Annotated in this window: 63 protein-coding genes, 2 tRNA genes and 2 pseudogenes (2 of these 67 cut by a window edge); 33 read left to right on the forward strand and 34 right to left on the reverse strand. The window is 62.0% G+C overall.

The features are described 5' to 3' along the window. Positions 1-539, forward strand: partial view of a S9 family peptidase gene (locus KI243_RS24220; protein ID WP_212809990.1) — the 3' end only. It extends 1,513 nt beyond the left edge of the window; 539 of the gene's 2,052 nt are visible here — the last part of the coding sequence; the start codon falls outside the window, past its left edge; the stop codon is at positions 537-539. Positions 540-627: 88 nt separating this feature from the next. Continuing rightward, the gene (locus KI243_RS24225; RefSeq protein WP_017124553.1) at positions 628-1,101 is read left to right on the forward strand and encodes a cyclic nucleotide-binding domain-containing protein; all 474 of its coding nucleotides are present in this window, start codon (positions 628-630) and stop codon (positions 1,099-1,101) included. Here the strand turns inward: KI243_RS24225 and KI243_RS24230 are convergent. Continuing rightward, a complete protein-coding gene (locus tag KI243_RS24230) occupies positions 1,098-1,370 on the reverse strand; it encodes a hypothetical protein (RefSeq protein ID WP_042934670.1) in 273 nt (90 codons plus the stop codon). The two genes, KI243_RS24225 and KI243_RS24230, sit on opposite strands and share 4 nt — an antisense overlap. Before the next feature lie 162 nt (positions 1,371-1,532). Here KI243_RS24230 and KI243_RS24235 point away from each other — a divergent pair, with 162 nt between their 5' ends. Then, complete coding sequence (locus KI243_RS24235) at positions 1,533-2,219, forward strand: hypothetical protein (protein ID WP_178992303.1); 687 nt, start codon at positions 1,533-1,535, stop codon at positions 2,217-2,219. 50 nt (positions 2,220-2,269) lie between these two features. After that, positions 2,270-2,644, forward strand: a complete 375-nt coding sequence (locus KI243_RS24240) for a YajD family HNH nuclease (protein WP_017124556.1) — start codon at positions 2,270-2,272, stop codon at positions 2,642-2,644. 12 nt (positions 2,645-2,656) lie between these two features. Here KI243_RS24240 and KI243_RS24245 read toward each other — a convergent pair whose 3' ends face one another. Beyond that, a complete protein-coding gene (locus tag KI243_RS24245) occupies positions 2,657-4,582 on the reverse strand; it encodes a methyl-accepting chemotaxis protein (RefSeq protein ID WP_178992304.1) in 1,926 nt (641 codons plus the stop codon). A gap of 216 nt (positions 4,583-4,798) precedes the next feature. Between KI243_RS24245 and KI243_RS24250 the strand changes: the two genes are divergently transcribed. Then, the gene (locus tag KI243_RS24250; RefSeq protein WP_212809991.1) at positions 4,799-5,701 is read left to right on the forward strand and encodes an HD-GYP domain-containing protein; all 903 of its coding nucleotides are present in this window, start codon (positions 4,799-4,801) and stop codon (positions 5,699-5,701) included. Between the two features lie 26 nt (positions 5,702-5,727). Here KI243_RS24250 and KI243_RS24255 read toward each other — a convergent pair whose 3' ends face one another. Beyond that, positions 5,728-6,309 carry a TetR/AcrR family transcriptional regulator gene (locus KI243_RS24255; RefSeq protein ID WP_017124559.1) on the reverse strand — a complete coding sequence of 194 codons (582 nt, stop codon included), beginning with the start codon at positions 6,307-6,309 and terminating at the stop codon, positions 5,728-5,730. A 105-nt stretch (positions 6,310-6,414) separates the two neighbouring features. Here KI243_RS24255 and KI243_RS24260 point away from each other — a divergent pair, with 105 nt between their 5' ends. The 3 genes from KI243_RS24260 to KI243_RS24270 all read left to right on the forward strand — a co-directional run bounded on the left by KI243_RS24260 (position 6,415) and on the right by KI243_RS24270 (position 8,095). Further along, positions 6,415-7,122: a glutathione S-transferase C-terminal domain-containing protein gene (locus KI243_RS24260; protein ID WP_017124560.1), complete on the forward strand. Its 708-nt coding sequence runs from the start codon at positions 6,415-6,417 to the stop codon at positions 7,120-7,122. Between the two features lie 48 nt (positions 7,123-7,170). Then, the gene (locus KI243_RS24265) at positions 7,171-7,638 is read left to right on the forward strand and encodes an RNA methyltransferase (protein ID WP_095107241.1); all 468 of its coding nucleotides are present in this window, start codon (positions 7,171-7,173) and stop codon (positions 7,636-7,638) included. Between the two features lie 82 nt (positions 7,639-7,720). Next, positions 7,721-8,095, forward strand: coding sequence for a DUF2892 domain-containing protein (locus tag KI243_RS24270; protein ID WP_017124562.1), 375 nt, complete (start codon positions 7,721-7,723; stop codon positions 8,093-8,095). A 21-nt stretch (positions 8,096-8,116) separates the two neighbouring features. Here KI243_RS24270 and KI243_RS24275 read toward each other — a convergent pair whose 3' ends face one another. Then, complete coding sequence (locus tag KI243_RS24275; protein ID WP_017124563.1) at positions 8,117-9,355, reverse strand: hypothetical protein; 1,239 nt, start codon at positions 9,353-9,355, stop codon at positions 8,117-8,119. A gap of 25 nt (positions 9,356-9,380) precedes the next feature. After that, complete coding sequence (locus KI243_RS24280) at positions 9,381-9,830, reverse strand: YcgN family cysteine cluster protein (protein ID WP_017124564.1); 450 nt, start codon at positions 9,828-9,830, stop codon at positions 9,381-9,383. Positions 9,831-10,107: 277 nt separating this feature from the next. On the opposite strand from KI243_RS24280, the gene KI243_RS24285 reads away from it, so the two are divergent. Then, a complete protein-coding gene (locus KI243_RS24285; RefSeq protein ID WP_017124565.1) occupies positions 10,108-10,701 on the forward strand; it encodes a nitroreductase family protein in 594 nt (197 codons plus the stop codon). Positions 10,702-10,839: 138 nt separating this feature from the next. Here KI243_RS24285 and KI243_RS24290 read toward each other — a convergent pair whose 3' ends face one another. From KI243_RS24290 to cynR, 6 genes are all read right to left on the reverse strand, one after another. Then, on the reverse strand, positions 10,840-11,772 hold the full coding sequence (locus KI243_RS24290; protein ID WP_017124566.1) for a D-2-hydroxyacid dehydrogenase: 933 nt from the start codon (positions 11,770-11,772) through the stop codon (positions 10,840-10,842). 126 nt (positions 11,773-11,898) lie between these two features. Then, positions 11,899-12,192: a YcgL domain-containing protein gene (locus KI243_RS24295; RefSeq protein WP_042934650.1), complete on the reverse strand. Its 294-nt coding sequence runs from the start codon at positions 12,190-12,192 to the stop codon at positions 11,899-11,901. Beyond that, the gene (gene rnd / locus KI243_RS24300) at positions 12,189-13,322 is read right to left on the reverse strand and encodes a ribonuclease D (protein WP_103033112.1); all 1,134 of its coding nucleotides are present in this window, start codon (positions 13,320-13,322) and stop codon (positions 12,189-12,191) included. Before rnd ends, KI243_RS24295 begins: the two co-directional genes overlap by 4 nt. Positions 13,323-13,465: 143 nt before the next feature. Continuing rightward, complete coding sequence (locus KI243_RS24305) at positions 13,466-14,143, reverse strand: class I SAM-dependent methyltransferase (protein WP_017124568.1); 678 nt, start codon at positions 14,141-14,143, stop codon at positions 13,466-13,468. 198 nt (positions 14,144-14,341) lie between these two features. Continuing rightward, a complete protein-coding gene (locus tag KI243_RS24310) occupies positions 14,342-15,724 on the reverse strand; it encodes a glutamine synthetase family protein (protein WP_017124569.1) in 1,383 nt (460 codons plus the stop codon). 365 nt (positions 15,725-16,089) lie between these two features. After that, entirely contained in the window at positions 16,090-16,971 is an 882-nt protein-coding gene (gene cynR / locus KI243_RS24315) for a transcriptional regulator CynR (protein WP_017124570.1), read from the reverse strand. A gap of 109 nt (positions 16,972-17,080) precedes the next feature. On the opposite strand from cynR, the gene KI243_RS24320 reads away from it, so the two are divergent. Further along, positions 17,081-17,740, forward strand: a complete 660-nt coding sequence (locus KI243_RS24320; RefSeq protein ID WP_017124571.1) for a carbonic anhydrase — start codon at positions 17,081-17,083, stop codon at positions 17,738-17,740. Positions 17,741-17,774: 34 nt separating this feature from the next. Continuing rightward, a complete protein-coding gene (gene cynS, locus KI243_RS24325) occupies positions 17,775-18,245 on the forward strand; it encodes a cyanase (RefSeq protein WP_017124572.1) in 471 nt (156 codons plus the stop codon). A gap of 52 nt (positions 18,246-18,297) precedes the next feature. On the opposite strand, the gene KI243_RS24330 is transcribed toward cynS, so the two are convergent. Both KI243_RS24330 and KI243_RS24335 read right to left on the reverse strand, forming a co-directional pair. After that, entirely contained in the window at positions 18,298-18,657 is a 360-nt protein-coding gene (locus KI243_RS24330) for a 5-carboxymethyl-2-hydroxymuconate Delta-isomerase (RefSeq protein ID WP_017124573.1), read from the reverse strand. An 86-nt stretch (positions 18,658-18,743) separates the two neighbouring features. Continuing rightward, positions 18,744-19,667, reverse strand: coding sequence for a LysR family transcriptional regulator (locus tag KI243_RS24335; RefSeq protein ID WP_017124574.1), 924 nt, complete (start codon positions 19,665-19,667; stop codon positions 18,744-18,746). Positions 19,668-19,930: 263 nt separating this feature from the next. Between KI243_RS24335 and KI243_RS24340 the strand changes: the two genes are divergently transcribed. Beyond that, entirely contained in the window at positions 19,931-21,157 is a 1,227-nt protein-coding gene (locus KI243_RS24340; protein WP_017124575.1) for an MFS transporter, read from the forward strand. A 453-nt stretch (positions 21,158-21,610) separates the two neighbouring features. Next, complete coding sequence (locus KI243_RS24345) at positions 21,611-22,096, forward strand: LasR-specific antiactivator QslA (protein ID WP_017124576.1); 486 nt, start codon at positions 21,611-21,613, stop codon at positions 22,094-22,096. 75 nt (positions 22,097-22,171) lie between these two features. On the opposite strand, the gene KI243_RS24350 is transcribed toward KI243_RS24345, so the two are convergent. The 7 genes from KI243_RS24350 to dapA all read right to left on the reverse strand — a co-directional run bounded on the left by KI243_RS24350 (position 22,172) and on the right by dapA (position 27,189). After that, positions 22,172-22,705 (reverse strand): hypothetical protein, encoded by a 534-nt coding sequence (locus KI243_RS24350; RefSeq protein WP_146049258.1) that lies wholly within the window; start codon positions 22,703-22,705, stop codon positions 22,172-22,174. After that, the gene (locus KI243_RS24355; protein WP_017124578.1) at positions 22,698-23,177 is read right to left on the reverse strand and encodes a type II toxin-antitoxin system antitoxin SocA domain-containing protein; all 480 of its coding nucleotides are present in this window, start codon (positions 23,175-23,177) and stop codon (positions 22,698-22,700) included. Before KI243_RS24355 ends, KI243_RS24350 begins: the two co-directional genes overlap by 8 nt. A 326-nt stretch (positions 23,178-23,503) precedes the next feature. Then, positions 23,504-23,593, reverse strand: a tRNA-Ser gene (locus KI243_RS24360). An 84-nt stretch (positions 23,594-23,677) separates the two neighbouring features. After that, on the reverse strand, positions 23,678-24,388 hold the full coding sequence (gene purC / locus KI243_RS24365) for a phosphoribosylaminoimidazolesuccinocarboxamide synthase (protein ID WP_017124579.1): 711 nt from the start codon (positions 24,386-24,388) through the stop codon (positions 23,678-23,680). Positions 24,389-24,416: 28 nt separating this feature from the next. After that, positions 24,417-25,175 (reverse strand): MBL fold metallo-hydrolase, encoded by a 759-nt coding sequence (locus KI243_RS24370; RefSeq protein ID WP_177088626.1) that lies wholly within the window; start codon positions 25,173-25,175, stop codon positions 24,417-24,419. Between the two features lie 5 nt (positions 25,176-25,180). Continuing rightward, positions 25,181-26,293 (reverse strand): outer membrane protein assembly factor BamC, encoded by a 1,113-nt coding sequence (gene bamC / locus KI243_RS24375; protein ID WP_177106859.1) that lies wholly within the window; start codon positions 26,291-26,293, stop codon positions 25,181-25,183. Positions 26,294-26,310: 17 nt separating this feature from the next. Continuing rightward, a complete protein-coding gene (gene dapA / locus KI243_RS24380; RefSeq protein WP_017124582.1) occupies positions 26,311-27,189 on the reverse strand; it encodes a 4-hydroxy-tetrahydrodipicolinate synthase in 879 nt (292 codons plus the stop codon). A gap of 327 nt (positions 27,190-27,516) precedes the next feature. On the opposite strand from dapA, the gene KI243_RS24385 reads away from it, so the two are divergent. Both KI243_RS24385 and KI243_RS24390 read left to right on the forward strand, forming a co-directional pair. Continuing rightward, the gene (locus KI243_RS24385; RefSeq protein WP_017124583.1) at positions 27,517-28,077 is read left to right on the forward strand and encodes a glycine cleavage system protein R; all 561 of its coding nucleotides are present in this window, start codon (positions 27,517-27,519) and stop codon (positions 28,075-28,077) included. Between the two features lie 9 nt (positions 28,078-28,086). Then, positions 28,087-28,560 carry a peroxiredoxin gene (locus tag KI243_RS24390; protein WP_212809992.1) on the forward strand — a complete coding sequence of 158 codons (474 nt, stop codon included), beginning with the start codon at positions 28,087-28,089 and terminating at the stop codon, positions 28,558-28,560. Between the two features lie 159 nt (positions 28,561-28,719). Here the strand turns inward: KI243_RS24390 and KI243_RS24395 are convergent, their stop codons facing one another. Beyond that, entirely contained in the window at positions 28,720-29,790 is a 1,071-nt protein-coding gene (locus tag KI243_RS24395) for an AI-2E family transporter (protein WP_017124585.1), read from the reverse strand. Between the two features lie 43 nt (positions 29,791-29,833). After that, positions 29,834-30,073, reverse strand: coding sequence for a sulfurtransferase TusA family protein (locus KI243_RS24400; RefSeq protein WP_017124586.1), 240 nt, complete (start codon positions 30,071-30,073; stop codon positions 29,834-29,836). Positions 30,074-30,201: 128 nt separating this feature from the next. On the opposite strand from KI243_RS24400, the gene KI243_RS24405 reads away from it, so the two are divergent. Beyond that, positions 30,202-31,635, forward strand: coding sequence for a M48 family metalloprotease (locus tag KI243_RS24405; RefSeq protein ID WP_017124587.1), 1,434 nt, complete (start codon positions 30,202-30,204; stop codon positions 31,633-31,635). Positions 31,636-31,710: 75 nt separating this feature from the next. Here the strand turns inward: KI243_RS24405 and nadA are convergent, their stop codons facing one another. Beyond that, complete coding sequence (nadA, locus tag KI243_RS24410) at positions 31,711-32,769, reverse strand: quinolinate synthase NadA (RefSeq protein ID WP_017124588.1); 1,059 nt, start codon at positions 32,767-32,769, stop codon at positions 31,711-31,713. A 248-nt stretch (positions 32,770-33,017) separates the two neighbouring features. Here nadA and coaA point away from each other — a divergent pair, with 248 nt between their 5' ends. Further along, the gene (coaA, locus tag KI243_RS24415) at positions 33,018-33,944 is read left to right on the forward strand and encodes a type I pantothenate kinase (protein WP_017124589.1); all 927 of its coding nucleotides are present in this window, start codon (positions 33,018-33,020) and stop codon (positions 33,942-33,944) included. A gap of 82 nt (positions 33,945-34,026) precedes the next feature. On the opposite strand, the gene KI243_RS24420 is transcribed toward coaA, so the two are convergent. Then, entirely contained in the window at positions 34,027-34,659 is a 633-nt protein-coding gene (locus tag KI243_RS24420; protein WP_244861771.1) for a hypothetical protein, read from the reverse strand. 260 nt (positions 34,660-34,919) lie between these two features. Here KI243_RS24420 and gspE point away from each other — a divergent pair, with 260 nt between their 5' ends. The 13 genes from gspE (at position 34,920) to KI243_RS24485 (ending at position 45,978) form a co-directional block, all read left to right on the forward strand. Next, positions 34,920-36,611 carry a type II secretion system ATPase GspE gene (gspE, locus tag KI243_RS24425; protein WP_244861913.1) on the forward strand — a complete coding sequence of 564 codons (1,692 nt, stop codon included), beginning with the start codon at positions 34,920-34,922 and terminating at the stop codon, positions 36,609-36,611. 2 nt (positions 36,612-36,613) lie between these two features. After that, on the forward strand, positions 36,614-37,822 hold the full coding sequence (gene gspF / locus KI243_RS24430; protein WP_177088636.1) for a type II secretion system inner membrane protein GspF: 1,209 nt from the start codon (positions 36,614-36,616) through the stop codon (positions 37,820-37,822). Between the two features lie 12 nt (positions 37,823-37,834). Beyond that, positions 37,835-38,257 carry a type II secretion system major pseudopilin GspG gene (gene gspG / locus KI243_RS24435; RefSeq protein ID WP_017124592.1) on the forward strand — a complete coding sequence of 141 codons (423 nt, stop codon included), beginning with the start codon at positions 37,835-37,837 and terminating at the stop codon, positions 38,255-38,257. Positions 38,258-38,259: 2 nt separating this feature from the next. Next, positions 38,260-38,715, forward strand: a complete 456-nt coding sequence (locus KI243_RS24440; protein WP_177088638.1) for a GspH/FimT family pseudopilin — start codon at positions 38,260-38,262, stop codon at positions 38,713-38,715. Further along, positions 38,712-39,083 (forward strand): type II secretion system protein, encoded by a 372-nt coding sequence (locus KI243_RS24445; protein WP_017124594.1) that lies wholly within the window; start codon positions 38,712-38,714, stop codon positions 39,081-39,083. Before KI243_RS24440 ends, KI243_RS24445 begins: the two co-directional genes overlap by 4 nt. Further along, positions 39,080-39,709, forward strand: coding sequence for a prepilin-type N-terminal cleavage/methylation domain-containing protein (locus KI243_RS24450; RefSeq protein WP_212809994.1), 630 nt, complete (start codon positions 39,080-39,082; stop codon positions 39,707-39,709). The genes KI243_RS24445 and KI243_RS24450 overlap by 4 nt, the downstream gene beginning before the upstream one ends. Further along, positions 39,706-40,416 (forward strand): general secretion pathway protein GspK, encoded by a 711-nt coding sequence (locus KI243_RS24455; protein ID WP_177118573.1) that lies wholly within the window; start codon positions 39,706-39,708, stop codon positions 40,414-40,416. Before KI243_RS24450 ends, KI243_RS24455 begins: the two co-directional genes overlap by 4 nt. Further along, on the forward strand, positions 40,413-41,474 hold the full coding sequence (locus KI243_RS24460) for a PilN domain-containing protein (RefSeq protein WP_212809995.1): 1,062 nt from the start codon (positions 40,413-40,415) through the stop codon (positions 41,472-41,474). Before KI243_RS24455 ends, KI243_RS24460 begins: the two co-directional genes overlap by 4 nt. A gap of 1 nt (position 41,475) precedes the next feature. Next, complete coding sequence (gspM, locus tag KI243_RS24465; RefSeq protein WP_017124598.1) at positions 41,476-42,099, forward strand: type II secretion system protein GspM; 624 nt, start codon at positions 41,476-41,478, stop codon at positions 42,097-42,099. Further along, positions 42,096-42,596: a general secretion pathway protein GspN gene (locus KI243_RS24470; protein WP_212809996.1), complete on the forward strand. Its 501-nt coding sequence runs from the start codon at positions 42,096-42,098 to the stop codon at positions 42,594-42,596. The genes gspM and KI243_RS24470 overlap by 4 nt, the downstream gene beginning before the upstream one ends. A 55-nt stretch (positions 42,597-42,651) precedes the next feature. Then, positions 42,652-44,937, forward strand: coding sequence for a type II secretion system secretin GspD (gspD, locus tag KI243_RS24475; RefSeq protein ID WP_212809997.1), 2,286 nt, complete (start codon positions 42,652-42,654; stop codon positions 44,935-44,937). A gap of 121 nt (positions 44,938-45,058) precedes the next feature. Then, on the forward strand, positions 45,059-45,514 hold the full coding sequence (locus KI243_RS24480; RefSeq protein ID WP_017124600.1) for a glucosaminidase domain-containing protein: 456 nt from the start codon (positions 45,059-45,061) through the stop codon (positions 45,512-45,514). Next, positions 45,508-45,978, forward strand: a complete 471-nt coding sequence (locus tag KI243_RS24485) for a hypothetical protein (RefSeq protein ID WP_017124601.1) — start codon at positions 45,508-45,510, stop codon at positions 45,976-45,978. Before KI243_RS24480 ends, KI243_RS24485 begins: the two co-directional genes overlap by 7 nt. A gap of 110 nt (positions 45,979-46,088) precedes the next feature. Here KI243_RS24485 and vapC read toward each other — a convergent pair whose 3' ends face one another. Together vapC and vapB are read right to left on the reverse strand one after the other, a co-directional pair. Continuing rightward, positions 46,089-46,487: a tRNA(fMet)-specific endonuclease VapC gene (gene vapC, locus KI243_RS24490; protein ID WP_177063736.1), complete on the reverse strand. Its 399-nt coding sequence runs from the start codon at positions 46,485-46,487 to the stop codon at positions 46,089-46,091. After that, the gene (gene vapB / locus KI243_RS24495) at positions 46,487-46,717 is read right to left on the reverse strand and encodes a type II toxin-antitoxin system VapB family antitoxin (RefSeq protein ID WP_177063735.1); all 231 of its coding nucleotides are present in this window, start codon (positions 46,715-46,717) and stop codon (positions 46,487-46,489) included. The genes vapC and vapB overlap by 1 nt, the downstream gene beginning before the upstream one ends. A gap of 458 nt (positions 46,718-47,175) precedes the next feature. Between vapB and KI243_RS24500 the strand changes: the two genes are divergently transcribed. Both KI243_RS24500 and KI243_RS24505 read left to right on the forward strand, forming a co-directional pair. After that, positions 47,176-47,769, forward strand: a complete 594-nt coding sequence (locus KI243_RS24500) for a hypothetical protein (RefSeq protein ID WP_177108576.1) — start codon at positions 47,176-47,178, stop codon at positions 47,767-47,769. A 159-nt stretch (positions 47,770-47,928) separates the two neighbouring features. Next, positions 47,929-48,081 (forward strand): hypothetical protein, encoded by a 153-nt coding sequence (locus KI243_RS24505; RefSeq protein ID WP_177063828.1) that lies wholly within the window; start codon positions 47,929-47,931, stop codon positions 48,079-48,081. A gap of 267 nt (positions 48,082-48,348) precedes the next feature. Here KI243_RS24505 and KI243_RS24510 read toward each other — a convergent pair. Continuing rightward, positions 48,349-49,035, reverse strand: a pseudogene (locus tag KI243_RS24510) (transposase). 100 nt (positions 49,036-49,135) lie between these two features. Between KI243_RS24510 and KI243_RS24515 the strand changes: the two are divergent. Then, positions 49,136-50,170: pseudogene (locus KI243_RS24515) on the forward strand (IS481 family transposase). Positions 50,171-50,236: 66 nt separating this feature from the next. Here KI243_RS24515 and KI243_RS24520 read toward each other — a convergent pair. The 7 genes from KI243_RS24520 to ybgF form a co-directional block, all read right to left on the reverse strand. Beyond that, positions 50,237-50,761: a hypothetical protein gene (locus tag KI243_RS24520; protein ID WP_177055351.1), complete on the reverse strand. Its 525-nt coding sequence runs from the start codon at positions 50,759-50,761 to the stop codon at positions 50,237-50,239. Continuing rightward, the gene (locus KI243_RS32980) at positions 50,761-52,305 is read right to left on the reverse strand and encodes a Hint domain-containing protein (protein WP_244861772.1); all 1,545 of its coding nucleotides are present in this window, start codon (positions 52,303-52,305) and stop codon (positions 50,761-50,763) included. The genes KI243_RS24520 and KI243_RS32980 overlap by 1 nt, the downstream gene beginning before the upstream one ends. Positions 52,306-52,314: 9 nt before the next feature. Continuing rightward, entirely contained in the window at positions 52,315-52,437 is a 123-nt protein-coding gene (locus KI243_RS33115; protein ID WP_256347662.1) for a hypothetical protein, read from the reverse strand. A 174-nt stretch (positions 52,438-52,611) separates the two neighbouring features. After that, a tRNA-Lys gene (locus KI243_RS24530) sits at positions 52,612-52,687 on the reverse strand. A 63-nt stretch (positions 52,688-52,750) separates the two neighbouring features. Further along, positions 52,751-53,440, reverse strand: coding sequence for a 7-cyano-7-deazaguanine synthase QueC (queC, locus tag KI243_RS24535; RefSeq protein ID WP_212809998.1), 690 nt, complete (start codon positions 53,438-53,440; stop codon positions 52,751-52,753). Between the two features lies 1 nt (position 53,441). Beyond that, positions 53,442-54,089: a 7-carboxy-7-deazaguanine synthase QueE gene (queE, locus tag KI243_RS24540; RefSeq protein ID WP_212809999.1), complete on the reverse strand. Its 648-nt coding sequence runs from the start codon at positions 54,087-54,089 to the stop codon at positions 53,442-53,444. Between the two features lie 165 nt (positions 54,090-54,254). Beyond that, positions 54,255-54,892 carry the 3' portion of a tol-pal system protein YbgF gene (ybgF, locus tag KI243_RS24545; RefSeq protein ID WP_212810000.1) on the reverse strand. 199 nt of this gene lie beyond the right edge of the window, so the window shows 638 of its 837 coding nt (coding positions 200-837); its start codon lies beyond the right edge, outside the window; the stop codon is at positions 54,255-54,257.

Raw genomic sequence — 54,892 nt, forward strand, 5'->3', positions numbered from 1 at the left:
AGCAGAACACCTTCAGCGACTTTATCGCCTGCGCCGAACACCTGATCGCCGAGGGCCTGACCACCTCCCGGCAACTGGTGATCAGCGGTGGCAGCGCCGGCGGCCTGTTGATCGGCGCCGTGCTCAACCAGCGTCCGGAGCTGTTCCAGGCGGCGATTGCCGAAGTGCCGTTCGTCGATGTGCTGAACACCATGCTCGACCCCGACCTGCCGTTGACCGTCACCGAATACGATGAGTGGGGCAATCCGCAGGAGCCCGAGGTGTACGCACGGATCAAGGCCTATGCGCCCTACGAGAACGTCAGCGCCCAGGCCTATCCGGCGACACTGGTGATTGCCGGCTACAACGACAGCCGCGTGCAGTACTGGGAAGCGGCCAAGTGGGTGGCAAGATTACGGGCCACCCGCACCGATGAGCATCTACTCTTGCTCAAGACCGAACTGGGCGCCGGCCATGGCGGCATGAGCGGGCGTTACCAGGGATTACGTGACGTAGCGCTCGAATATGGCTTTGTCTTCAAGGTTCTCGGCATTGCCTGAGGAACTCTGCCCGACGGCCTTGTCTTAACTCTGGGCCGCCGGGCCTCGAACCCCGGAAAGAACAAGCAACAAGAACAGATCGTGGACCATGCCAGAACCGACCTTACTGAATAACGAAATTCGCGACATGCTGATGGATTGCGGCCTGTTCAACCAACTGCTGCCGGCGGACTGCCAGGCGGCGGCCGGCTATTTCAGCATCAGCACCATTGGCAAGGGCGAGGCCATCTTCCACGAGGGCGATGCCGGCACGTTCATGTGCATCATCCATTACGGCAGCGTCAATGTGCAGAAGAACAATGACGCCGGCCAGCCCGTGGTGATTGCCACCCTGCGTGCCGGCCGGGCCTTCGGCGAGATGGCGGTGCTTGACGGCGAGCGGCGCTCGGCCAGTTGCGTCGCCGCCAGCGACTGCCAGTTGTTGAACCTGGGCAAGGACTCCCTGGAAAAAATGCTCAACGACGCGCCGAAGATCGCCGCCAAGATCATTCGCGCCATCGCCATCGCGCTGTCGAAACGCCTGCGCATGGCCGATGGGCAGTTGCTCTCGCAGCAGATCTAGCTGGAGATCGGCTTGGCCTTGTCGTTCTTGTCGTTCTGCTCCAGGCCCGGCAGCGTCTGGTCCCTGGGGGGTGACGGCAATTCGATGCTCGGCAGCGGCTCGCCGGGCTTGGGTGGCGTACGCGGCGTGACTTGCGGGTAAGGCGTGGGGGTCGCCGTGCCGGGGGAGCCCGGGGTCGGGGTCACCGGTACCGGCGACAGCTCTTCGGCCTGCACCGCGGTAAAGGTCAGCGCGGACAGGACAATGGCCGTTAGAATGGTGCCCTTGATCATAAAATAATGCTCTTGATCATGAAAATAGTGCCTTTGATCATAAAATAATGCCTTTCAATAGAATCGCGCCTTTTATCCAATAGCGGCGCCGTCACACCGATCCGTCTGTTATCAGGCTACTCGCAACGCGACCATTTTGCCCTCCTCAATGAGATTTCCATGAAACGTTTCGTTCTGCTCGACACCACACCGATTCCCGAAAACGGCGGTGCCCTGTGCCTGTTCGAGTATGGCGAGGACTTCGTGATCAAGATCCAGGGCGGCGACGGTGGGCAGTTGATGAACACCCGCATGCACGGCTCCGAGGATGCCCTGGCCGAGATCCCCTGCCGCAAGGTCGCCGGCCGGCCGCAGTCGCGGGTGCTGATCGGCGGCCTGGGCATGGGCTTTACCCTGGCCTCGGCGCTCAAGCACCTGGGCAAGACGGCCGAGGTTGTGGTCGCCGAACTGGTACCGGGTGTGATCGAGTGGAACCGCGGCCCGCTCGGTGAAAAAGCCGGCAGGCCGCTGGCCGATCCACGCACGGTGATCCGCCTGGAAGACGTGGCCAAGGTGCTGCAGGCCGAGCCCAATGGCTTCGACGCGATCATGCTCGATGTCGACAACGGCCCCGAAGGCCTGACCCAGAAAGCCAACAGCTGGCTCTACTCGGCAGGTGGCCTGAGCGCCTGCGCCAAGGCCCTGCGGCCCAAGGGCGTGCTGGCCGTGTGGTCGGCCAGTGCCGACAGCCATTTCTCCGACAAACTGCGCAAGGCCGGCTTCAAGGCCGAAGAAGTCCAGGTCTATGCCCACGGCAACAAGGGCACGCGCCACACCATCTGGATCGCCGAGAAGCTCAAGAACTGAGCTAAACTTTGCCGCATAACCGTCATTAACCCATTCGACAAGGTGAACCCATGAGTTCGGCCAACCCACCCTCCCATACCGCCAAGCTGGACCGCATTCTTGCCGATGCGAAACGCGATAAAGAGATGGGCTATCGCGACAAGGCGCTGAAAATGTACCCGCACGTCTGCGGCCGTTGCGCCCGCGAATTTTCCGGCAAGCGCCTGAGCGAGCTGACCGTGCATCACCGCGACCACAACCATGACAACAACCCGCAGGACGGTTCCAACTGGGAACTGCTCTGCCTGTTCTGCCATGACAACGAACACTCGCGCTACACCGACCAGCAGTACTTCGGCGACAGCTCCCTAAGCAGCCCGAAGATCGCCAAGGCCACCCACAACCCGTTCGCCGCCCTGGCCGGGTTGATGAAGAAAGACGAGTAAGCCGTTATCGGGCTACACCGTAAAGCGCTGCACCAGCACGCTCAGGTCGCCCCCCAGGCGCGACAGCTCGAGACTTGCCGCCGCCGTGCGTGCAGTCGACTGTGCCGACTCGTCGGCGATATCGCGTACGCGGGCCAGGTTGCCGCTGATCTGCTCGCAGGCGCGAGTCTGCTGCTCGGCGGCCGTGGCAATCTGCGAGTTCATCGACTGGATCAGTGAAGCGGACTGGCGAATTTCACTGAGCACACCACCGGCCTCGCGCGCCAGGGTCACACTGGACTGGCTCATATGCTGGCTCTGGCGCATGATCGCCGTGGCCTGCTCGGTACCGCCGTGCAGGGCCGCGATCAGCTCCTCGATCTCCTCGGTGGAACGCTGGGTGCGCTGGGCCAATGCCCGCACCTCATCGGCAACCACCGCAAACCCTCGCCCCGCCTCGCCGGCACGCGCCGCTTCGATGGCCGCGTTGAGCGCCAGCAGATTGGTCTGCTCGGCTACCTCGCGAATCACCCCGAAAACGCCACCGATACGCTCGCCGTCAGCACGCAGGCGCTCCATGGCCTCGGCGGAGCGGTCGACATTGAGCACCAAGGCTTCAAAATGCTCGATCGCCTGGCTGACCACGCGATTGCCTTCGACACTGCGATGCTCGGCTGCCTGCGCCGCCTCCGAGGCCTGCTGGGCATTGCGGGCCACCTGCTGGGCGCTGGCAACCATGGAGATCATCGCGCCAGCCACCTCTTCGGTCTGCTCACGCTGCTGGGCAACACCCGCGCTGCTGCGGGCGGTGACAGTCGAAAGGCCTTCGGCGGCCCCGGTCAGCTGTCGCGTGCCGTCCCCGATACGTCCGATCAACTGACGCAGATGCCCGGCCATTTCGCGCATGGCGCCCATCATCTGCCCGATCTCGTCGCGCAGGTGGCTTTCCAGGTTACCGGTCAAATCACCCGCGGCGATCTGCCGGGCCAGGGCCAGTGTGCGTTTGAGCGGCGGCACGATCTGCCGGGTCATCACCCAGGCCGACAACATCCCCAGCAACAATGCCAGCAACCCCGCCACCAGCAGCTCACCGAGGGCCATCCGGACATCGTGGCCACGACCTTCCAGTTGCCGCTGATAGACCGCCGCGCTCAAGCGCTGCAAATCCACGGCCTGAGCCAGCATCGCCTGCTTGGCCTGCTGGCTCTTGAGCACGCTGTCGTGAAAGTCCACGACCCGGTCCTGGTAGATCACCGCCGCTTGCAAGGCGCCCAGCAACGCGGTTTGCAGATCATCACCGGGCAGTTGTCCATACAGATCGTTGCCCTGTACCCGGATCCGGTCGGCAATCTGCGCAACGCGCAACTGCGCCTCGGGCTGGGGATCGGCGATATACAAGCGCACCTGGTCACGCAATTGCGCCATCAGCCATTGCAGTTCGGCTACCGATTGGGCCTGATCGACGGTGACCCCCGGGTCGCGGCGCATCTGCTCGAACAGTTGGGTGCGCAGACTCGTCAAATGGTCGGAGATATTCTCCATCACCGGCACCATGGCACTTTCCGCCGTGCGCGCCTGGCTTCGCGCCGCGACGAACTCGGCAAAACTCTGCTGGTAGGCCCGGGCCACCTCGCGGATTTGCCCCAGGACCGGTTGCGCATCGCTTTCCAGGCTCAGTTGCAGTTTGTCGACCCCGCCATACAACGCCTGCATCTGCCCGGCATACGCGTCGACGGCCGTGCCCTGCCCGGTGCGGTCGAATTCGTTTTCCTGCAAGCGCACAGCGGCGATCTGGGTATCCAGCGACACGCTGTCCACCAACGCTTCGCTACGCATCGTCAATTGCCCGATGCTGTACCAGGCGATCCCCGTCAGCAATGCCGTGAGCAGCAGCACAATGCCGAATCCCAGCGTCAACTTGCGACGCACCGAAGCCTCCAGCAACCAGCCGGTGATCATCACGCACTCTCCTGTGAGGCCACTACCCGGCCGAGGCAACGCGCCAGAGACCTCGGGACGCCTTGAGATGGCCGGCATTTTAAATCGATCGATCTAAAATACAAGGTGAAGATTTTTTCCATGGGTTGTAATTTAAAGCGCCATCCAGACTCGACTAGGCAAAGTGCCATTATTGATGGCCACCCGTCTCTTGTTCCTGCACCGAGATCTCGTTCGATGAAGCTGAACCAATGGATTCAAAACCTGCTGGGCCCACGCAACCCGACACATGAATCGAGTGCCGACCAGGAGCTGTTGTCCAGCCTGCTGGTGATGGCCTGGGTGGTGGAGGCGCGCGATCCCTATACCGGTGGGCATCTGTGGCGGGTGGCGCAGTTCTGCGAACTGCTGGCGCAAAAGGCCGGCTTTGCAGCCGGGGAAGTGGCGCGGATTGCCCTCGGCGGTTTTGTCCATGACCTGGGCAAGGTCGGCATTCCCGACGCGGTGCTGCGCAAGGCCGGGCCCTTGAGCGACGAAGAGTACGCGGTGATCAAGACCCACCCCGACATCGGCTATCGGCTGCTGCATGCCCATCCGCTGGCGACGCTGGTCGAGGACGCCGTGCGCCTGCACCACGAGATGCCCGACGGCCGGGGTTATCCGCTGGGACTCAAGGCCGGCGAGATTCCGCACCTGGCAAGCATCGTCGGCATCTGCGACGCCTTCGATGCCATGACCAGTACCCGCCCCTATCGCGCCGGCATGCCGCAGGAGCAGGCGCTGCAGATCATCGGCAAGCACCTGGGAACGCAGTTCGACGCGCACTTCGGGGCATTGTTCATCCAGCTCGGGGAATCAGGGGCGCTGAGCCCGATCATCGGGCATACCGACCAGGGCATTCCCCTGCACCATTGCGGCATGTGCGGGCCGACCGTGGTGCTCAGGCGCGCGCACCGCGCGGGCGATCATGTGTTCTGCGGCAATTGCGGCGCCGACTACCTGCTGCAACAGCATGAACCGGGAAGCGCGCTGGCATTGCAGGCCACCGGTGGCGCCGGCAGCGCGCAGGACCTCAGTCCCCAGGCCGACATCGAGTTGATCGGACGGCTGGTCCGGCAGCAATTCGCCCAGGCGCTGTAATCCCCCATGCCTGCAACCAGGACGGGCTATTTCAACAAGGCGAAGAGCGGGCGCACCAGCCCCTCCAGCAGCGCCCGTTCGGGTCTGGAGCGGGCCAGCACCCGCAGTCCCATCAGCACGCCCAGGCACAGGCGCGCCAGATCGTCCGCCGACTGCGCCGCATCGATGCTGCCCTGGGCCTGGCCGGCACGGATACAGCGCAGGAAAAAGTCCTCCATCCCCTCCTGGACCTTGGCCAGCAGCGCCTTGAACTCCGGATCGTGGGGCGCCACCTCCAGGGCCGCGTTGACGATAAAACAGCCCTTGTGCTCAGGGTCGCTCAGGGAGCGCTCGATGATTTCGTCGAAGAACGCCAGCACCGCTTCGCGGGGCGGCAACTGTTGCTCCAGACGCGCGGAACGCTCGCAGAAACCGTTCTGGATGTAATGATCGAGCGCCCGGCCGAACAGCGCACGCTTGTCGCCGTAGGCGTTGTACAGGCTGGCCCCGGTGATGCCCATGGCCTGCGCCAGGTCCCGCACCGAGGTCGCCTCGTAGCCGCGGATCCAGAAGCAGCGGATCGCCGCCTCCAGTGCACGGGCCTCGTCAAATTCTCTTGGTCGCGCCATAACTCACACATTGATTCAAATTGAAGTCGAACGGCGATTGTCACACACCCGGGTTTCGATCTATTTTATAACACTCGATCTAAAACTTCAGCCTGGACCTTCGCCATGATCCGTTTCTTTTTCCACCCGACCCCCAATCCGGCCAAAGTCGCCCTGTTTCTTGAAGAAACGGCGCTACCCTACGAAGTGGTCCCTGTCGATACCAGCAAGGGCGAGCAGCACAGCCCGGAGTTCCTGGCGATCAACCCCAATGGCAAGGTACCGGCCATCGTCGATACCGAAGGTGCGGACGGTCGCGAAGTACGGGTGTTCGACTCGAACGCGATCCTGTTGTACCTGAGTGAAAAGACCGGGCTGCTCGGTGGCGATCCCGCTGATCGCGGCGAACTGCTGTCGTGGATGATGTTTATCGGCACCGGCCTCGGGCCGTTTTCCGGCCAGGCGGTGCACTTCCAGCATTCGGCCCCGGAAAGTCTTCCGTACGCCATCAATCGCTATCGCCGCGAAGCCGAGCGGCACTACCGGGTGCTGGACCGGCATCTGGCCGGGCGCAGCCATATCGTCGGGGACAGCTACTCGATTGCCGATATCTCGGCCTGGGGCTGGATCGACCGGGCGTCGCGCGTACTGAAGGGCGAAGAGTCGCCACTGGCCGCCTACCCCCATCTGTCCGCCTGGTTCCAGCGTATCGATGCCCGCCCGGCCGTGGCCCGTGCCCGCCAGGTCGGCAAGAGCCATGCCTTCAAGCAGGTCAACGACGAACAAACCCGACGGGCGCTGTTCCCTTCGAACTATCCCGACACCACGGCCTGACGGAGATGCCGGTATAATCGCGTCTTTTTCCTGGAAGGCACCCGGCTCGTGGCAAACAAAAGGTACAGCTGCATTGGTTTGTATAACCCCAAGTCACCGGAAAACGTCGGTTCGGTGATGCGTGCAGCTGGCTGCTACGGCGTGGCCTCGGTGTTCTATACCGGCAAGCGCTATGAGCGGGCCCGGGACTTCGTCACCGACACCAAGAAGGTCCATCAGGACATTCCGCTGATCGGCATCGACGACCTGAAGAAGATCCTGCCCCTGGGCTGCATCCCGGTCGCCGTCGAACTGGTGGAAGGCGCCCGCTCGCTGCCGGAGTACACCCACCCGGACCGCGCGCTGTACATCTTCGGCCCGGAAGACGGCTCGCTGGACAAGGAAATCCGCGACTGGTGCGAGGATGTAGTGTACATCCCCACCACCGGTTGCATGAACCTCGCCGCCACCGTCAACGTGGTGCTCTACGACCGCCTGGCCAAGGGCAACAACACCCGCTCGGGCCCCAAGTTCTGAGATTGTCGGAACCCGCACGGCCGCCCGCAGTCTGCAGTCTATCCATCAGCCGTCTATCGATTGACCGTCCAGGAGACAGACCATGAGCGACAGCAAAATCGTACAGCGCATCGAATCCACCCCGTTCCAGTCCCCGGACCCGCGCCAGAACGTCCAGGGCTGGGAGCGTATCGGCTCGCTGGCCGGCGGCGTGGTGATGATGGGCAAGGGCCTGCGCCGTGGCGGCGTGTTCGGCCTGATCCAGGTGGCCATCGGCGGCGTGGCGCTGGCCCGCGGCATCACCGGCCACAGCTCGGCCAAGAGCCTGCTGGAAAAAGGTCGCCAGGACCTGCACGGCGTGCGCACGAAGATCGAGCGGGCCGCGGATGAGTTGAAGCAGATGAAGGCCAACGCCGACGCGGCCACCCGCACCGCGACCGTGACCGGCAATGACTCGCTGAAGACGCCCAAAGCCTGATCCTGAGGCGGGAAGCCGAGCCTACTTCAGCAGATCACTGGCCAGTACCTTCGACGACCCACCCATCACGCTCTCGCTGAGCTGGATGAATTCGTGGGTCGTCACCGTGTCCAGGCGCATCGCCGCCCGGCTCACATCATCCAGCGAGTGCTGGTTGCCGGTGCGCTGGCGAATTTCCCGATCCAGTTCCTGCAACAACAACACCGCACGGGCCACCGTCGGCCCGCTGACCTGGTCGCCACGCAGACCGGTGACCTTGTGGCTGACGCGGGCCAGCTTCGCCTGCAGGGCCTGATAGCGTTCCTCGCTCATGCCCCCCGCCCGGCGCACCAGCTCAATGGCGTAATACTCAGCCAGGCCTTCACCGATCCAGTCGCTGCGATGGCTGTCGTTGATCCGCCCGAAGACGTGCACCAGCTCGCGCACCAGCGGACTGGCCCCCGACTCACCGATCAGCGGCCCGGTGGTGTGCAGGTAGATCGAATCATGGGCCGCCTGGCTGCCGCGCATCATCGACTCGCCCGCCCCGACCACCAGCAGTTTCGGCGGATTGCGCGGGAAGACTTCCTGCACCTTGGGCCAGACAAACGTCAGCAGCGTCAGTACATCCATGCGTCGCATGCCTTCGCCCCGCGGACCGGCGACCGTCACTTCGGTTTCCCCCAGGCGCGTGCGCCGGCTGCCGAGATTGCCGGCCAGCATCCAGCCGGTCGGGCGATCGAACAGGCGCGAGACGTTATCGATACGAAAGCGGTTCTTGCCGATCCGGGGCCAGGCGGTCTCGACGCTTTTCCAGCCGGTGGGCAGCTCGAACTCCAGGCGCGCCACCAGCTCCGTGCCGTCCTGCTGGTCCAGGTGCGCCGGCGGGACCAGTTCCTCGCCGCGCAACAGGGCCCAGTTGGCGGTCATGCGGGTATCGAAGGTGCCGTTCTTGCGCGGATGGCTGATGCTCACCCGATAGCTGAGACTGGCCTTGCCGGGAGCCGGCCGCCAGATCCCGCGACTGGCGCTGCCGGCCTGGTCGGGTGCCTGCAACCACTGGCCGTCGGCCTTGAAGTCGGTGTAGTAACCCTGGCTGCCCAGGTCGAAGTCGAGGCTGCGCACCGCCGAGCCCTGGGCCAGGGTCAGGCGCACTTCGGCCTGATCGCTCTGGGGCAGCAGGCGCACATGATAATCCAGGTCGACTTTTTTCCCGGCCCAACCGGGACCGGCCAGCATCAGCAGCAGCAACCCCAGCAACAGTCGGCAATGCACCGGCATACACACTCCCTCGGGCCCGCCTGACTCAACCGGCGCGGAAAATCAGGTGATCTTCCCAATCGTCCTCGGGCACGCTGCCTTCGGCCAGCATGCGTCCGGACTGGGAAATCCGCTCATGGTGCACCGCATCGCGATCGCCACAGACCAGATGGTGCCAGAGTGGCAGGTCCTTGCCCTCGCTGACCAGGCGATAACCGCAGGTCGGTGGCAGCCATTTGAACTGATCGGCCTTGCCCGGCGTGAGCTGGATGCAGTCGGGCACCGAATCGCGACGATTGCCGTAGTCGGTGCACTGGCAGGTCTTCAGGTCGAGGAGCTTGCAGGCGATCCGCGTGTAATAGACGCTGTTGTCCTCCTCATCCTCGAGCTTTTGCAGGCAGCACAAGCCACAACCGTCGCACAGCGACTCCCATTCCTCCTGATCGAGTTGATCGAGGGTCTTGCGTATCCAGAAGGGTTCGACTCTTGCGGCCATGGCTCAAACATCTGCATCGGGTAGTGAAAAGGCCGCCAGTCTAGTGCCCGCGCCGCAAAGGGCCAAGCATTGGCGACTGTCGGTTGAAGAAGGCTTGTCAGCCGGCACGCCGCGCAGTAGCTTTGATCGTCGCGAAAGCCCCTAGCCAACTGCCATTAGCGCTCCACCGCGCCGCACGAAGCAGACGTACACGGGCCAGGCATCACGACCGGACACCGCGGCAACGGCCCGGCTCGACTCACACCCTTCATCCCAGACTCTAGTTCAGGAATTTCCCATGAGCGCCAATCCACGTGTCGCCGATTACCCGATCGATGCCCAGTTCACCCAACGCTGGTCGCCTCGCGCCTTCACCGGCGAAGCCATTCCGGAAGAAACCCTGCTGAGCTTTTTCGAAGCGGCCCGCTGGGCGCCGTCGGCCTACAACTCGCAACCGTGGCGTTTCCTCTACGCGCGCCGTGACACGCCGAACTGGCAACGTTTCCTCGGCCTGCTCAACGAGTTCAACCGTGGCTGGGCGCAACACGCTTCGGCGCTGATCATCGTGATCTCGAAAACCACCTTCAAGGTCCCCGGCGCCGCCGAGGAAACCCCGGCCCTGTGGCACACCTTCGACACCGGTTCGGCCTGGGGCTACCTGGCCCTGCAGGCCAGCAAGAGTGGTTGGCACACCCACGGCATGGCCGGCTTCGACCAGGAACTGACCCGCCAGGAACTGAAGATTCCAGAAGGTTATGCCCTGCACGCGGCGGTGGCGGTGGGCAAGCTGGGCGACAAGGCGACCCTGGCCGACTACCTGCAGGCCCGCGAAGTACCGAGCCCACGCGAGCCGTTGAGCGCGCTGGCGGCCGAAGGTGATTTCAGCCTGTAATCGCCCGGTACCGCAGCACTGCGCACACCTTGTAGGCGCGTGGCTGGCCCGCGAAGCCTTTAGCGATCTCGAAGGCCTCTTCGCGGGCCAGCCACTCTCCCCCACAGGGATTGTGGCCAGCCCTGCCAACCAGGATCGTCAGTACCCGCGATCGAAGTCCACTTCCCCGCGCAACGCGGTCTCGGCCTGATAGGCCCGCAGGTTATCGACGAACAACTGCACCATCATGGTCGGTGAAGTCGGCGCCGAACTGTGGCCGGTCAGCAACAATCCCCACGCCGTCCAGAACGGATGGCGCTGCGGCAACGGCTCCTGGCGGCAGACATCGATCACCGCCCCCGCCAGATGCCCCTCCTTCAAGGCCTCCACCAGGTCCGCATCGACCACCGCCACGCCGCGTCCGGCATTGATGAACAGGCCGGTCGGCTTGAAGCGCTTGAACAGCGCCGCGTCGTACAGGTCATGGGTATTGGGTGTGTTGGGCAACAGGTTGATCACGTAATCCACCTCGCCGACCCGCTCACCCAGCGCCTCGAGGGCATCCACGCGGATAAACGGTGGCTGCTCCCGGGCCTCGCTGGCGATCCCGTACAGCTCGACCCCGAACGGTTGCAGAAACTGCGCCACGCTATGGCCGATATCGCCCGCGCCGACGATCAGTACCTTGCGCCCCGCCAGGCTCTGCCCCATGCGATTGTCCCACTTGCGTTCGACCTGGCTGACCAGCCGCGCCAGCACCTCGCGCTCGTGACCGAGCATGTAGGTCAGCACATACTCGGCCATCACCTGGCCAAAGATCCCCACGGCGCGGGTCAGCCGGTAGTGGCGCGGCAGCCCTTCGGCCAGCAGCGGCGTGACGCCGGCCCAGGTCGATTGCAACCATTGCGGCTGGTGGCCCTGGCGCAACAGGGTCGCCAACAGGTCCGGCTGGCCCAGCCAGATCGGGCAATCGGCCGCCAGGTTCGACAACGTGGCCGAATCGCCGCTGGTCATCACTTCAAGTTCGGGTGCCGCCTGGCGCAGCAGGCGGGCATACAGGGCGTGGTCGTGTTCGGCAATCAGAACGCGCATGGTTCAAACCTTTCAAAAACGGTGCAGGCGGCCGCCGACGAAGCGCTCTCCATCGTGCTCGGCCACCGCCAGAAAATACATTCCATTCGAGTCGAATGCCCTGGACAGGGCATTCAGAGATATCCGTCAGACCGGATCATTGCGCCGCAACAGCTCTTCGGGCAAGTGTTCGATGTACTCGTCTTCCGCCGGCGGCATCTGCAGGTGATAGCCCTGGGTCTCGAGGTTTTCGAGCACCTTGTGGATATCTTCGCGTGACAGCTTGCGCTCCGGGGTCAGCACCAGGTCGAAGGCATGCTGCGGTTTGCCGAACGCCAGCAGCAGGTTTTCCGGCACGCGCTCCAGAGCGTCACTCTTGAGGACATAGAGGTACATCTCGTTCTTGCGCGGGCTTCGGTAGATGGAGCAAATACGTTTCAAGGCTGTTCTCCGGCAGTCGCCAGGCTATCGAGCAAGGCCTGGCCCATCAATTCGCGGCGCCAGCCACGCAGCGAATCGGGCAATTGATAAGGTCCGTCAGGAAAGCCGCTCTTGATCAGCGCTTCCAGGGTTTTCTTGCGCAGCATCAGTTCCGGCGCGATGTTCAGACGCTCGGCTTCGGCCTGGCCGACCGCCCGCAGGCGCTTGACCAGCGCCCCGGCTTCGATCGGCAGCGGCTCGGGCACCGCCGGCGGCCACTGGTCCATCGGCACGTTGCCGGCCTGCTTGATCAGTTCGAGAAGGAATTCGCCGTCCTGGCGCACGGTACGCGGATGCATGTCTTCGATGCGGGCGAGGGTCACCAGGTTATCCGGCTGGCTCTTGGCCAGTGGCCACAGGGAATGCTCGCGGACAATCCGGTTGCGCGGCAGGTCACGGGCCCGGGCCTCGCGCTCGCGCCAGGCGCAGAGCTCACGCAGCACCGCCAGTTGTGCCCTGGACAGCTTCCAGGCCAGCTTGGCCTCGCGATAGACCTCGTAGGGGTCGACCTCGCGGCGCAGGTTGGCAACCAGTTCGGCGCCGTCCTCCAGGACCCAGGCGTACTTGTCGTCCGACAGTTGCGGGCGCAGGCGGGTGTAGACCTCGGCCAGGTGCAGCGCATCCTCGGCGGCATAGCTGACCTGGGTTTCCGACAGCGGGCGTTGCAGCCAATCCGAGCGGGTCTCGCCCTTGGGCAGTTCGATACCGAGCACTTCCTGGACCAGGCGCGAATACCCCATGGAGAAACCCAGGTTCAGGTACGCGGCAGCCAGTTGGGTGTCGAACAGCGGCGCAGGCAGGCTGCCGGTCAGGCGCAACAGGACTTCGAGGTCTTCACTGCAGGCATGCACCACCTTGACCACCGCCGGGTTCTCCAGCAAGGCGGCCAGGGGTTGCCAGTTGTCGATGGTCAAGGGGTCGATCAGGTAGGCGCGCACGCCGTCACCGATCTGGATCAGCCCCGCGATGGGATAGAAGGTGTCGACCCGCATGAATTCGGTGTCGAGGGCAACGAAGGGTAATTGTTGCCATTCAGTGCAATGCTGACCGAGGCTATCGTTGTCGCGAATCCAGTGAATATCGATGGCCACACGGCTCTCCCTTGAAGAATGGCGCGCAGTATATATCGCCACAGGCGATTTCCGAGCATTCACTCTGCAACAGCATGAGTGAAAAGGCTCGCTGCGAAAAAAGAATAGTCCTACTCATAAGGTTCAGCCCGGCCAAGGAGATATCAACTGTCCTTGCGCAGGACATAGACCCGACGCATGGCATAGCCCGGCAGGAAATCCCGATGGCCGACGATCTCGAAGCCGGCCTCCTGGAATTCGGCTTCGATAAGCGCCTTGCCCAGCACCACGCGCTGACTGTCCAGGCCCGAGCGAACCGCCAGGCGCCGGCGCCGCCAGGCCATGACATTGCCGTCCACCCACAGCGAGACAATGACCGTGTCGCGGCTGACCCGGTGAAATTCCCGGAGCATCGCCAGGCGCTGCGCCTTATCGGCGACATAGGCGAACAACTGCACGCAGAAGATGCAATCCACGGCGTTTTCCGGCAAGCCGATGGCGAACGCCGAGCTCTGGAAGGTCCGGACCCGCTTGAGCAATTCGAGAGAATGATGGACCGCGCAATGATCGAGCATGTCCTGGGACGAATCGGCCGCCAGCACCACACGATTGCCCCGCTCCGCCAGGACCGGCCAGAACCGCCCCACGCCACAGGGCAGATCCAGGACCAGGCCCGGTTCGCCGGCGACCTTCAGCGCATGGCGCATCAGTTGCTTCTCGCGCCAGTGCCCCAGGCGGCGCAGCAGGCCGCCGGGAGCCACCTCGCGGCACACCCGTGCATGTTCGCGCGCATGCTGGCGGGCGAATTCAAGCTCGACGAGTGAGGGTGGCTGCGCTGACATGTCTGACGAACTCTGGTGCATTGGCCGGTGCCGGTTCCACCTGGAACACCAGGCTGACCGGGGGAGCAGCCGGGAAACACGATGCATCTCCCGACTGCACTCGAACCTTAGTCAGGCGTGCATCAATATTTCGTGAAAAAAATGCCGCTGCCGCTCAAGAAGGCACTCCCGGGCCCCAATTGCCTTGTTAGCGGGGACTCACGCCTGATGCAGGTACCAGCGCCAGTCCTGCTCGCCGACCTCGCCCATGAACTGCCGGTACTCGGCGCGCTTGACCGCCAGATAGACACCGAGGAACTCGCCGCCGAACGTTTCGCGGGCCCAGCTGGAGCTTTCCAGCGCGAGCAGGGTGGTCAGCCAGTCGGTGGGCAGACGCTCGCCGGCCTGTGCATAACCGTTGCCTTCGATGGGCGCTCCCGGGTCCAGTTGCTGGCGGATACCGTGATGAATTCCCGCCAGGATCGCGGCGGCGGCCAGGTAGGGATTGGCATCGGCACCGCAGATCCGGTGCTCGATGTGCCGCGAATCAGCCGGTCCGCCGGGCACCCGCAGGCTCACCGTGCGATTGTCGACACCCCAGGTCGCCGCCAGCGGTGCATAACTGTTGCTCTGGAAACGCCGATAGGAATTGGCATTGGGGCAGAACAGCAGCAACGAATCGAGCAGCGTCGCGAGCATGCCACCCACCGCCTGCCGCAACAGCGGCGTACCGTCGACGGCTTCGCTGGCGAACAGGTTGTGGCCATCCTTGTCGGCCAGGCTCACATGCATATGCATGCCGGTGCCGGCCAGGTCATCGAAAGGCTTGGCCATGAAGCAGGCGATCATTCCATGCTTGTGCGCCACGCCCTTGACCAACCGCTTGTAGCGCACGGCTTCGTCCATGGCCTGCAAGGCATCGCCACGATGCTCCAGGGTGATTTCCACCTGGCCGGGGGCGTATTCGGAAATGGCCGTGCGGGCGGGAATGCCCTGCAGCTTGCAGGCGTTGTAGAGGTCGGCGAGAAACGGTTCGATCTGCTCCAACTCGCGCAGGCCGTAGACCTGGGTGGAACGCGGACGTCCGCCATCGGCATCGCGGGCAGGCTGCGGGCGACCATTGCTGTCGCGTTGCTGGTCCAGCAGGTAGAACTCCAGCTCCGCCGCCATCACCGGATAATAACCGTCGGCCTGCAACTGCCCGATCACCCGCGCCAGCAACTGCCGGGGATCGGCCACGGTGGCCGGCAAGCCCTCGGTGGGGTGCATGCTGACCTGCACCGCCGCCGTCGGGATCAGGCGCCAGGGCATGCGTTGCAGGCTGCCGCTGATCGGGTAGGCACGACAATCGATATCGCCCACCTCCCAGACCAGCCCGGAGTTTTCCACATCGTCGCCATTGAGGGTCAGGCCGAGAATGGTGCTCGGCAGCGGGCGACCACTGGCGTACACCGCCAGCAATTCATCGCGGTGCAACAACTTGCCACGGGGCACACCGTTGTTATCGACGATGAACAGCTCGAACATCTCGATATCGGGGTTCTGTTCAAGGAACGACCGGGCTTCTTCCGGGGCAGCAAAGGACTGGCAGGCGACACTCATGGGCTTCTCGTATTCCGCGTCAGGCGGGCGCTCGGGCGCCCACCGGTTCGAACCAGGCGACCGGCACGGGCCGCCTGCGATCAGTGAAATGACTCAACGGGAATGACGCGGATCCGGCGGGCGCGCATGACGACAATGCCACAACGCCCAGAAGGCCAGTTCGGAAGGGAGGGCGACCAGACTGGGAACGGTGATCGACGGGCGAGACGAAACGACGCCCGGCGCCTGGGCGCCCGTCGAAGCTTCATGCTTGTTGCCGTTGATCCAACCGTCCATAGAGCTGCCGCAATAGACAAAGACCCGCAGATTCACACGATGCAATAAGTCGTTAAATCCAGCTTTTACAAAGCTTGGTTGCACGGCGACTAAACATTCCCCCACGCCAGCATGGTCTGCACAAACGCCTGGGAGGCGGCGCTGCGATAGGCGCCCTGGCGCCTCAGCAAGGCCACGCTGCGGGTGGGCAACGACGGTTGCAGGGGCAAGGCCGCCAGGCCCGGCTGCTCGCGGGCAATCGCACTCGGCAGGATCGTCGCCAGTTGCCCGCGCCGGACGATCTCGACGATCGCACTGATGGAATTGGCCTCGATCGCGACCTGGGCACCGATGCCTTGCTGGCGGCAATACAGATCGATGTGCTGGCGGGTGGCGAAATCCCTGCTGAGCAGGACCAGGGGCTGGCGCTCAAGGTCCTGGAGACTGAAGGGAGCAATGCGTCCGACCTGCGGGTGAGCCGCGCCGACCACCAGGCTCAGGGTTTCGGTGAAGAGCACCTGGCTGTCGATATCCGCCAGGTGCGTGCCGGCAAAGGCAATGCCGATGTCCAGCAGATCCTCGGCCAGGGCAGCTTCGAGACGATCCTGGGTCAGTTCCTCGACGCTGAGGGTGATGCCCGGATAGCAGCGGTTGAACTGTTCGAGCAGCGGTCCGACGAGATAGGCGGTGAAGGTCGGGGTCATCGCCAGGCGCAGGGTTCCCCGGCTGAGATCCTGGACATCATGCATCGCCCGCTTGCCCGCCTCCAGGTCCTGCAAGGCCAGTCGCGCAAATCGCACATAGGCCGCACCGGCATCCGTCAGGCGCACGGTGCGTCCGGAGCGATCGAACAAGGGCGCGCCCAGGGACTCTTCCAGCTGTTTGATCTGTTGCGAAAGCGTCGGCTGGGAAACATGCAGCGCCTCGGCGGCGCGGGTGAAATTAGCGTGTTCGGCAACCGCCAGCAGATAACGCACATGACGTAGGAGCATCGGACATCCAACTATAGGCCTGACTTATGGAAACCATAATAAGCCGGTCTTGGACGCTATGACTGAAAACTTCCATCCTTGCCCCATCAGCCACGCAAGGAGAAAGCCCATGCAAGCCATTATCGACGGCGTCCTGAAGTTCCAGCGCGAAGCCTTTCCGGGGCGCAGCGCACTGTTCAAGCAACTGGCCACGACCCAGAACCCCGATGTGCTGTTCGTCACCTGCTCGGACAGCCGGGTGGTCCCGGAACTGCTGACCCAGCAAGAGCCCGGCGACCTGTTCGTGATTCGCAATGCCGGCAATATCGTGCCGTCCTACGGGCCGGAACCCGGTGGCGTATCGGCCACCGTCGAGTATGCAGTCGCCGTGCTGGGGGTGCGCGATATCGTTATCTGCGGCCATTCCGACTGCGGCGCGATGACCGCCATCTCCACCTGCAAATGCCTTGACCACCTGCCGGCCGTCGCCAACTGGCTGCGCCATGCCGAGTCGGCCAAGGTCATCAATGCCGCCCGCGTCCATGCCTCGCCCGAAGCACGCCTCGACGCTCTGGTCAGGGAAAACGTGGTCGCCCAACTCGCCAACCTGAAGACCCATCCTTCGGTCGCCCTGGCGCTGGAACAAGGCCGACTGAACCTGCATGGCTGGGTCTACGACATCGAAAGCGGCTCGATTGCCACCCTCGACGGCCGCACCGGGCGCTTTGTCTCCCTTGCCGAACACCCGCAAGCCTGCGCGCTGTCGACTCAACCACAACACGTTGCCTGACTCGCCAACTCATCCCGTAAAAGAGGAAATCACCATGCTGCAGTCCCAATTCGCACAGACCCCACGCCTGGCCCTGGCCGACACCATCATCGACGCCAAGCAGCGCCTGAACCTGTCCTGGCAGGACCTGACCGACGGCACCGGCCTGAGCCTGGCCTTTGTCACCGCCGCCCTGCTCGGTCAGCATCCGCTGCCGGCCGAGGCCGCCGAGGTGGTCTGCGCCAAGCTCGGCCTCGACCAGGATGCCAGCCGGCTGCTGCAAAGCGTGCCGTTGCGTGGCAGCATCCCGGCCGGTATCCCAACCGACCCGACGATCTACCGTTTCTACGAAATGATCCAGGTCTACGGCACCACCCTGAAAGCCCTGGTGCATGAACAGTTCGGCGACGGCATCATCAGCGCCATCAACTTCAAGCTGGATATCAAGAAGGTCGAGGACCCGGAAGGCGGCTCCCGCGCGGTGATCACCCTCGACGGCAAATACCTGCCGACCAAACCGTTCTGAAAAAACGCCAACGCCCTCCCGGACGACCCGGGAGGGCGTTGTCATATGCGCTTCAGAGAATCGTCTGGAGGTAGGTCTCGCGCACCATGTCGACCACATCCACCGACAGGTGCACTTCCACCGTCGACGGCCAGCCATCCAGGTCCCTCAGGCTGCTCAGGATGCTCTCCGACAGTTGCTTCTTCACCTCTACCGAACGCCCGCCGAACAGCTCCAGCTTCACATGCACGAAGCCCCGCTCGCCCAGGCCGGTGCCCACGCGAAAGGTGGTCAACCGCGTGGCCCGACTCTTGATATCGGATTCGGCGGCGAACTGCCCGGACGCCACCAGGGCATGGTTGATGCGCAACAACGCCTTGTCGGCGTCGAAGTCGCTCAGGTTTGGTGTGTACTCCAGAAAAACGTGAGGCATGGACGGGCTCCGAAACGTCGGGGGAAAGATGCCCATAGGTATAACACGCAGCTTTCGACAAAGACCATGAAACTCTGGCGCCACGCTCAGGGGGCCTGGAGGGGCAGCCGGTCACTCATGAATTTCTCCAGCCGCGAACGCAGCCAGCGCTCGGCCGGATCGGTGTCGACGATGCCGAGCCAGACCATCGACAGGTCCAGGGTCGGCGCCTTGAAGGGCAACGGCTCGGCGAACAAGGCGCCCGACGCCGCCATCGCCAGGGCGGTGTAGTCCGGCAGGCCGGCGATCAGGTCGGTTCCCGCCAGCAGGGCCGGCAAGGCGCTGTATTGCGGCACCGACAACACCACATGACGCTTGCGCCCGATCTCCGCCAGCCACTCGTCGGCCAGGCTGCTGACATTGGCGGTATGGGAAACCAGCACATGCGGGCGGGCACAGTATTCATCCAGGGTCATCGGGCTAGACGAGGCGTCGGCACGCAGGATCATCGGCTGGATATGCCGCAGCAGCTTGCGCTTGGCATTGGCCGGCAGGCCGCGGGTCTGGCTGATACCGACGGTGATATCGCCCGAGGCGAGCAGGTCCGGGATACGCCAGTAGTCGACGTGCTGGACCACGATCATCACGTTCGGCGCCTCCTGGCGCAGGGCCCGCAGCAGGTTCGGCAACAGGCCGAACTCGACATCGTCCGACAGCCCGATGCGAAAGGTCATGGTGCTGCTGGTCGGATCGAAATCGTGGGTCAGGCTCAGGGCGTTGGACAGCGAGTCCAGTGCCGGGGACAGGTGCTGGATGATTTCCTCGGCCCGCGCGGTCGGTTCCATGCGGTGCCCGACCCGGATAAACAGCGGGTCGTTGAACATCGCCCGCAGGCGATTGAGCGCCGAACTGATGGTCGGCTGGCCGAGAAACAGCTTCTCCGCCACCCGCGTCACATTGCGTTCGAGCATCAGTGTTTCGAAGACCACCATCAGGTTGATGTCGGCCTTGCGCAATTCGTTACGATTCATCCGTTGCCCCCGCTCCCCAAAAACGCTATCAGTGTAGAAAGGCGTCGCCATCGACGTCTACACGATCAGTCAACTCAAGACCTTTTGGCCGAAGCCCCCGGACTCGGAGCAACCCATTGCGGCCTGAAGCGTTGCATTGATTGCGCTGATGATGACTATCGAAACGACCGCCTGCCTGATTGTCGAAACCCATTCATATAATCGCCGCCAAACTCTCCCCCTTCGCCTGGCTTCAGGCGACATGCACCCTGGAACACCACACCATGCCAAGCGTCAGCCAGGCCCCTCGCGGCCTACCCGAACATAATCAGCAAAGCGTCAAACAGCAGTGGCTGGCGATTCTTTCGGTCGCCGTGGGAGCCTTCGCCCTGGTTACCAGTGAATTTCTCCCGGTGGGCGTGCTCAACGACGTCGCCACCGACCTCGGTATCAGTGCCGGCCACGCCGGCCTGATGGTCACCCTGCCCGGCATCATGGCCGCCCTCGCCGCTCCCCTGCTGTCCATCGGCATTGGCGCCATGGACCGTCGCTACCTGCTGATCGGCCTGACGCTGATCATGATCGTCGCCAACTCGGTCGTGGCCTTCGCCAGCGATTTCAGCCTGCTGCTGTTCGGTCGCGTATTGCTGGGCATCAGTATCGGCGGCTTCTGGGCCACCGCCATCGCCCTCAGCGGCCGACTGGCCCCCAGGGGAGTGGGCGTGGCCCAGGCCACCTCGATCATCATGGTCGGCGTGACCCTGGCTACCGTGCTGGGCGTGCCCGCGGGCACCTGGCTCAGTGGCCTGATGGGCTGGCGCATGACCTTCCTGATCACCGCGCTGATGGGCGTACCGGTGCTCCTGGCACAGGTCTTCCTGCTACCGCGGCTCAACCCGGAAAAGGCCATTCTCGTCAGAGACCTGCCAGCCTTGTTTATCAATCCACGCGCCCGGATCGGCTTGATCGCGGTATTGCTCATCGGTCTGGCGCACTTTGCCGCCTACACCTATGTCGCACCGTTTTTCAAAAACAGTTCCGGCTTCGACGGACCGACCATTGGCTCACTGCTGCTGCTCTTTGGCGTGGCCGGGGTATTGGGGAATATTTTTGCCGGTTTCGCCGCCAACCGCAGCGTACGCTACACCTTGTTGCTGGTCGCGCTGATGATCGGCACCAGCACCGCCCTGTTCCCCTACTTCGCCACCGGCATGACCGGCGCGGTGATGCTGATTGCGCTCTGGGGCTTCGCCTTCGGCGCATTCCCGGCCTGCGCCAGCATCTGGATGTTTGTCGTGGCACCCAAGGATGTCGAACGTGGCATGCCACTGTTCGTCGCTCTGTTCCAGGTGATTATCGCGCTGGGCTCGTTCTTCGGCGGCCGGATCGTCGACCAGTTGGGCAGCTCGGTGCTGCTGAGCCTGGCCACGGCCCTGGTGGGCTGCGGCTTTGCCACGGTGCTGGTGCTGGGGCGCAACGTCAGTAATAGCCTGGTGGCCCAACCCGGCTGACCGGTAGCGTTCAGGCGCTGCCTGAAACCATCAGGCAGGAAAAAGCCTACAAGATAATAAGACCCAGGCCTCTATTGCCTAGTCCATGCCTGACTATTAGATTGGCAGCGCCGCCACTAGCCTAGTCCCGCCACAGTCGATCCTGTGGCCGGGTGTGACAACCTGAAAGTGTTCGAGGCGCGGTATCGCGTCATGGCTGTTTGGCTGCCGCATTATTGCGCTCGGCTAGTACACCTATGGCGGACCGTGTGGGGCAGGCTTCGGCCTGGCCGGTTCCCTCGGACGCCGGTTTGTCACCCTCGCACGGTCTGCCTCCCTACTCCGCGTGACAACGGTGGGAGTCAGTTCCTCAATCGTCCGAGGAGACAAGGAGAATGGCTTACCCCCCTTTTACGCACGGGCACCGCCCGCTACGTCCAGCCTTGCCGCACCGCGATCACGGAGGTCCCCTCCATGATTGATCGCTCGCTACTGTCCCGTCTGCCACCGCCCGACCTGATCCGGTTGGCCTCCCTGCATCCCCGCGAGGCAGCCGCTCATTTCCGTGTCGCGGCCAGATTCTGCCTGGACGGTGCCCGTTGCGTGGCCTTTCGTGACCCGGAACAGGAACGCCTGGCCCATCGCCTGATCGCCGACGCCATCGCGCTCTACACCCTGGCCTTCCAGCGGTTCGACTCGCCACCGCCCCGCCCCATCACGATTCCGGCGACACGATGCGCCGCCAACGATGCCAACGAAGGCCCGACGCCCTGGGACACCCACTTCGCCCGGGAGCTCGCCGATGGTGCCCGCGAGGCCGAGCGATGGCTGAACGGGCACGGCACATCGCCGCTGTGGACCGAACTGGCTCGACGTCGCCGACTTTATCTGAAGAAACAGTGCCGAGAGGCCTTCGAAGCAGGGTTTCTGCGACGGATTCAAGGCTATCTGAAGGCCTGAACCCTGTGCTTTTGGAAAGCGGTCTTGGTCTGGCGGGTTTTGGCAGGACAAGACCGTACTTGCTGAACTGCCTGGTCAATCTTTTGCATCATCCCTCTTCTGCCTGTCGCTCTTATCGGACTTCAACGGTGGCTTTTTCCCGTAAAGCCAGTAGGCGGCAATACCATATAAGCCAAGAACAGTGGCTGTAGTTGACGTCATGAACGCGACTATCACCGTATTGGACAGAGCGAACCGGAGATACTTCTCGTCAGGTCCCGGAGCCGGAAAAGGTAAAAACCATTGCCCAAATCCTTGCAAAAGAACCACCAACCAAATCACCCCCACCCATCCAACAGTCAACCCAAACAAAAGCCATGCATGCTTGGTACGGATCGAATGGAGGTCGCGACGCTCAGACAATTGTTGTGATAAGTCATCAATCTCTGTTTGAAGTCGCTTGAATTTGTAATCGTCAAGGCTGGCTGCTGGGTCTTCTTGAACGATAGAAGTCAGCCTGGATGAGGGCGTGAAGTCCTCCGGAATGACTTCAATGTCGAGAGGCGGCAAACCTTCGAGGCTTGCCGCCAATACATCCTGTGGCGAGGGAGAGGGGTCCTGATCAGGCAACCTGTGACGCCCCTGTGTGCTTCACTCGGTCAGAGTAATAACTACGGATCAGGTCGTTTGGAATATCGCAGTAGTGCATACGGCGTTTATTCCAAACCGCATCCCAAGGAGATCCCTCCTGATGGGAAATCTCGGAAAGGGACCAGCCGTCACGATTCCCGTAGGCTTTCCAGACAGCGCGGATAGCCTGAAACTCTTTACCGGATGGATCAAGGGTACCTCTTGTTTCCGGTGCCAGGTCTCTTGAAACATCCCCCCGACCAAACCTGCGAAGCTTCTCATATAGAGCGGGAATGACAGGGCCAAAATCCCATGCCTTCACTGGTTCCTCAATAAGCGAATCACCAAATGCGGCGAGATGAATCCCGTGCGAAAAGAACACGAGTTTCTGCAGTTGCATGTTCGTGAGAGACCGCCTCTCCTTGGCTGCCAAGTCAAGGAAAGCTTGTGCGACAGCGATTGCTGAAGTCATATGCCTGTCCTCTGGTTTTTTGGGGCGCGGAATTCTAAAGCAAAATCATACCAATACAAGCCCCTGAGTGGCCGAAGGTACACCCCCTTGATGCGTTCAAGCAAGGACGGTATCAGCCTTTTACAATTGGGATTCAAGCGACGTTTTCAACCGATTTCACCTGCTCCCCCGGCATACCGGTTGCACTGGCACAGCCCCCTCCCTGATGGGCCACGGGAGGTCTGCGGGGCCGCCTTGGCGCCCTGAAAATGCCCTGAACAAAACGCCGAAAACGAAAAAGCCCCTGAAAACTTCAACGTTTTCAGGGGCTTAGTCGTATTTAATAATGGCGGAGAGATAGGGATTCGAACCCTAGGTACCGGTGAAGGTACAACGGATTTCGAATCCGTCCCATTCGGCCACTCTGGCATCTCTCCAACGGCGCGCATCATAACAACACTTTTGCCGGAAGCGAAGCCCCAATTGCAAAAAAATTACGTGCTATCAGATGCTTGCGTCGATTACAGCGGTACGCCCAGGCGATTGGCGACTTCTTCGTAGGCTTCGATGACGTCACCGAGGCCCTGGCGGAAGCGGTCCTTGTCCATCTTCTTGCGGGTTTCCTTGTCCCACAGGCGGCAACCGTCCGGGCTGAACTCGTCACCCAGGACGATCTGGCCGTGGAATACACCGAACTCCAGCTTGAAGTCCACCAGCAGCAGGCCGGCGTCGTCGAACAGTTTGCTCAGCACTTCGTTGACCTTGAGCGACAGTTCCTTCATGCGGACCAGTTGCTCGGCGGTGCCCCAACCGAACGCCACGACGTGGGATTCGTTGATAAACGGGTCGCCCTTGGCGTCGTCCTTGAGGAACAGTTCGAAGGTGTAAGGGTTGAGCTTCAGGCCTTCCTCGACACCCAGGCGCTTGACCAGGCTACCGGCCGCGTAGTTACGCACCACGCATTCCACCGGAATCATGTCGAGCTTCTTCACCAGGCACTCGTTGTCGCCCAGCAGCTTGTCGAATTGGGTCGGCACGCCGGCTTCTTCGAGTTTCTGCATGATGAAGGCATTGAACTTGTTGTTCACCATGCCCTTGCGGTCGAGCTGTTCGATGCGCTTGCCGTCGAACGCCGAGGTGTCGTTGCGAAACAGCAGGATCAAGCGGTCGGCGTCGTCGGTCTTGTATACCGACTTGGCTTTGCCGCGGTAGAGTTCTTCACGTTTTTCCATGATGGGCTCCGCTTGTTAAGTTGTTGGGCTAGGCGATATGTCGCCAGTCGAGCCCTGAATCTTGATCGGCCAGTTGCAGCCAGTCCGGGTCGCACCCGAGGGTGTCGACAAAACATTGCCGGGCCAGCTGCGGCAGGTTGTTCTTGCTGCTCAGGTGGGCCAGCACCAGGTGTTGCAGGTCTTGCCAGCCCAACTCGGCCACCAGGCTTGCGGCCTGGTGGTTGTTCAGATGTCCCAGTTCACCACCGACCCGCTGCTTGAGGAAGGTCGGGTAATGCCCCCGCGCCAGGCGGTCCCGGCAATGATTGGCCTCGACCATCAACGCATCGAGGCCACTGTAGCTGTCCATGACGCTTGCACAATACGATCCCAGGTCGGTCAGCAGGCCGAAACGCCGCTGGCCGTCGTCGAACACATACTGCGTCGGCTCCAGGGCGTCGTGGGCCACGGCAACCACGTCAATGGCCAGCGCGCCGACCTGCAACCGCTCGCCGCCCGCCACGAAACCCGCGGGCTCGATGGGCTTGCGCATCCCGCGCAAGGTCCCGCGACTGAGATACACCGGTAGATTGTAGCGCCGAGACAGCAAACCCACGCCATGCACGTGGTCGGCATGTTCGTGGGTCACCAGGATCGCGCTCAGTTGCGCCGGACTCATGTCCAGGCGTGCCAGGCGCCGCTCGGTTTCACGCAGAGAGAAACCACAGTCGACCAGCACGCAGGTATCGCCACTGGCTATCAGCGTGCCGTTCCCCTGGCTACCACTGCCGAGAACGGCAAAACGCATGGCAATCAGCCCAGGTTGTCTTGAATCACGCCCAACACCTTGCGCGCGACATCGGCCGGCGCCACGGTGTTGATGTCCTTCTCGACAGTCACCTGCACGTTGTCGCCGACCTTGCTCAGGCGAACCTGGTAACGCTCGGCACGGGCTTCGATTTCTTCCTTGGCCGGCTTGCTGCCGAAGAGTTTGCCGAAGAAGCCAGGCTCTTCGTTTTTCTTCTCGGCTTTTTCCGCCAGGTTGATGTAGTACAGGCCCAGGCTGCGGTTGATGTCTTCAACGCGCCATTCGCCCTGCTCCAGCGCGCGGCCGACGCTCGACCAGGCACGGTCGAGGTCTTCGCCGACGTTGAGCACCGGGTTGCCGCTGCCGTCCTGGCTCAGGCTGACACGGCTCGGGGTGTCGAAATCGCGGGCCGCCAGCAGGGACACCGAACCGCCCTTCTCGGCGCTGCGGCTCATGCTGGACAGCATTTCGTCGATCAGGATCGAGTCGCGACCGATATTGACCGAACGCGCGGTGAAGTCGACGTTCGCGGTGCTGCCAGCCGGACGCTCGGCGCTGACGACGTAGATTTCGCTGCTGTTGCGCTGCACGCCCGGCTCGACACGAACCCGTACGCGCGCTTCGGTATCGGCGGAGTTGCCGGTGCCCAGGCGCTTGGCCATGTTCGCGGAGAGCTCGCTGGCAGGCTGCCAGGCCGTGGTGAATTCACCGGTCTGCGGACGCTGGGAGTCGATACGGAAGCCGTTGTCCTGGAAGAACTGCATGGCCACCGGCCAGACCTCGGCCGGGGCGTGCTGGCCCATGATCCAGCTCGAGTCGCCGCTTTTCTGCAAGGTGTAGTCGCTGGCACTGGCCGCGGCCTGCAACGGCTGCGGACGCGGGACTTCGTACTCGCCCTTGACGGTTTCGGTGGCGACGTTGCGTGGAATCGGCAACAGCGGGTCAAGACGTTTGCTGGTGGTGACATCCGGCGGCAACTGCATGGCTGGCGTCTGTTGCGCCTCCAGGTAATCGCTGCCGCGGTCACGGAAGTAACCTTCCGGGCCCCAGATCCAGCCACAACCGCTGGTGCTGGAGATAATCAAGGCAAGTGCGGAAAGTCCGGCCAATCGCTTCATGCGGTGTATTTCCTCAATTAAACCAGGACGCCGGACTGGCGCATGGCCTGCCGCAGCGGTTCGTGACTCGGGGTGCTGAGCCAGGTGAGCGGCAGACGGATACCGTCCGGCATCAGGCCCATCTCATGCAGCGCCCATTTCACGGGGATAGGGTTGGATTCGATGAACAGAGTCTTGTTCAGCGGCATCAGTTTCTGGTGGATCGCCCGGGCGGTGACGGCATCGCCGCGCATCGCGGCGGCACACAGCTCGCTCATGTCACGCGGGGCGACGTTGGCGGTCACCGAGATGTTGCCCTTGCCGCCGAGCAGGATCAGCTCGACCGCGGTGGCGTCATCGCCGGAATAGACCAGGAAGTCGCTGCTCACGCCGGCCAGGATCGCCTTGGCACGGTCCAGGTCGCCGGTGGCTTCCTTGATCCCGATGATGTTCGGCACGGTCGACAGGCGGATCACGGTCTCGGCCTGCATGTCGCAAGCGGTACGGCCCGGCACGTTGTAGAGGATCTGCGGGATATCGACGGCTTCGGCGATGGTGCGGAAATGCTGGTACAGGCCTTCCTGGGTCGGCTTGTTGTAGTACGGGGTCACCAGCAGGCAGGCGTCGGCGCCGGCGGTTTTCGCGTTGGTGGTCAGTTCGATCGCTTCACGCGTCGAGTTGGCGCCCGTGCCGGCGATCACCGGGATGCGCCCCGCCACCTGGTCGACCACGCGACGAATCACTTCGATGTGTTCGTGTACGTCAAGGGTAGCCGACTCACCTGTGGTGCCGACCGCGACAATGGCGTTGGTGCCGTTTTGCAGGTGGAAGTCCACCAGTTTGCTCAGGCTGTCCCAGTCAAGACGACCCTGTGCATCCATGGGTGTGACCAGTGCCACCATACTGCCCGCAATCATGCAACCGCTCCTGCCGGAAAAAGAGAGCGGTAATGGTACTGGCGCCATCAGCCTTGTACAAGCGAAGTACTCGCCATGAGCATTCCCCTTGGCGCTGCTTTTCGCTACCCTTCAGACTTTGATCGGTACTGAGTCAGTCACGTGCCGGGTTCCAGCCTCCCTTTTCGCTGCCCGAAACCCGATCCAGCCTTGCCATTGCCCGCTCTCGCCCGTGCCTGAGCCCGGCGCAAGCGTTCGATCCGCGGCCAGGTCAATGATCGGCGAACACCAGAACCCGACCCGCGACGCCCCTGTCGTACCGACCGCTCATCGCTTTAGGAATGCTGCATGTCCACCCCCACAGTCCGCGAACAATTCCTTGTCATCAGTGCCCTCGGCGCCAACCCCATGGAGCTGACCAACGTCCTGTGCCGCGCCAGCCATGAAAATCGCTGCGCCGTCGTGACCTCACGCCTGACCCGCCACGGCGAGTACAGTGCGCTGGTCCTGCAGATTTCCGGCAGCTGGGATGCCCTGGCCCGCCTCGAAGCCGGCCTGCCGAACCTGGCGAAGAAGCATGCCTTCATCGTCAGCGTGGTCCGCAGCGGCGCCCTGGAAAGCCGTCCCCAGGCACTGCCGTACGTCGCCTATGTCAGTTCGGCCTACCGCTCGGACATCATCAACGAGCTGTGCCAGTTCTTCATCGACCACAACGTCGAGCTGGAGAACCTCACCTGCGATACCTACCTGGCACCGCAGACCGGCGGCACCATGCTCAATGCCACCTTTACCGTGACCCTGCCGGCCGGCGTGCAGATCAGCTGGTTGCGCGACCAGTTCCTGGATTTCGCCGACGCGATGAACCTCGACGCGCTGATCGAACCGTGGCGCCCACAAAACCCCATGTAAGGAGCCAGCATGGCCGTTGTCATCAATGAAGCCGTAACCGATTTCCAGGCCCCGGCCACCAACGGGCAGACCGTCAGCCTCGCCGATCTCAAGGGCAAGCAGGTGGTGATCTACTTCTATCCGAAGGACAGCACCCCCGGCTGCACCACCGAAGGCCAGGGTTTTCGTGACCAGTACGCCGCGTTCCAGGCCGCCAACACCGAGATCTTCGGTGTTTCGCGCGACAGCCTGAAGTCCCACGAGAACTTCAAGGGCAAGCAGGAGTTTCCGTTCGAGCTGATCAGCGACAAGGACGAAGCCATCTGCCAGCTGTTCGACGTGATCAAGCTGAAGAAGCTGTATGGCAAGGAATACCTGGGCGTCGACCGCAGCACGTTCCTGATCGATGCGAAAGGTGTGTTGCGCCAGGAATGGCGTGGCGTGAAGGTGCCGGGCCATGTGGATGCGGTGCTGGCCGCGGCACAGGCGCTGAACAAGGCCTGAAGTACGCCCTACCCTTTAGGAGTCGGGCGTGTGTGGGAGCGGGCTTGCCCGCGAAGAGGCCCCTGAGACCGCTGAAGAGCTTCGCGGGCAAGCCCGCTCCCACAAAAGGGGCCTCCCACCAGGCTCAGCGCCTACGCCCCTCCCCCTGAAACCCCCGCCCTACAGCAGCGGCGCCACCATCGGTTCCTTGCGCGGCCAGGCATCGAGCACCGCCTTGAACAGGGTCGCCAGGGGGATCGCGAAGAACACACCCCAGAAGCCCCACAACCCGCCAAACAGCAGGACTGCGCAGATAATCGCCACCGGGTGCAGGTTCACCGCCTCGGAGAACAGCAGCGGCACCAGCACGTTGCCATCCAGGGTCTGGATGATCCCGTAGACCGCCATCAGGTAGATGAACTGGTCGCTCCAGCCCCACTGGAACAGCGCGATCAGCATCACCGGCACCGTCACCACCACCGCGCCGACATAGGGCACGACCACCGACAGGCCCACCAGCAAGGCCAGCAGGGCGGCGTAGTTGAGTCCCAGGGCGACAAAGGCGACATAGGTCACCCCGCCACAGATGATGATCTCGATCACCTTGCCGCGGATGTAGTTGGCGATCTGCCGGTTCATTTCCTCCGCCACCCGGGTGATCAGCGCCCGCTCGCGGGGCAGGTAGCCACGGACCCAGTCGCGGATGGTCGCCCGGTCCTTGAGGAAGAAGAACACCAGGATCGGCACCAGCACCAGGTAGATCATGATATTGACCAGCAACGGCAGGCTGGACAGGGAAAACGTCAGCGCCCACTGGCCAAACTTGCCGATTTCCCCGCGCGCCACTTCGATCGCCTGCAGCACCTGCTCGTCGGACACCAGGTGCGGATAGCGCTCGGGCAGCAACAGCAGCAACGACTGCCACTTGGCCAACATCCCCGGCAGTTCGTTGAACAGGGTGATCAACTGGTGCCAGAGCAGCGGCACCACCACCAGCATGAACAGCAGCAGGCCGCCCATGAACAGCGCGAACACCAGGCCAACCGCCGCCGCGCCCGGCAGGCGCATGCGCTCCAGGCCGAACACCAGCCCCTGCATCAGGTAGGCGAGGACCATCCCGGCCAATACCGGGGCAAGCATCTTGCCGAGGGTCAGCACGGCAGTGAACGCCAGGAACAACAGGACCGCCAATACCACCGCTTCCTCATCGGAGAAATAGCGCTGGATCCAGTCTCGTAACACCTTGAACATCAATATTCCTTAAAAAATCGACGACGACGCTGAGACTGCGCCATCAGGCCTTGCGCAGCCAGTAACGATAGACCCCGGCCTCTTCCTCTTCACGCAACAGCGCATGCCCGGCGAGTCTGGCGAAGGTGCGGAAGTCGCGCTGCGAGCCGGCGTCGGTGGCGATGACCTTGAGCACGGCGCCGCTGGCCAGGCGATTGAGCTCCAGCTTGGCCTTGAGCAACGGCAGCGGGCAATTCAGGCCGCTGGCGTCCAGCTCGGCGTCATACTCTACAGCGTCGGTCATTGCTTCACTCCTGGCGGCGCGCCGGGTCGGTTGTTCGAGCCGTCTAGGATACCCCAAGCGGTGCCACCTCTGGTCGTCTGCGTGGTGTGCGGCTACAGTAAGGGCTTTGCCGAACTAGAGCCCTGTGCATGACTTTTCTGCGCCCCACCCTGTTGACGCTCGCCTGCCTGCTCGCCTCCCCCGGCTTCGCCGACGACCTGCCGTCACTCGGTGATGCCAGTTCCTCCATCGTCTCGCCCCAGCAGGAGTATCAACTGGGCCGCGCCTGGCTGAGCCTCCTGCGCAGCCAGGTCAAGCAACTGAACGACCCGCAGCTCAAGGACTACGTGGAAACCACGGTCTACAAGCTGGTGGAAACCAGCCAGGTGCAGGACCGGCGCCTGGAATTCATCCTGATCGACAGCAACCAGCTCAACGCCTTCGCCGCCCCCGGCGGGATCATCGGGATCAACGGCGGCCTGTTCCTCAATGCCCAGACCGAAGGCGAATATGCCTCGGTACTGGCCCACGAACTCGCGCACTTGTCCCAGCGCCACTTCGCCCGTGGCGTGGAAGCCCAGCAACGCATGCAACTGCCGATGATGGCGGCGCTGCTCACCGGGATCATCGTGGCCGCCGCCGGTGGTGGCGACGCGGGCATCGCGACCATTGCCGGGACCCAGGCCGCCGCCTTCCAGGAGAAACAGCGCTTCTCCCGGCAGAATGAACAGGAAGCCGACCGCATCGGCATTCTCAACCTGGAGAAGGCCGGCTACGACCCGCGCAACATGCCGACCATGTTCGAACGCCTGATGCGCATCTACCGCTTCGATGCCAAGCCGCCGGAATTCCTCCTGACCCACCCGGTCACCGAATCGCGGATCGCCGACACCCGCAACCGTGCCGAACAGGCCAAGCCCGGCGGCATCGAGGACAGCCTGCGTTATCAACTGATCCGCGCCCGCGTGATGCTCTCGTACGAGGACTCGCCGGGACTGGCGGCCAAGCGTTTCCGCGCCCAGCTGGACGAAAACCCCAAGTCCGATATTGCCCGTTACGGCCTGGCCATCGCGCAGATCAAGGGCAGCCAGTTGAATGAAGCCCGGGAGAACCTCAAGCCGCTGCTGGCCAAGTCCCCCAACGAGGTCATCTACAACCTGGCGCAGATCGAGCTTGATATCAGCAGCGGCCACTTGCCCGATGCCGTGGCACGCACCGACCGCATGCTGGCGCTGTTTCCGGGCAACTACCCGCTGAGACAGGTCAAGGTCGATCTGCTGGTCAAGCAGAACAAGCCGGCCGACGCGGAGAAGATCCTGGTGGACATGCTCAAGACCCGCTCGGAGGATCCGGATATCTGGTACCAGATCGCCGAAACCCGCGGCCAGGCCGGCAATATCATCGGCCTGCACCAGGCTCGGGCCGAGTATTTCGCCCTGGTCGGCGACTTCAAGCAGGCGATCCAGCAGTTGGACTTCGCCAAGCGCCGCGCGCCGAACTTCCAGCTGGCCTCGCGCATCGATGCACGGCAGAAAGAGATGATCGACCAGGAACGCATGGTCAAGGACATGATGGGCGGCTAGCGTCCCGCTCCACAGGTGACGCAGAGCGTCACGGGCCGCATTCCCACGCGGAGCGTGGGAACGATCAGCCAGTTATCAGGCGTTGCCGCTCAGCTTCAGGCGCGCGGCCTGGGTGAAATCCAGCATGCGCTTGAGCGGACGAACCGCGCGGGGAACGATCGAAGGATCGACGAAGATCTCGTTGCTGCCCTCGCGCAGGCACTGCAAGGTGCGCTCGAGGGTGTTCATGGCCATCCACGGGCAATGCGCGCAACTGCGGCACGCCGCGCCATTGCCGGCGGTCGGCGCTTCGACAAAGACCTTGTCCGGGCACAACTGCTGCATCTTGTAGAAGATGCCGCGGTCGGTGGCGACGATAAAGGTCTTGTTCGGCAAGGTCTGCGCGGCCTTGATCAACTGGCTGGTGGAACCGACCGCATCGGCGAGGTCGATCACCGACTCGGGGGATTCGGGGTGCACCAGGATCGCCGCATCGGGATACAGCGCCTTCATGTCTTCCAGCTGCTTGGACTTGAATTCCTCGTGGACGATGCAGGCACCGTCCCACAGCAGCATGTCGGCGCCGGTCTGCTTCTGGATATAGCGTCCCAGGTGCTTGTCCGGTGCCCAGATGATCTTTTCGCCGTTATCCATCAGGCTTTCGACGATTTCCAGGGCGCAGCTGGAGGTCACCACCCAGTCGGCACGCGCCTTGACCGCCGCCGAGGTGTTGGCATACACCACCACCGTGCGCTCCGGGTGCTGGTCGCAGAAGGCGGAAAACTCGTCCACCGGGCAACCCAGGTCCAGCGAGCAGGTCGCTTCCAGGGTCGGCATCAGGATGCGCTTTTCCGGGGTGAGGATCTTCGCCGTCTCGCCCATGAACCGCACGCCCGCTACCAGCACGGTCTTGGCCGGGTGGGCAGCACCGAAACGGGCCATCTCCAGGGAGTCGGACACGCAGCCGCCGGTTTCTTCGGCCAGGGCCTGAATCACCGGATCACAGTAGAAGTGGGCCACCAGCACCGCGTCCTGAGCCTTGAGCTCGGCGGCGATCTCGGCACGGAGGGTCGCCTCCTGCTCGGCACTCAAGGGTTTGGGCTGCTTGGCGTCGAGATGGGCTTGAACCAGAAGGCGTTCGGAAATCTGCGTCATGTTCGCAAGACCTGCAAGCGCGTGAGCGCGAAAGTCGAGTATACCCCGGCCCCTGACTCTTTCCGAGGCAGGATATTTAGTTGTAGCGCGCGGCGACCGGGAAAGTGAATCCATCAGGCATGGAGTGCTTTTCAGCGCCGCAAGGCTACAGAATATCCAATGGATTCAAAAGATTATTCTGACCTTCGGACACGCGGGGGCAACTCGATGGATAATCCGCTCATTGACGAGACGTGGGACAGTAACCGATGACCGCTGATGACTACCTGGTAATGGACCGCACGGAGTGGGCTGGCCTGCGCGCCAACACGCCCCTGACGCTGTCGGAAGAGGACCTGTCGACCCTGCGCGGGGTGAACGAGGACATCTCCCTGGAGGACGTCGCCAACGTCTACCTGCCGCTGTCGCGGCTGATCAGCCTGCACGTCGGCGCGGCTCGCCATCTGGCCGGGATCAAGGACACCTTCCTCGGCCGGGCCAGCCCGCGGGGACCGTACATCATTGCCATCGCCGGTAGCGTCGCGGTGGGCAAGAGCACCTTTGCCCGGGTCCTGCAGGCGCTGATGGCGCGCTGGCCGGACCATCCGAACGTGGCCCTGGTGACCACCGACGGCTTCCTCTACCCCAACAGCAAGCTGGTGGCCGACGGCATCATGCACCGCAAGGGTTTTCCGGAAAGCTACGATCGCCGGCAGATGGTGAAATTCCTCGCCGACGTCAAGGCCGGCGAAGGCGAAGTCCGGGCGCCGATCTATTCCCACATCAGCTACGACATCGTGCCGGGCCAATACCAGACGGTGGATCGGCCGGACATCCTGATCTTCGAAGGGCTCAATGTCCTGCAGACGGACGGCACCGACGAACCCAAGCCGAGCACCATCGTCTCCGACTTCTTCGACTTCTCGATCTACCTCGACGCCGACGAACAGGATATCGAGCAGTGGTACGTTGATCGTTTCCTGTTGCTGCAGAAGACCGCGTTCCGCGCGCGCGGCGCGTACTTCCGCAAGCTGGCCGACCTGACGCCGGAGGAAGCACCGGATGCGGCGCGGCAGATCTGGCGGGATATCAACCGGGTCAATCTGCTGGAGAATATCCTGCCGACCCGCGAGCGGGCCGACCTGGTGGTGCGCAAGGGCACCCATCATTCGGTGAGCGAGATCTGGTTGCGGTGAAATGCTTGGGTGCTGTCAGAGTTTGAAGCGGGGAGCCACGCTCCCCGCTTCGTAACAACAAGACAGATACCCACAACGGTATTTACTGGAAGCCCATCGGTGAAACTTCAGCCCGCGCAAAGAGCGGGCATCGGGTCGAAACACCGACTGGCAGCAACGACCCGGCTACGGGGCCACACTGAACAGGTACTGCACGCCAAGATGCTTGACTGCCGGGCCGCCAAGCAGGCAAGCCCGCCAAAGCGGCGCTGGCCGGAGGAACGGCCGTAATGCTCAGCGTCCCTCCCACTTCAGGTCCGCTGGTGATCAGGAAACTGGCCACCAGGGGGCCCACCAGCGGAAATCCCGAGGGACCGGTATACTCGGCAGTGCCCGTCGCGTCGTTGTCCCAGAGAATGTTCATGTGAACCGAGTTGGGCTTCAACGTAAAAGCAAGACACGAGCTGCTGGAAAGCTCTCCGTCTATCGCGAGCCGGGCAGGTTGAATCTTCGTCCCGGCTATGTCTGTTGCGCATGATGTCGCTGACACGACACTGGCCTGTCCTTGAATAACCTGGGGGGTGGTGTTTGGCACAAGCCCAACGAGGCCGGGTGTAATTTTAAAATCGAGCGCTCCCGTACACGTCACGATCGCGGCCGAGGCCGGTACTGCGCACAAAAGGCTCAACAACAAGAAAATCGAGCCCAGTATTTTTTTAGCAATTGAGTTGAACATGATTTCGCTCCTGCGAATCGGACCTTCGATCGACATGATCGAAAGAATGGAAACAACTGCCTTTCCATCGCCTCCAAACTATCCCCGCCGCAAAAACGCTGCCTACTGTCATTTCTGACAGTTCGGACCAATGGCAATGTCGAACTGGCAACCGACCAACGGTCAGCAGAACTGTCATTTCTGACAGTAGTCGCCGCACCGCTTCAGGTTCAGGCTGTGCCAGAGGCATGGAGCCTGGAGAGAGCATCATGAACGCCCTGATGTCCCCCGACCCGGGCAGGCTGGCCATCGACTGGCTGGTCAACGAGGGTCGCCTGAAACTCACCGATGTCGACCGCGCCCAGCAGTTGCAGGACGCCAGCGCACGGCACGATTCGACCGAACTGCTGGCGCGCCTGGGCCTGGTGTCGGAGCAGGACCTCGCCCTGGCCTGGTCGACCCTGCTCGATACCCCCCTGCTGACCCTGGCGGATGCGCCCGAACTGCTGGAGGAGCCGCCCGAACTGGCGCCGCGCTTTCTCAAGGAGCATTGCCTGGTGCCGCTGTCCGCCGCCGGCAGCGAGTTGCATGTACTGATCGCCAACCCGAACCAGGCCGATGCCCTGCATGCGCTGGAATATGCCTGCCAATGCCCGGTGCGCCTGTCCATCGGCCAGCGCGGCGACATCGAGCAACTGATCGAGCGTTACTACGGCCGGGGCCGCAGCGCGATGGGCACCCTGATCGAGAACCTGGAAGAAGATCCCGGCAACCAGAAAACCGATATCGAGCACCTCAAGGACCTCGCGTCCGAAGCCCCGGTGATCCGCCTGGTCAACCTGCTGCTGCAACGGGCCGTCGAACAACGGGCCTCGGACATTCATATCGAGCCGTTCGAGAACCAGCTCAACGTCCGCTACCGGGTCGACGGTGTGCTCCATCTGGCCGAGGCACCGCCCGTCAGCTCCTCGGCGGCGGTGATCTCGCGCATCAAGATCATGGCGCGACTGGATATCGCCGAGCGCCGCCTGCCCCAGGACGGCCGCATCATGCTCCGCGTGCAGGGCAAGGAACTGGACCTGCGGGTCTCCACCGTGCCCACCGGTTTCGGCGAGTCGGTGGTGATGCGCCTGCTCGACCGCCAGACCGTGACCTTCGACTTCCAGAGCCTGGGCTTCGACGGCGCACGCCTGGATGCCCTGCTGAACGTGCTCGAACGGCCCCACGGCATCCTGCTGGTCACCGGCCCCACCGGTTCGGGCAAGACCACCACCCTGTACACCGCCCTGGCCCGGCTGAACACCTCCGAGCGCAAGATCATCACCGTCGAGGACCCGGTCGAATACCAGCTGGAGGGGATCAATCAGATCCAGGTCAAGCCGGGCATCGGCCTGGATTTCGCCGGGGTGCTGCGCGCCATCGTGCGCCAGGACCCGGACGTGATCATGATCGGCGAGATGCGTGACCTGGAAACCTGCCGGATCGCCATCCAGTCCTCGCTGACCGGCCACCTGGTGCTTTCCACCCTGCACACCAACAGCGCCGCCGCCAGCATCACCCGCCTGCTGGACATGGGCGTCGAAAGCTACCTGATCGCCTCGACGGTGAACGGCATTCTCGCCCAGCGCCTGGTGCGCCGGCTGGCCCCCGAATGGCGGGAAAGCTTCGAGGCCCCGCCGGAGCTGATCGCCGAACATCAACTGGAGCGTTTTACCGACGAACGCCCGATCCGCCTCTACCGTCCCCGCGCGGACGCCCCCGGCGGCGGTTATCGCGGACGCAGCGCCCTCAGCGAGTTGCTGGTGATGAACGACGCCCTGCGCTCGCTGCTCATGCGCCACGCCGACGCCACGACACTGGAACAGGCGGCCCGCGCCGGCGGCCTGCGAACCCTGTACGAGGATGGCCTGCGCCAGGCCCTGGCGGGTATCACCAGCCTGGAAGAAGTCCTGCGCGTCACCCATGGCGATTAAGCATGGAACACTATCGCTATCGCGCCCTTGACCCGAGCGGCAGCCCACTCGACGGTGCACTCGACGCCGAGGATCACGACGAGGCCGCCAGTCAGTTGCAGGAGCGCGGCCTGCTGGTCCTGCAACTCGAACCGGCGTCGAGCGGCAGCGTGGCCGCGGGGTCCTGGTTCAATCGTCCACCCCTGGCGGGCGACGAACTGGAGCGTTTCACCCAGCAACTCGCCACGCTCCTCGACGCCGGCCAGCCGCTGGAGCGGGCCCTCGAGACCCTGGTCCGTCAGCCGGGCAAACCCCAGGCACGCCGCCTGCTCGAACGGATCCGCGACCGGGTCAAGGGCGGCCAGCCGCTGTCGGCGGCCATGGCCGTCGAAGGCCCGTCCTTTTCGCCGCTGTACCTCAGCCTGGTACGTGCCGGGGAAGCCGGCGGGGCACTGGGCGATACCCTCGGGCAACTGGCGGCCTACCTGGAACGGACCCAGAAAGTCCGTGGCGAAGTGATCAACGCGCTGATCTATCCGGCCTTCCTGCTGGTCGGCGTGCTGGGTTCGCTGGTCCTGCTGCTGGCCTATGTGGTGCCGCAGTTCGTACCGATCTTCAGCGGCCTGGGCGTGCCCGTCCCGCTGATCACCGAGGCGATCCTCGCCCTCGGCCAGTTCCTCGGCGACTACATCCTCTATCTGCTCGGGGCCATGGCCCTGCTGTTCGCCTGGCTGGGGCGACACCTGCGCACAGCCCGAGGGCGCCTGCGGCGGGACCGCCTGATGCTCCGCGCGCGGGTCGTCGGGCCGTTGCTGCTGCGCCTGGAAACCGCGCGACTGGCGCACACCCTGGGCACGCTGTTGAGCCAGGGTGTCGCCCTGATCAGCGCGTTCGATATCGCCCGCCAGGTCTGCCGCAACCAGGTACTGCGCGATGCGGTGGAACAGACCATCGTCAAGGTCAAGGACGGTAGCCGGTTGTCGGTCGCCATGGAGGCGACCGCGACCTTCCCGGAACTGGCGATCCAGATGATCCAGGTCGGCGAGGAATCGGGACAGCTGGACCGGATGCTGCTCAAGGTCGCGAGCATCTTCGACGCCGAGGCCAAGCGCCATATCGATCGCCTGCTCGCCGCCCTGGTGCCTACCCTGACGCTGGTGATGGCAGCGCTGGTGGGCGTGATCATGCTGGCCATCATGCTGCCGTTGATGAGCCTGACCAATAACCTCTGAGGGACGTCCACCATGGGTCGCGATCGTTCGCTGCGTCACCGCCACCAAGGCTTCACCCTGCTGGAAATGCTCGCGGTGATCGTGCTGCTGGGCGTGATCGCAACCATCGTCGTGCGCCAGGTCGGCGCCAATGTCGACAAGGGCAAGTACGGCGCGGGCAAGGCCCAACTGGCCAGCCTGTCGATGAAGATCGAAGGTTATGCCCTGGATGTCGGCACCCCGCCCAGGGACCTCCTCGACCTGACGAGCGCGCCGGCCAACGTCCGCAACTGGAACGGCCCCTACGCCAAACCCAGCGACCTGCTGGACCCCTATGGCCACTCGTTCGGCTATCGCGCGCCTGGTGCCCATGGCCCCTTCGACCTGGTCTTCTTCGGCAAGGACGGGCAGCCCGGCGGCGACGGCTACAACGCCGACCAGGGTAACTGGGAATAGCCATGAACGACCTGGGCGCCACACGGGGCTTCACCCTGCTGGAGATGCTGGTGGTGATCCTGATCATCGCCATCGGGGCCAGCCTGCTGGCCCACAGTGTCGCCGGTGGCCTGGGAAACGCCCGTGAACGCCAGGCCAAGCGCGAGCTGAGCCTGGCCCTGCGCAATGTCCGCAGCCACGCCGTACTGAGCGGACAGCCGGCCACCCTGCACTTCGACCTGCTGCGCGGCAGCTACCGGATGGATGACCAGACCGAGCACTTTCTGCCCGAGGGCATGCACCTGCGCCTGACCACCGCCGCCGACCTGTCGTCATCCCGCGAGGGGGCGATCGAGTTCTATCCGGACGGCGGCTCCAGTGGCGGCAATGTCTATCTGCAGCGCGGTCCGAACAGCTGGCGGGTGGACGTCGCCTGGTTGACCGGCAAAGTCAGTTGGCAGGACGGGGCACAGCCATGAAAGCACCTGCCCAGGGCGGTTTCACCTTGCTGGAAATGCTTGCGGCCGTGGTCCTGCTGAGTGTCGGCTTCGCCGTTTATCTCAACGCCATGGGCACCACCGGCCGGGCCTTGCTGCGCGACGAGCAGAGCACCCGCATGGCGCTGCTGGCCAGGACCCTGTTCGACGACCGCAGCCGGGGGCTGCTCAAGCCGGGGCATTGGCAAGGCAGCCTGGCGCAGGTGCAATGGCAACTGATCGCTACCGCACAACCCGGCACACCGCCGACCGACCTCTATCGACTGGAACTGGTGCTGGAACAGGGCTCCCGGCAGGAGCGCTTCGTCACCTGGCGTGCCCAGGGGCGGACAACGGGAGCACGGCCATGACAGCACGGTCGCGCGGCTTCACCCTGCTGGAAGTGCTGATCGCCCTGAGCCTGCTCGGGCTGCTGATGGTGTTGATCGCATCGGCACTGACCGCCAGCAACCGCACGCAAGACTTCGGCGAACGCTATTCCAGCCGTCTCGACGAGATCCGTTCGGCCCAGTTTTTTCTCCGCAGCTCGGTACAACAGGCCTATCCGGCGGTGTTTCAGCGCGATGCGCAGAACAACGACCGGGTATTCGAGGGCGAGCACGAACAGATGCGCTTTGTCGCCCCGCTGCCGCCACGGCTGGCAGGAGGCCTGCCGTTGCAGGTGTTCTCGGCGGTTGAAAACCGGCGCGGGTCAAGGGACCTGCAAGTGGCATTCTTCCAGATCGACCAGCAGGGCCTGCATCCCTGGGGGGAGCCACAGGTCCTGCTGCGCGACCTGGATCACTGGCAATTGAGCTACCGCGGCCTGGACGACAACGGTTCCTCTACCGACTGGCTGCCCCGCTGGCCCTGGCCGGAGCGCCTGCCGCTGGCCCTGCGCATCGACTTGCAGGCCGCCGGCCCGATCGCCTGGCCGCCCCTGGTGGTCGTTATCCGCATGAACCTGGGCAGCAATGACGCCCAGGCCGCGCGATGAACCGCGCACGCGGGGCCGCTCTGGTCCTGGCGCTCTGGGCCCTGGCGCTGCTGAGCCTGATGATGGCCGTGGTGGTCGGCACCCTGCGCCTGGAAAATCGCCAGAGCGCCTATGCCTTGCAGCACACCCGCGCCCTGCTCGCCGCCGAGTCCGGCCTGGCAATGGTGGTACAGGACCTGTCGAGTAAAACGCCCGGCATGATCGCCGACGGCCGCCTGTATCGCCTGACGATCGAAGAGGCGCAGGTGAGCGTCGAACTGCACGGCGAACGCGGCAAGCTGGACCTGAACCAGGTCAGCGTCGAGGACTTCACCCGGGTCGTGCGTTACCTGGGCGCCAGTCCCGACCAGGGCAGGCGGCTGGCCCGGGAACTGCTGGCTCGGCGCAATGGCGGCACGCCGATAAGAAGCCTCGAGGAACTGCAACTGTTCGCTGCCATGGATCGTCGGCTGTATGCGCAACTGGCCCCGAACCTGACGCTGTGGACCGGCCTGGCCCAGCCCGACCCGAGTCTTGCCACCGAACCCTTGCGAGCCGCCCTCAAGCTGGCATCTCCCGTGCTCGCAGGCACCGCCGGACCGATCTACAGCGCCCGGATACAAGCCGCGGTGACTGCGACGACCTCGGCAAACCTGAACGTGACATTCCTGCTCAACCCACAGGCCGAGGGCACGCAACGCTATCGCGTGCTGCGGTGGCAGGAATGAAGGCCCTCGACAGCCGCCGGCTCGGCACCCTGCTGGAGACCACCCGCCAGCTCTCGCAACAGTGGCACGCCTCGCGCCTGCCGGTGTTCCTGCGCTGGTGGCAACGGGAACTGCTGGGCTGCCTGCCCCGGCGCTGGCGCGAGCGCCTGGCGTCAGCCAACCAGGAACGGCTGCTGCACTGGCACGCCGGGGGGCTGCCCCAGGCGTGCGCTGCCGATGAGCCGCCGGGAAATCGACGCCAGGTCCTGCTGCTACCCTGCGCACAGGTCCTCCTCGCCCGTGTGCAACTGCCCCAGGCAGCGGCCACGCAAGTTGAAGCGGCGCTGGCCTTCGAGATGGACAAGTACACACCGTTCAAGGCCGCCCAGGTCTATTTCGATACGGTTCGCGATCCCCCCGCGGAACGTGCCCGGCCCATGTTCGGACTGACCCTGGTGGTCGCCCTGCGCGAGCGGATCGACACGCTCCTGGACGAGGCGGCGCGAACCGGCTTGCGCATCGATGCAATCGACGTGCTGGATCGCGGCGGCTCGCGCTTGCATGTCAACCTGCTGCCGCCCCACCGCCGCCCCCAGACCCGTCACCCGACCCGGCGACTGCAACTCGGGCTGGCCCTGCTCGGCGCCGGTCTGTCGCTGGTCGCCATGCTGCTGTGGGTGCATAACCGCCAGTCGGCCCTGGACACCATGACCGCCGAGGTCAACGCACTGCGCAACGACACCGGGCAGATCCAGGCATTGCGCCGGCAACTCGATGAACTGCTCGACACCGGGTGCTATGTGCAGACACAGAAAGCCCTGTCGCTGTCCAGGACCGTCCTGTTGCAGGAACTGACCGCCTGCATACCCACCGACACCTGGCTGGAGCAGTTGAACATCGATACCCAGGGCACCCTGATCCTCAGCGCGCAAAGCAGCCAGGCCAGTGACCTGATCGCCAAGATGAAGGCCTGTACGCACCTGCAGGACCTGCAATTCCAGGGCGCGATCCAGGCCGACGCCAGCACCGGCCAGGACCGTCTCAACCTCACCGCGCGCCTGCGGCCCCGGGAGAAATGACATGCCGCCACGCCTGACCCGCCGTGAACAACGGGCCGCGGCCCTGATCCTGGCCATGCTCGGCCTGATCGCCGGCTATTTCATCGGCATCCATTGGTGGTTCACCGCGCCATTGCAATCGATCGGCGAGGAAATGACCACACTGCGCGCCCAGCATCAACGCTACCAGGCCCTGGAAGGCCAGCGCCCGCTATTGCAGGCGCAACTGGCCCAGGCCCGCAGCACACCGGCAAACAATGACAACCTGCTGCCGGACTCCGACGCCGGCGCCGCCACCGCGCAACTCATGCAACAGGTGGTTTCCAGGCTGCAGGCGCTGCCCCCGGAGAGCGGCGGTTGCACGATGAGCAATCGCATGCCGGTCGCCGTCGACGAGACCGCGCCCTATCGCCAGGTCAGGGTCAGTATCAACCTCGACTGTGCCATCGAGCCCCTCGTGACCTTGCTCCACGGACTGGAAAACGGCCAGGTTTCACTGTTCGTCGAAACCCTCGGTATTCGCAAGGACGCGGTCCAGGCTCCCGCAAGCTCTCACCGCCTGGCGGTGCAACTGCAAATCAGCGCCTACCTGAACAACCCACCGGGTAAAAGCGCACCCACCCGCAAAGGGGCGCCGGCCACATGAAGACCCCGGACAGACTCACGCTCTGGCTGGGCGTTTTCGTGACGTCGACAGCGGCCCTGTGCCTCGCCTTGTTCGAGGGACTGGGCGCGGGTGTCGAATGGTATCCCGAGCAGGTCCAGCCACCACCGGCAGCACCTCCAGCCAGCGTGGCGGTCGAGGCGCCGCCACCGCTGTCGTCCTATGCCGGCATCTGGGAGCGCTCGCTGTTCAACCGCGACCGCAAGCCCGACCCGGCGGCCCCGATCGCCACAGGCGAACACGATACACAGTCGCTGGCTGGCCTTTCGCTGAACGGCGTCGCCGTCTCCGCAGCCTTGCGCCGGGCGCTGTTCAAGACCCGCGAGGGCAAGAGCCTGAGCGTCGCGGAAGGCGAAACCCTACCCAATGGCTGGCGGGTCGAGCGGATCAGCGCGGAAAAAGTCTCGTTGAGCTTCAAGTCCACCGAGCAGGAGCTGAGCATCCCCGTTTTGAAATTGCCGGCCACCGCCGTGCACTGAGACCACCCCGGTGCCTGGCCCCTGGATGCCGGGCACCGCACAAGGATGAATCAATGTGATCGAACGCATCGCCCGTCCCTGTCTTATCGGTTTCATCCTGCTCTCGGGCTGCGTCTCGCCCGTGACCGACGAGGTGCATGACGACCTGCTGCTCCGTCAAGGCCTGGCCGGCACCGGCGAGGATCAGGCGCGCCAGGAGGCAACCACGCTGCCCGCCGCCGTCGCCCCGACGGCCACCCAGACGCCAGCCGCTTCCAGCTCGCCGATCATCCGCGGCAGCCAGAGCCTGGTGGCCCGTGACAGCTCCCCGGTGAAAGCCCGTCCGGCGCCCACGGACACCACCGGGACGATGTTCAACTTCGCCGGCGTGCCGATCCAGGCGGTGGTCAACACAATCCTCGGCGATGTGCTCAAGGAGAACTACAGCATCGGCCAGGGCGTGACAGGGGATGTGACCTTCTCGACCTCCAGGCCGGTGGGCAAGGCCCAGGCCTTCGCCATTCTCGAGACTCTGCTGTCCTGGACCAATAACGCGATCATCCGCCAGGGCGACCGTTATCTGGTCCTGCCGGCCAACCAGGCGGTCGCGGGCCAGCTCACGCCCCGGCAGTCCATTCCGGAACCGGGCAGTGGCCTGAGCGCGCGCTTTTTCGTGCTGGACTACATCTCGCCACTGGAAATGCAGAAGCTGCTCAAGCCGTTTGCCCGGGAAAATGCCTTCCTGGCCGTCGACACCTCGCGCAACGTGCTGGTGATGGCCGGCACCCCGGACGAATTGAACAATTACCAGCAGACCATCAACACCTTCGACGTCAACTGGCTCAAGGGCATGTCCATCGGGGTCTTTGGTCTCAAGCGCGCCAACGTGGGCCAATTGATGCCCGAGCTGGAGCGCCTGTTCGGTGCCCAGAGCGCGACCCCGCTGGCCGGGATGCTGCGTTTCCTGCCCATCGAGCGGACCAATGCGATTGTCGTCATCTCGCCGCAACCGGAGTACCTGAACGACGTCCGCCGCTGGATCGACACCATCGACCAGGGCGGCGGCGACGAACCGCAGATGTATGTGTATGACGTGCGCAACATGAAGGCCACCGACCTGGCCCGTTACCTGCGCCAGATCTACAGCGATGAGTCGGTCACCGAGGACGCCGCGGCCCAGGTCGCCCCGGGTCTGCGCACCGTGACCCTGACCAGCAACGGTTTCGGCAACGGACCGGGCAATGCCCCTGGCAACGGTTCCGCGGGCAACTGGGGCTTGCCCGGCAATACGGGTGGCACCCAGGGCCTGCCGCCGCCCATCAGCAGCAGCGCCGACACCCGGACCTCGCCGGACAGGGCCTCGGACGACCTGCAACTGGGCCCCCCTGGGCAAACGAATGGCGGCAGGGCCCCGGTCAATGCCAACAACCCGACGAACTCGGTGCGGATCACCGCGCAGAAAAGCAGCAACCAGTTGCTGGTGCGCAGCCGGCCGACCCAGTGGGCGGAAATCCAGTCGGCCATCCAGCGACTCGACAACCCGCCGATGCAGGTGCAGATCGAAACCCGGATACTCGAAGTCGGCCTCACCGGCTCGCTGAACCTGGGTGTGCAATGGTATCTCGGGCGCCTGGCTGGAAACTCGGCCACCAAGGGCATCGAGAACGCCTCCGGCAGCCAGGGCGCGCTGGGTCGAGGCGGCGCGGCGCTGGGCGCCACCGACTCACTGTTCTACTCGTTCGTCAGCAACAACCTGCAAGTCGCCCTGCACGCACTGGAAACCAACGGTAATACCCGCGTGCTGTCGGCGCCCTCGCTGGTGGTCATGAACAATCAACAGGCGCAGATCCAGGTGGGCGACAACATCCCGATCAACCAGACCACCATCAACACCAACACCACCACCATCAGTACCAGCTCGGTGCAATACATCCAGACCGGGGTGATCCTCGACGTGGTGCCCCGGATCAATCCGGGTGGCCTGGTGTACCTGGATATCCAGCAGCAGGTCAGCGACGCCAGCACCACCGTCGACGCCAACGGCAACCCGACCATCTCGACCCGCGCCGTCTCGACCCAGGTGGCGGTGCAAAGCGGCCAGACCGTTTTGCTCGGCGGCCTGATCAAGCAGAACGAAAACGGTACCGACAACAGCGTGCCGTACCTGGGACGGATCCCCGGCCTGCACTGGCTGTTCGGCAACACCCAGCGCCAGCGTGGCCGCTCGGAACTGATCGTGCTGATCACGCCCAGGGTGATCACCGGCAACAGCGAGGCACGGCAGATTACCGACGAATATCGCCAGCAGTTGCAATTGATGAAGCCGATCGAGGCCAGGCCCAGGACAGGCTCCCCGCCTTGAGTCGCGTCGGAATCTGACCATGTTGAGACGCGGTTCCTGTAACGCTGATCAACCCTGCCCTATACTTGCCAGCGATTCAGGCAACACCAATGGAATTGACCGATCATTCGAGGGAAGAGCCGTGAGTGCCGCACTCTGCAACAACATTGCCGCCGTGACATTCGTCAGCAAACACAAGGCGGTTTGCCAGCCGATCGCCGATCAACTGGAACTGCCGGTGGAGAACATCCTCGGCCTCGCCGCCCAGGAGAGCCAGTACGGCAGCGGGCGCATCGCCCGGGAGCTGAACAACTATTTCTCCATGCACGCCCCGGCGCCGTTGCAGATCGGCTCGGAAGCGCCGATGGGCAACGCCCGGATCCAGGTGGCGAAGTATTCGTCCTTCCAGCAATGCGCCCAGTCCTTCGCCACCCGCTATGGCGCGGCGGTCAGGGGCAAGAAAGACCCACTGGAATTCGCCCAGACCCTGGTGAAGATCGGCTTCAACACCGGCAACGCCGCCACGGGCGGGCGCGACGGGTTCGCCAAGTACTTGGCGCAAATCATTATCGCAGTCAAAGGACGAATGGCGTGCTGATCAAGACGACCGCTGCATGGCTGTTCACCCTGGGCCTGGCCTGCACCACCCTCTCGGCCTGCGCCGCGCAGGCCTTGCAGCCCGACCAGGTCAAACCCCAGGGCCTGAGCCGCGAACAGGCCCAGCAGGTGCTGGAAGTGGCGCTCAAGCATGAAGACTACAAACTGGGCAAGCCCGGAGTCTTTATCGACGGCGACCTGGCCGACGAAAACGGCAACCCGCCCCATCCGGGCTATTTCGACTTCAGCCTGGGCTACAACGACCCCAAGGCCGGCGCCACGGAGTACTGGGGATTGTTCTCGGTCAGCACGACGACCGGGGATGTGTGGGAAATCAACAGCTGCAAGCGCCTGACGGGACCTGAGCTCAAGCAACTGCAAGGTCGGATCATGAGCAGGACCGGGAAGAGCCTGGGTGATGAGAAGGTGCAGCGGGAGGGGTTGGGGTGTGACGAGGAGCCCTAAGTCCTGGGACTGACCTGCTATTGAAAAACAGGAGGCGATGGCAACTATCCTGACACCAGGTGCCCGCCAAAGCCTGCAACGCTGGCGGATTGAAGAGACAGCGGATTTTCCTATACCCAGTCTTCGACGCGCAGACCAGGCACTCGGTCAAACTCGCGTAGATTGTTTGTTACCAAAATCAAACCTTGCGAACGAGCGTGCCCGGCAATCATGTGATCGTAAGGGCCAATCGGAGTGCCAACCTTAGCCAGCTCCGCACGGAGTTGACCTGTATGCGCCGCCGCATCCTGGTCGTATTTCAAGACATCCAGTCGTGCTGCAAAGCCCTCTACGTCGGCCAGGTTTCGTCCTGGGTTCGAAGATTTTTCCGCTCCATAGATGAGTTCCATCAAAGTCACGGTGCTGATGCACAGCTGGCCATGGTGAGCTTTGAACGCTTCGCGAACATGCTGGGGTTTGTTCTTTATCGTGAAGATGCAAATGTTGGTATCGAGCATGAATTTGAGCATCAGAATGATTCCCGCTCTTGCTCGGCTGGCTGCTCACGAGCCGTCATAAAATCATCCGTTACACCTTCACCGTCAAACCAGCTATCCCAGGACTCACCCGCGGGGGTGATGATTCGGGTTCTGCCGATTGCAACAATATCGACGCGCTTGACGTCATCAGGAAGCGCGGCAGCCTTTGGCAAGCGCACGGCCTGACTACGATTGCTTTGAAATACCGAGCCTTGTTCCATGTCGCACCTACAGGGATATGCCGATTGCATATCCCATAATAATACACACCATGGATATGTCAACGGGATATACAAGCCGTGGGAGCTGTTGCCGCATCGATGGCGACCGGCTTAGTTACGCAAGGCGGGATGCCCGGACGCTTACGATTTGATCCTGAAAATGAGAGGAAAAATAGTCAACACCACGCTGGAGTCTGCCTCTGACAAGGTCCGCCGTTTTCTTGTAACGATTGATTGACTTCCCGCACGGCTCATGGCGTGATTTCGCCACTGTTAGAGTTTTTCCTACGGCAACTCACTCGAAAAACTCAAGCCCGGCCACCGAGCCGGGTTTTTTATTGCCTGAATTTTGTGCGTCACCGTAGCCAGGGCGGCCTTTTGGGGCTTGGGGGAAGGTGATGGCAATTTGATAGGAGTGGTTTAGAATGCCGCCTAATCTTATCGCCATGGAGAGCGAAATGAACGAAGCAGTTGCAGTGGCGGCTCCGCAGAAGCGGCAAGTTGGGTTTATTCTAGGGCTTGGAATTCTGTTCTTCCCCTTGTTGTTTGGCTGGATGCTGCTGAGAAAGGGGCACTCGACCTTGGCGCGCATTGTCGGCTTCGTCTGGATGGCTCTGTGTCTTTTCTCGTTGATTGGCATGGGCTCGATTTCAAAAACCAGTTACGACACCTACAAGGAAAGGGCGTCCCAATCCAGTACACAAGGTTCGGCTCCTAAACAGCCGGCCCAGGCAGAACCGCTTAAGGCTTACACGTCGGCGAAAGTCTCCCAAGATTACGAAGACAACACTGTTGCTGCTGACATGCAGTACAAGGGCAAGCGCGTGAAGGTGACCGGGCGCATCACCGATATCAATACTGATTTCCTCGGGAAACCGTACCTGGTACTTGCGGGCACTAACCCGTATTTGGGGCCGCAGTTCAAATTCGAAAAATCGGACATGGCCTCTCTCGCATCGCTCAAGAAAGGTACGCAAATTTCGGTAGTCTGCACCGGCAATGGCGACGTAGCCAAAGTGCCTATGTTCGAAGATTGCGAAATCTCAAAATAACCAGTTGACACCCGCAGTCCATGTCTATGGATTTCGCATTATTTTGCGGTTTTTCCGCGAGCAAAGCCCAACCCTGAGTCGGGCTTTTTGCTTTCTGCAGTTCACCAAGCCTCAGCACCTGCTGAGGCTTTTTCACTTCATGCCCAGGGAGTAGAGCGCATGGATTTTTTGCAGCGCCTCTTCGATAAGCTGGACTGGGCATTCGCCGGACTGCTGGGCGCAATTGCTGCCAGTTGGTGGCACCGGGACGACCTGGTTGACCGAAAGGCCTGGGCGATCTCCATCTTCAGCGGCGCGGTATGCGCCCACTAGCCAGGCGGTGGCCCAAGCCTATGCAAAGTCCGCGAAGCAGGGCGCACAGGACCAGATCGCGAGAGATTTGCGGCCCGGCGGCCAGATTTGGGCGGCCATCAACAATCGCTCGTAAACCAAGCCCTGCCATAGCGGGGCTTTTTTTCGCCAGAAGAAATCATGGCAACTGAAACATTGGAGAAAAGGGGACAGAGAAAAGGGGACAGATTCAGAGAAAAGGGGACAGAAAGGGGACAGATTTATTTTTGGGACAGAAAGGGGACAGATTTATTTTTCAGATTTTTCCGGATTACCCCTTGGCCGACCTTGCCCTCGGTTTTCTATTCGCAGCCCAGTAATCCGTTCCACCTCCTCCACAAAACGATTCGTCCCTATCAATTGACCGCGCTGCAAGGCATCACGGATAGCCCTGATCTCGTCTGCGGAAATGGTTTGTCGTACAAATGCCTCGTAGCGATGACACCGTTCTATCGCTGTATTACCCAAAGCCACGAAGCAAGGGTCAGCATCCAGCCACCGACCATCCGCCATCTCGCTTACCCGGGTTTGATAGCTCGACCAAGGGTAATCTGCAGGATCAGCCACCATACCAGCGCGCACAGGATTCAATTCGATGTAACGGCAACAGGCAAGCAGATAAGAGTCTGATTGCACAACACTGGACTTTTATAGACTTTCCCATAAGGTGCCTGAACGCCCTTCTAACCGATTGCGATAGCGCGTCATTCGTGCCGCCAGCCCCTTCATCATTTTCCCCAACCCACTGCTCGCATCACCAGGGGCCAGCAAAAGATGAACATGATTGGTCATCAGACAATAGGCGTAAACCTTCACGCCGAATGCTTCCTTGAGTTCACGCAGATTCGCGAGATAACACTGATAGTCTTCCGTACCCGCAAACACTATCTGACGGTTATGACCGCGTTGTACTACATGGTGCAGGTAGTTTGGTATGTAGAAGTCTCGACTTGATCTGACACTCGTCTTGAAAAGAACGGGACTATCGGGTTTGATGGTTGTGCGAGCAATCACCAATCCCAAAGGAGTAGCCCCGATGAATGTTGTAAATCAACCCATCGTTAAGCACAAGCTAGGCCTGCTGAATCTGGCTGAGGAACTGGGCAACGTATCTCAGGCCTGCAAAATCATGGGTGTGTCGCGAGACACCTTCTATCGCTACCAAGAAGCCAAAGCCACAGGTGGTGTCGAGGCCTTGCTGCAAAAGGATCGCCGGCGTCCAAACCTCAAGAACCGTGTCGATGATGCGGTTGAACAAACCGTGTTAGCTTATGCCATCAAACAACCCGCTCATGGACAAGTCAGGGTCAGTAACGAACTGCGTAAGCGTGCTACGTTCGTTAGTCCGTCTGGCGTTCGATCCATCTAGCTGCGTCATGAACTGGCGAACTTCAAGCAGCGCCTGATAGCCCTGGAAAAGCATGTTGCTGCCACCGGTGCCGTGCTGACTGAAGCCCAGGTCGTTACCTTGGAGAAGAAGCGCGACGATGATACCGCCTGCGGCGAAATTGAAACGGCCCACCCCGGTTACCTTGGCTCGCAGGACACTTTTTACGTTGGCACCATGAAGGGTGTAAGCCGGATTTATCAGCAGACCTTTGTCGATACCTACAGCAAAGTGGCCTTTACCAAGCTCTATACGACGAAGACGCCGATCACGGCAGCAGATCTGTTGAACGACAAAGTGCTACCGTATTTCGCTGAGCAAAACGTCCCCGTGCTACGCATTTTGACGGATCGGGGAACCGAGTATTGCGGCAAGTTGGAACAGCATGATTACCAGCTCTACTTGGCGATGAATGACATTGAACACACTCGCACCAAGGCGGCGTCACCGCAGACCAACGGTATCTGCGAGCGCTTTCATAAGACGATTTTGCAGGAGTTCTACCAGGTCGCTTTCCGTAGGAAGATCTACCAAAGCATTGAGCAGTTGCAGGCAGATCTTGACCAGTGGATCAATGACTACAATGATCAGCGAACCCACCAAGGAAAAATGTGCTGTGGTCGTACACCGGCTGAGACATTTGAGGACGGGAAGAAAATCTGGCAGGCCAAAATGATTAGCTGAACTTGACCTGACAGTCACTGCCGAAGATCCGGTAGCTGTCAGATCAAGTCTGAACTTCTACATAAACTACGACTGCCAGAATGTCAGACAGACACCATATTCATCGAGAAGATCGTCAGCAATTTCAAACTGAAATACCTTCTCTGGAAAGGTATCGGATAACGCGCGCTTCCAATATCTAGTGATCTGTTCAGCAAATAAATGACAAAGACGATAATCTTCTTCCGACAGGTCCACTTTAAATACGGGTCGACCCGGCGCATCCTCCCACTTTGAAAAGAACTGATTTATTGAAAAAATATTTCTGTATCGTTCAACGTCTCTACGCGATGTACTTTGTTCCAACACACTAGATTCGGTCTCAACCAGCCCGCTCAAATGAAATTTTTGCGGATCGTATTGCTGAGCGTTAGGCAGCCAGAAAATGTGACCATTGACCTCAATAAAATCAGGAGAGAGCAAACCCAGAACAGAAATTGCCTGTTCTAATGAAACCAAGTGCCCTACATATGAAAAAAACTCCCCGGAGCCAATATCTGAAACAAACAGACTCAACGACTCTTTAGAAATATTACCCTGATAAACCTTCATCATTTCAACCCCAAGCTATCAAGAACCGACTGAGGAACATTCCCCTCAAAAATTTTTGTATCACTTCCCTTCTTGGGGAAATATGTTCCATTCGGAGCTTGGTTCCATTCGACCACCTTAATCCGAGAGCTAGACACATCATATAGTGCACGCCCCTCAGGACCGTAGACAACAACATGCCCATTTCCAAGATTTGCATAAGAATCGGGAGTTTGCCCTTGCAACGGATACTGAACACCACCACGCGTTCCCGTGACCGCCACATTCGTTTCCCTGAGTCCCTTAGTATAATCTAAATCAATAGTATTACCGGCAGAGTCCGTAATGAACCTGGGTGTATTTGGGGCGTTAGTAGTTGCTTTTGGACCCTCTCCCGAAACCGCAACCGGCCGCCCATCAATCGAGCATGGTGCATTAGTACCAGTATTATGCACCCACGTTTTCAGCTTACCAACATAGAACGTATGTCCGATGTCGACCGTAAGGTTATACGTTTCCCCCACTGGAAGAAACAGCTCCAGAGATGTCACCCGTGTCGAAGCATTCTCACCCTCGCCATCGCTGAGCGACTGGAGCAAATCGCCCGGTTTCAGCTCTATGGCCGGAATGAAGTCCCGCCGTTCTGGTACGTAGAAGGGGTGAGACGGAGTTACTAACAGCGTTTCAGCTTCTGCCAGACCATCCGCACGGATGTTTTCCAGCTTGAGCCGATAGATCGGCTGATCGTTTCGGTAATGAGTTGCCAGAATGGCCGCTGCAAACGGCTTCCCACCTTTATCAGGTTTACTCCAAACGATATCACCGACCTTAAGCGAATCGATTGCCCGGTCTCCCGAGGGCGTAGCAACCATGGTACCGGCGGCAAAACAGCACGGTCCTTTTCCAGGACCTGGATTCACGCCGAAGCCATCGGCATCCTCCGAGACCCCATTACCGGTCTTCCCACCCTTGCCAATACTGGCAGTGACCTTGGTGCCCCAGCCTTCGGTCAGCAACGTATTGCCCATGTTGCTGATCATGGCGGCTCTTTCAGCCACACTCAGCTTGCGACCCGCCGCATCATCCAGCCAGGAGGTCTTGTTCTCCCACTCCTTGAGATTGGCGCTCTCGGCAGGTGTCAGCCAGCCTTCCTTGATGTATTTGGCGGTGATGATCTGGTCGTCGGTGACATAGGTATTACCCCAAGGGTCATACCCCTGGGCCGGCTGCGCGATCAGCCCGGGATTGCCTGTCAGCATCCCGACCATGTCATAGGAAACCTTGTTCCTGTAGAAACTGATCAGCTCCTGTGCGACCGGGTCATCCATGGCAATGGTGTTGGCTTGCAGGCCTTCGACGCAGGCACGGCTTTCACACAGGTCGATCAGTTGCGAACGTTCGGCCGAGATCTTTTCAAACTTGCTGACCAGGTCGCGCTGTTTCGCTTCGGTGCAATTGCCACCGGCCTTACACGCCTTCAACTCGTTGAGCAGGCGCTCGGCGGTAGGGTGATCGAGGCTGTTGAACTTGGTGGCCTGCTGGGTTACCCCGCAGGCCTGGGCCAACAGTGGCTGTCAGAACATGGCGTTCGCCAACACGAACGCCAGGCCGCGCTTGGGCAGCCCCAGGAAGTGCTCACGTTTTTTCAGGGCCGCAGAAGGTTGACCCGCGAGGAAGGCGAACTGACGGAGGTCCATGTGGTGTCTCGATGGCACGATGCATCCGCCCATTTGCTGAGAGCAGGCGGGATCCGGAAGTGATACGCAGGAGGATGCACTAGACCAGGGAAGATCATTCGCTTTGTAGCAGGCAAAAAAAATCCGGAAATCCTCACTTGCGTGGGCTTTCCGGATTTTCTTCTACAACAAATATGGTGGGTCGTGTGGGATTCGAACCTACGACCAATTGGTTAAAAGCCAACTGCTCTACCAACTGAGCTAACGACCCGCTGTGTGGTGGCGCGTATAATACTGATTTCTAACGGGAATTCAACACCTTAAATGAAAAAAATCAAAAATAACGCGTTGGGTCGCTGATTCCGGCTGCTGCGAAGCCTTCAGCACGCAGGCGGCAGCTGTCACATTTCCCACATGCAAAGCCGTTAGCATCCGCCTGATAGCAGGATACGGTCAGCGAATAGTCGACTCCCAGCTTGATCCCGGCCTGGACGATATCGGCCTTGCTCAGGTTCTGCAGCGGGGCCCGGATACGGAAACCATCGCCCTCGACGCCAGCCTTGGTCGCCAGGTTGGCCAGGGTTTCGAAGGCCGCGACGAACTCGGGACGGCAATCCGGGTAACCGGAGTAATCCACCGCGTTCACACCGATAAAGATGTCGCGTGCGCCCAGCACTTCCGCCCAGCCCAGCGCCAGGGACAGGAACACGGTGTTGCGGGCCGGCACGTAGGTCACCGGAATGCCCTCGCACGGTGTCTCGGGCACATCGATGGAGCTGTCGGTCAGGGCCGAACCACCGATACCGTTGAGGTTCAGGCCGATGACCTTGTGCTCGATCACGCCCTGGTCCCGTGCCACCCGCTCGGCGGCCTGCAACTCGGCGCGGTGACGCTGGCCGTAGTCGAAGCTCATGGTGTAGCAGCTGTAGCCCTCGGCGCGCGCCATGGCCACTACGGTCGCCGAATCAAGGCCGCCGGACAGCAGGATTACCGCTTTCTTTTCAGTGCTTGCTTGCAGGGTCATATCAACGTCCCGGTTCATCATTCCAAAGATATTTGTGCAACTGCATCTGCAAGCGCACGGGAAGATTGTCCGCCACGATCCAGTCCGCCAGTTCACGCGCTGGCAAATCGTGATGGCTCGGCGAGAACAACACTTCGCCGGCCCGCTTCTCCAGACCGTACTGGATCAGCTTGGACACCGACCAGTCGTAGTCTTCACGGGAACAGATGACGAACTTGACCTGATCGTTGGCGGTCAGCAACTCGATATTCTCGTAGCGGTTGCGATGCGCCTCCCTGGAGCCCGGTGTCTTCAGGTCGACCACGCGGCTGACGCGCGTATCCACCGTCGAGATATCCAGCGAGCCACTGGTTTCCAGGGAAACCTCATAGCCGGCGTCACAGAGCCGCTTGAGCAGGGGAATGGCGTTGGGCTGGGCCAGCGGCTCGCCGCCTGTCACGCAGACATAGCGTGGCCGGTAGCCAGCAACCTGGTCGAGGATGCTGTCCAGCGACATCAACGTGCCGCCGCTGAAAGCGTAGGCGCTGTCGCAGTACTGGCAGCGCAGGGGGCAGCCCGTCAGGCGCACGAACACTGTGGGCAGCCCAGCAGTCCGCGTTTCACCCTGTAACGAGTAAAAAACTTCGGTAATTCTCAATGTGTCTTGCATATCCGCCACGGGCGTAACAGCTAAACAGGCTGTCCGCCTCCGTCAGGCACCGCAATGAACCTGCGATCGCATAGTCCAGAGCAGCGTGTTTCATAAAAAAGGGCATCAATTCTAACGAAAAAACCCGCGACAAGCGCGGGTTTCTTGATTCGAGCCTTCAGCACATCACATGCGCTGCAGGTCTCGTTGAGCCAGCTGGGCAGCCGATGTCCCCGGATACTGGGAAACCACCTGCTGCAGAATACCCTTGACCTTGTCGGTATGACCCAGGCGACGCTCTACGTCAGCCAGCTTGTACAGCGAGTCAGGCACCTTGGCATGCTTGGGATACAACTGGCTGACCTTGGCAAACGCCTGGCCGGCACCTTGCAGGTCACCCTTGGCCAGGTTCACTTCACCCAACCAGTATTGCGCGTTGCCCGCGTACTGGCTGTTCGGGTATTTGCGCAGGAAAGCGCTGAACGCCTGGCTGGCCTTGTCGAAATCCTTGGCCTTGATCAGATCGAAGGCGGCGTCATAGTACAGCTTTTCCTTCGCTGGATCGCCTGGTTCACTGCTGGTCGCAGGGGCTGCCCCCTGGTTGGCGGCAGCAGGTGCAGCACCGGCGGCGGCATTGACATCGCCACCGCTGGAAGAATTATCAGGAGCCGCAGCCGCCGGAGCGCCGCCACTGCCTATGCGCCGGTCAAGATCCTGGTATCGCTCCAGGTTTTCCTGCTTCATGCGCGCTACATCATTTTGCAGAACTTCGATTACGCCCTGTTGCTGCGCAAGTTGTTCCTGCATGCGTTGCAATTGGTTGA

Origin of the sequence: Pseudomonas sp. Ost2 (assembly GCF_018326065.1) — a bacterium.
GTDB lineage: Bacteria > Pseudomonadota > Gammaproteobacteria > Pseudomonadales > Pseudomonadaceae > Aquipseudomonas > Aquipseudomonas gingeri.

Coding starts and splice junctions, on each gene's coding strand:
- KI243_RS24225 (WP_017124553.1), top strand. CDS start 628: ATGCCAGAACCGACCTTACTGAATAACGAAATTCGCGACATGCTGATG.
- KI243_RS24235 (WP_178992303.1), top strand. CDS start 1,533: ATGAAACGTTTCGTTCTGCTCGACACCACACCGATTCCCGAAAACGGC.
- KI243_RS24240 (WP_017124556.1), top strand. CDS start 2,270: ATGAGTTCGGCCAACCCACCCTCCCATACCGCCAAGCTGGACCGCATT.
- KI243_RS24245 (WP_178992304.1), bottom strand. CDS start 4,582: ATGATCACCGGCTGGTTGCTGGAGGCTTCGGTGCGTCGCAAGTTGACG.
- KI243_RS24250 (WP_212809991.1), top strand. CDS start 4,799: ATGAAGCTGAACCAATGGATTCAAAACCTGCTGGGCCCACGCAACCCG.
- KI243_RS24255 (WP_017124559.1), bottom strand. CDS start 6,309: ATGGCGCGACCAAGAGAATTTGACGAGGCCCGTGCACTGGAGGCGGCG.
- KI243_RS24260 (WP_017124560.1), top strand. CDS start 6,415: ATGATCCGTTTCTTTTTCCACCCGACCCCCAATCCGGCCAAAGTCGCC.
- KI243_RS24270 (WP_017124562.1), top strand. CDS start 7,721: ATGAGCGACAGCAAAATCGTACAGCGCATCGAATCCACCCCGTTCCAG.
- KI243_RS24275 (WP_017124563.1), bottom strand. CDS start 9,355: ATGCCGGTGCATTGCCGACTGTTGCTGGGGTTGCTGCTGCTGATGCTG.
- KI243_RS24280 (WP_017124564.1), bottom strand. CDS start 9,830: ATGGCCGCAAGAGTCGAACCCTTCTGGATACGCAAGACCCTCGATCAA.
- KI243_RS24285 (WP_017124565.1), top strand. CDS start 10,108: ATGAGCGCCAATCCACGTGTCGCCGATTACCCGATCGATGCCCAGTTC.
- KI243_RS24290 (WP_017124566.1), bottom strand. CDS start 11,772: ATGCGCGTTCTGATTGCCGAACACGACCACGCCCTGTATGCCCGCCTG.
- KI243_RS24305 (WP_017124568.1), bottom strand. CDS start 14,143: ATGTCAGCGCAGCCACCCTCACTCGTCGAGCTTGAATTCGCCCGCCAG.
- KI243_RS24310 (WP_017124569.1), bottom strand. CDS start 15,724: ATGAGTGTCGCCTGCCAGTCCTTTGCTGCCCCGGAAGAAGCCCGGTCG.
- cynR (WP_017124570.1), bottom strand. CDS start 16,971: ATGCTCCTACGTCATGTGCGTTATCTGCTGGCGGTTGCCGAACACGCT.
- KI243_RS24320 (WP_017124571.1), top strand. CDS start 17,081: ATGCAAGCCATTATCGACGGCGTCCTGAAGTTCCAGCGCGAAGCCTTT.
- cynS (WP_017124572.1), top strand. CDS start 17,775: ATGCTGCAGTCCCAATTCGCACAGACCCCACGCCTGGCCCTGGCCGAC.
- KI243_RS24330 (WP_017124573.1), bottom strand. CDS start 18,657: ATGCCTCACGTTTTTCTGGAGTACACACCAAACCTGAGCGACTTCGAC.
- KI243_RS24335 (WP_017124574.1), bottom strand. CDS start 19,667: ATGAATCGTAACGAATTGCGCAAGGCCGACATCAACCTGATGGTGGTC.
- KI243_RS24340 (WP_017124575.1), top strand. CDS start 19,931: ATGCCAAGCGTCAGCCAGGCCCCTCGCGGCCTACCCGAACATAATCAG.
- KI243_RS24345 (WP_017124576.1), top strand. CDS start 21,611: ATGATTGATCGCTCGCTACTGTCCCGTCTGCCACCGCCCGACCTGATC.
- KI243_RS24355 (WP_017124578.1), bottom strand. CDS start 23,177: ATGACTTCAGCAATCGCTGTCGCACAAGCTTTCCTTGACTTGGCAGCC.
- purC (WP_017124579.1), bottom strand. CDS start 24,388: ATGGAAAAACGTGAAGAACTCTACCGCGGCAAAGCCAAGTCGGTATAC.
- KI243_RS24370 (WP_177088626.1), bottom strand. CDS start 25,175: ATGCGTTTTGCCGTTCTCGGCAGTGGTAGCCAGGGGAACGGCACGCTG.
- bamC (WP_177106859.1), bottom strand. CDS start 26,293: ATGAAGCGATTGGCCGGACTTTCCGCACTTGCCTTGATTATCTCCAGC.
- dapA (WP_017124582.1), bottom strand. CDS start 27,189: ATGATTGCGGGCAGTATGGTGGCACTGGTCACACCCATGGATGCACAG.
- KI243_RS24385 (WP_017124583.1), top strand. CDS start 27,517: ATGTCCACCCCCACAGTCCGCGAACAATTCCTTGTCATCAGTGCCCTC.
- KI243_RS24390 (WP_212809992.1), top strand. CDS start 28,087: ATGGCCGTTGTCATCAATGAAGCCGTAACCGATTTCCAGGCCCCGGCC.
- KI243_RS24395 (WP_017124585.1), bottom strand. CDS start 29,790: ATGTTCAAGGTGTTACGAGACTGGATCCAGCGCTATTTCTCCGATGAG.
- KI243_RS24400 (WP_017124586.1), bottom strand. CDS start 30,073: ATGACCGACGCTGTAGAGTATGACGCCGAGCTGGACGCCAGCGGCCTG.
- KI243_RS24405 (WP_017124587.1), top strand. CDS start 30,202: ATGACTTTTCTGCGCCCCACCCTGTTGACGCTCGCCTGCCTGCTCGCC.
- nadA (WP_017124588.1), bottom strand. CDS start 32,769: ATGACGCAGATTTCCGAACGCCTTCTGGTTCAAGCCCATCTCGACGCC.
- coaA (WP_017124589.1), top strand. CDS start 33,018: ATGACCGCTGATGACTACCTGGTAATGGACCGCACGGAGTGGGCTGGC.
- KI243_RS24420 (WP_244861771.1), bottom strand. CDS start 34,659: ATGTTCAACTCAATTGCTAAAAAAATACTGGGCTCGATTTTCTTGTTG.
- gspE (WP_244861913.1), top strand. CDS start 34,920: ATGTCCCCCGACCCGGGCAGGCTGGCCATCGACTGGCTGGTCAACGAG.
- gspF (WP_177088636.1), top strand. CDS start 36,614: ATGGAACACTATCGCTATCGCGCCCTTGACCCGAGCGGCAGCCCACTC.
- gspG (WP_017124592.1), top strand. CDS start 37,835: ATGGGTCGCGATCGTTCGCTGCGTCACCGCCACCAAGGCTTCACCCTG.
- KI243_RS24440 (WP_177088638.1), top strand. CDS start 38,260: ATGAACGACCTGGGCGCCACACGGGGCTTCACCCTGCTGGAGATGCTG.
- KI243_RS24445 (WP_017124594.1), top strand. CDS start 38,712: ATGAAAGCACCTGCCCAGGGCGGTTTCACCTTGCTGGAAATGCTTGCG.
- KI243_RS24450 (WP_212809994.1), top strand. CDS start 39,080: ATGACAGCACGGTCGCGCGGCTTCACCCTGCTGGAAGTGCTGATCGCC.
- KI243_RS24455 (WP_177118573.1), top strand. CDS start 39,706: ATGAACCGCGCACGCGGGGCCGCTCTGGTCCTGGCGCTCTGGGCCCTG.
- KI243_RS24460 (WP_212809995.1), top strand. CDS start 40,413: ATGAAGGCCCTCGACAGCCGCCGGCTCGGCACCCTGCTGGAGACCACC.
- gspM (WP_017124598.1), top strand. CDS start 41,476: ATGCCGCCACGCCTGACCCGCCGTGAACAACGGGCCGCGGCCCTGATC.
- KI243_RS24470 (WP_212809996.1), top strand. CDS start 42,096: ATGAAGACCCCGGACAGACTCACGCTCTGGCTGGGCGTTTTCGTGACG.
- vapC (WP_177063736.1), bottom strand. CDS start 46,487: ATGCTCAAATTCATGCTCGATACCAACATTTGCATCTTCACGATAAAG.
- vapB (WP_177063735.1), bottom strand. CDS start 46,717: ATGGAACAAGGCTCGGTATTTCAAAGCAATCGTAGTCAGGCCGTGCGC.
- KI243_RS24500 (WP_177108576.1), top strand. CDS start 47,176: ATGAACGAAGCAGTTGCAGTGGCGGCTCCGCAGAAGCGGCAAGTTGGG.
- KI243_RS24505 (WP_177063828.1), top strand. CDS start 47,929: ATGGATTTTTTGCAGCGCCTCTTCGATAAGCTGGACTGGGCATTCGCC.
- KI243_RS24520 (WP_177055351.1), bottom strand. CDS start 50,761: ATGAAGGTTTATCAGGGTAATATTTCTAAAGAGTCGTTGAGTCTGTTT.
- KI243_RS33115 (WP_256347662.1), bottom strand. CDS start 52,437: ATGGACCTCCGTCAGTTCGCCTTCCTCGCGGGTCAACCTTCTGCGGCC.
- queC (WP_212809998.1), bottom strand. CDS start 53,440: ATGACCCTGCAAGCAAGCACTGAAAAGAAAGCGGTAATCCTGCTGTCC.
- queE (WP_212809999.1), bottom strand. CDS start 54,089: ATGCAAGACACATTGAGAATTACCGAAGTTTTTTACTCGTTACAGGGT.